Consider the following 48,962-nt stretch of genomic DNA (forward strand, 5'->3'; position numbering starts at 1 on the left):
TCCCAAGAATGCTGCACGACGAACGAATGGCCGCTGTGGTGAAGCTGCACCGCAGCGCTCAGCCACGAGGCGAACGGAAGGTCAGGGCAGCTCATACCGGTCTCGATAGTGGCCTACCTATCCATGTTGATAGGACAGAGATTCTCGCCTCAGGCCATCGTCGAAGTGGGGTTGAACCCGATCTGCTGCAAAGGCGTTTCTGCCAATAGTCTGAGGCAGACAAGCGCAGTCCTCCCGAACGTGCGCGCCAATGAAAAAGCCGAACTGCGCAACCCGAACAGTGGCAAGAACAGCGTCTCATGCTATTCTGCAAAAAGATGGAGTAGGGGGCGTCCATATGTTCATGTCGGTAGTGAGCCCAGAGTTTGACTGGCCCGAAGACACTGTTATTGCGGCGCATTGGCGGCGCAATGGGGATCAGGGTGCCGGCGCTCCTCTTGGCACGGCGGCGATCGGTTGGAAGGCGGGCGCGGTCGGTTTTCTGATCACTCGCACCGAACTGGCAGGCGACAATGTGCTGGGCTGTGCGCGTTTGGACATTGCGCAGGGCGACTGGGCTTTGCGTGTGGACGAAGTTGCGTTCCCCGAGGGAGCAATCGCCCATCGTCACACCCATTCCGGCAGTGGCTGGCGGCATCTGGTCAGCGGTGAACTGCGCATTGAAACCACGCATGGCACCACAGTCATGAAACCTGGCGACAGCTGGTTCGAACCTGCACAAACGCCGGTCCGTGCGGGCGCCCTGCAACAGACGGGAGTCACTCGCTTTGTCCGCTGCATGGCAATTCCACTTGCCGATGTGGGACGATCGACATTTCAGCTCGTGTCACCGGAGGATGCGGCTTTGCCGCGGCTCCAAGCAACGCATAGGCACATTGATCATCCCATTCAGGTCGACGCCGGATAGTGATCCGACAGGGATGAGCTACGCCAGTCTGGGTCCGGTACAGCGGGCTCTGACTTGAACCCGGCCGACTGGATCGCCTCGATGGCGCAGTACTCATCTTTGTCGGACGTGTCGCCAGAAATGCCAACCGCGCCTAGCGTACTACCGTCGCCATCCTCGATCAACACCCCGCCGGGCACGGGAATGAACTGCCCTCCCGATGCTACCGCGATCGCGTTTTGAAAGGCAGGCCGTTCGGACAGACGGTCACGGATCACACGGCTGGATATGCCCATGCCAAGCGCCCCGTAGGCTTTTCCAAAGGCGATCTCGAAGCGGACCAGCCCGCTGCCGTCCTCTGATTGCATTGCCACTAACTTGCCGCCGGCGTCCAGCACGACCACCGTCAGCGGCAATAGCGACGCCTTTCGCCCCAAGGCCAAGGCTTTGGTGACAATTGTGTTGGCCTTCTCAAGTGGTAGGGACGTTTGCAGGCGCATGTCAGATCCTCAGTTGGCGGCGGTTGTGGCGGCCCAAAGGCCATCCCACCACAGGGCGAAATCGAAGTTCGGCAACCATGTGACGATCTCGGGGAACGTTAAAAGGGCTGCGATAGTGATCACATCGGCAATAAAGAACAACGCCACGCCACGAAACACCGTTCCCAACGGAATGTCAGGGCGCACGCCGTTCACGACGAAGCAATTCAGCCCGATGGGGGGCGTAATCAGGCAAACCTCAGCCATCTTAACAGCAATGATGCCAAACCAGATCGGATCGAACCCTAATGCGATGACCGCCGGATAAACCACCGGAAGCGTCAGAAGCAACATGCCAATGGCATCCATGAACATGCCCAGCACGGCATAACCAAGCAAGATGCAGATCATTATCGTCATTGGCGCAACGTCGAGGCCGACGATCCATTCCGTGAACGCCCCTGGAATGCCGGAGAAGCCGAGAAACCGTACGAAAATCAACACGCCCCAGATCAGTGAGAAGATCATCACCGTAAGCTTTGCGGATTCCATCAGCGAGTTCTTGAAAGCCTTCAGCGGTGTGCCCCGCACAAGCGCCAGGACGAATACGACAAAGGCCCCAAGCGCCCCTGCCTCTGTTGGCGTGGCCCATCCGCCATAGATCGCTGTCATGATAATGATAACCACGAGGATGATCGGCGAAATTCCGGGAATAGTGCGCATCCGCTCGCCCCATGTGAAACCGGAGACCGACGGGGCCGACCCGGGCCTTAGAATAGCCCAGACCACAATGATGCCAGCATAGACAATGGCCGAGAAAATGCCGGGAATGAAGCCTGCCAGGAGCAGCTTGCCCACCGATTGCTCAACGATGATCGCGTAAATCACTAGGATCGCTGAAGGTGGTATCAGCGTCGCCAATGTCCCGGCTGAGGCAACCACCCCCGCAGCCATGCGTCGGTCGTAGCCGTACTTCAACATTTCGGGGATCGCCACACGTGAGAACACCGCTGCAGTCGCCGTGGAGGCGCCGGATACCGCCGCAAAGCCTGCGGTAGCAAAGACCGTCGCAACAGCCAGCCCTCCCGGCATCCACCCCAACCATTTGCGTGCCGCGTCGAACAGCTGTTGTGTCATGCCCGCATGGAAGGCCAGAAAACCGATAAAGATGAACATTGGCAGCACCGACAGCGCATAGCTTGAGGATTTCGAATGTGGGATCGTGCCAACGATACCCGCCGCAGGCCCCCAGCCCCGCAGTTCAATCAGCCCTAGCAGTCCAACGATGGATGCCGCGAACACCACCCTAACCCCAAGGACAATGAGAAGCAGCAGCAGACACAGCGTAATGATACCAACCAAGAACGGGTTGGACATCCCGATACCAAGGATCATGTTTTGCCCTCCGGACCGGTCAAATCGGCTTCGTCGCCCATGACCTCGTGAATTTCGTCCTGTGCGTGTTCGGCGGCGTTCTTGACAACGATGACGGCGACGGGTTCTGCTTCTGGCCAGATCACCAGACGTGCCGCTCCGACGAATTGCAGGGCCAGTCTGATCCACCAGATTGCAAAGGCTATCGGCACCAAAAGCTTGGACGGCCAAACCTGAAATTCGGCGTCGATGGTCGTGTCGCCCAATGTGAAGGACCGCATGAAATGCCCATAGCTATAATAGATCAGCACGCCGATGATGAACATCGCAAGGGCTGTGCCCAGAGCCTCTAGCGCCCAAAGCGCCCGGCCTGAGAGTTTCCCGATCAACAGTTCCATCCTGATGTGACTGCCAAGCCGTTGGGTATAGGCCGCCCCAAGGAACGCCATGCTCGCCATCGAAAGCTCAACCAGATCGATGTAGCCGTCGATAGGATTGTTGAAGATCGTGCGCATGGCGATCTGCGCCACGCCCAGCAACATCATTGCCATGATCGCAAGCGCGGCCACAAGATTGGCCCCGTCCTCAACCGGGATGAAGCCCCGGTGCATTCGGCCCAACAGACCGCCGCTTTCTGCCAGCTCTTTCGCCATCTTCCGTACCCTTAAAAAGTCAGAATGATCCGGCCCCGAGGTCCGGGGCCGGATGCATTCGGCATTAGATCAAATTTATTGGTTCTGGGCTTCTTCGGCATAATCCCAGATCGCGTCGAACACGCCTTGCGCGTCAAATTTCGCGCTGTTCTCGGCAATCCATGCGTCCCAGACGGGCTGACCGGCTATTTCGCGGAACTTGGCAATCTGCTCTTCGGAATAGACGATTTCTTCGAGATTCTTACGGAAGATCGGCAGGTTGATCGCATCTTGTTCCGCGTAGGCAGCCTGTTCAATGTCCATGCCCATTTCACGCAGATCCATGAGTAGGGTCTGGTATTGCGTGGGCAGTGCCTCATACGCGGTCTTGTTCAGGATCCAGCCACACTCAGACGTTCCCGGCGCCAGATTGGAGGTGAACCAGTCTGCTTCCTCGGAGATCCCGAAGGAGACATGGGCGTAGGTGAATGGAAACGCCGCTGCATCAATCGCGCCGCGTTGGAAGGCCGTTGACGTCTCGCCAGAAGGCAACGTTTGCTTGGTTGCACCAAGTGCCTCCATCGCGTCGCCCAAACCGCCCCCGGCCCGCACGCGCAGCCCCTCCCAATCTGATAGGTCGGTCGGAGCCTCGCCCCGTCCAAGGATTTCATACTGGGGCAACAAACCTGTCAGATAGGGGATCGCATTCCATGCAGCCATGTCAGCGACGATGGCGGGGTGTTCAAACATCTTGGCCCGAACGTACTTATCGACCTTAGGGTCGCCCAAAGGCAGGAATGGCAGGGAAAATACCATCCAGGCGGGGTTCTTGCCCGGGTGATAGAAATTGCAGATCGCGGCACCTTCAAAAGCATTTAGTTTCAGCCCATCAAGGTTCTCACGCGAGTCCGACAACTGTCCGCCGTAGAATATCTGAATATTGAAATTGCCCTCAGTCCGGTTTTTTACTTCTTCGATGATGCCTTCCATCCCCGCTGACAGCGCACGCGGATTGCCGAAGAACGACAGGCTCCAGTTGACCTTTGGCCCTTCGACCACTTGCGCCGCGGCAGATGTGGACGCGAACAGCAAAGCCGCAAGGGTCATTTTTTTCATCAGTTTCATGTCATCCTCCCAGATGGTTTTGGCTTTTGGCCGTTTTTCTTGCAGCGCACGATGTTCTCCTCGTGTTGCTGCCGGTTTCAGAGTATTCAGCGCCCCCTCAGCCCGACATTTCGCGCGGCTTCGCTTTCGCTAGGTCCTTGGCTAGAGCGTTCACGCTTTTGGCGGCTACGATCCGGCCAGTCTGTGAAAAGTCACGGTGGTTTCGCTCGACACGCGACAGATCGTACAAGTAGTTCACCATGGCACCGCTCGACTGGTTCTGGCCGTTGGCAGATGTGTCCGCATTCGCGTGAACGTCATGAACCTCAGCCCCGTTTCCAAGGTGGAACCGTGCAACCGGATCATAGGGCAAATTACTCTTGCTCTTGGCCGTCAGCAGATAGTGAGCGGCCAGTCCGCGCAGTGTGTCCTGAGATGCCGACCCATCTAGCACTGCCCGGGACGCTGCACCGATGACGTCATCCTTGACTTGGGTTTTAAGCCAGGCATTCAGTCGCGGAATGGGTGACAAAGTGACGAAATGCGTCAGCTGTGAAAACTCCAACGCCAATTCCTTGACCACTTGTTTGATTAAAAGATTGCCAAAGCTGATCCCCTTTAAACCCTGCTGGCAGTTGGAAATCGAGTAGAATACAGCCGCGCGAGCATCATCGAGACGTAGGGGAGTCGGTTCTTCACTTAGCAATAAGTCGATTGATCCGGGGATCGTTTTTGTTAGCGCAACCTCGACAAAGATCAAAGGCTCATCTGGCATGGCGGGATGGAAAAACGCGAAGCAGCGGCGGTCCGGCGGGCTGAGACGGCGACGTAAATCGTCCAGATCGTCAATCTCATGAACCGCCTCGTAAGCCACGATTTTATCGAGCAACCATGCGGGAGAGTTCCAATCGATCTGCTTTAGCACCAGAAACCCGCGGTTGAACCAGCTGCGCAGCAAAAGCACAAAATCCATATCGGTGCGCGCCAGTTCCGGTGCGTCTTTCATCAAGCGGAGCAAATCCACGCGCATCGACACAAGATCAGCAGTCGCACCCGCCGGCTGGTTGAGCCGACGCAGCAATTGCCGCCGCTTCGCCGAGGAAGCGTCAAATACCCGCGCAAACGCTTCTGTCGTTCTGGTCTGCGCATATTCGGTCGCAAAAGCGGCCAGCGCGACAGGATCAATCTCAAGCTCATCATTCAGGAACTGGAAAAATTGAAATTTTTCGGCGTCACCAAATGCGCGGTAGCGGGTCAGGATAACTTCGGCCAGCTTCTGCCCCGAAACGGTGCCTTCTTCGGATAGCAAGGCATGGCAGAGCTTGGCGATGCTGCGCGGATCGTCGTCCCGGCGAACAGCACGAGTGCGGTCAAACAGGTTGGATAGCATGTCTATCAAGAATCTGTTTCGCTGCATGGTCAGCCCCCCGCTTACCGATTCACCGTTCCATAATATCGATTTTATTGCAAATACTTTTATTATATCGGCAAAAAGTCAGCTGGGCATGTCCTGCGTTAGGTGAAGTCGATGGACTGAGACGACAGCGAAGTCTTCAAATTCAAGCTTCCTTCATTGATCAACCAACGGCGGATATCATAGGAGCGCGCGCCCGATCGATGCATCGGATCGGCATCAGCCAAGGCCCGCGCGGCGTCCAAGCTATCAGCACGATAGATGATCATTCCTTCGGCCTCCATTTGCTCTCCGGTCTCGTCCGACACCGGACCCGCCAGAAACAACGCTCCCTCTGATTCGAGCTTCTTCTGGTACGCAAGGTGATCGGGTAAAGTCGATTTCACCAAATCCATGTCACCGGCTGGCTTGCTGCGAATGACGAACAGTTCCATCGCCAACGCCCCACGCGACTTCGCCTCGCTCTTGTACTCGTTCCACTTCGGCATTTCAGTCCTCCCCTTTTGAACTATCCTTAGCCGTCTTAAGCACCGCCGCAAATAAAAAATCGATTTTGTTGGACAAAGGCGAAAAATCACGACAGTTTCAGAATGCGAATCTGGGAGGACGCATGACCGATACAGCATCACTGGATGACCTGCGCAGAGCGGCTCAGAATGACGTGCGGTCACTGCGCGACAAGATCGATCACCTGTCAGACGAGCAGATCGGCTTAATCCTGAGTGAGGCCAGATCTCACTACAACTGGACCGATAAGCCGGTCACCGACGACCTTCTGCACAAGCTCTACGACATCGCCCGGATGGGACCGACCAGCATGAACACCTGCCCGGCGCGGTTCACTTTTGTTCGTTCTCAGATGGGCAAGGAAAAGCTAGCCTCGGCGCTCAAGCCTGCGAATGTGCCAAAGGTCATAAAGGCGCCTGTTACCGTGATCATTGCCTATGACCTCGATTTCTGGACCCACCTGTTAAAGCTGTTCCCGCATGAGGACCGCCGCCCGCACTTCAAAGGCAAGCCCGACCACATTAAGGACACGGCCTTCCGCAATTCCACCTTGCAGGGTGCGTATCTGATGATCGCGGCACGAGCGATTGGTCTGGATGTTGGCCCCATCTCCGGCTTCGACAACGCTGTGGTCGACGAGGCGTTCTTCAAGGACACGACGCTGAAATCAAATTTCCTATGCAACTTAGGCTACGCGGACGAAACCGCGCTGTTCCAGCGCCTGCCGCGTTTCGATTTCAATGACGTCTGTACAGTTATTTAGGCGAGAAACTATTGGCACCAGCCGCCGGGTCGGCGGGGAACACCATCAAAAAGGGAGAGAGACAATGACTTTTACAAGACGATTTGCCGTAGCGGCAGGTATCGCCATCGGGGCAACCTGCGCGTTGGGTGGCGCAGCATCGGCTCAGGAGACCATCAAACTGACGGCCATAGACGGCTATCCGGATCGATCTATGTGGGTGCGCGAATTTTCGAGCTTCTTTATCCCGCGCGTAAATGAGCAACTTGCCGAGGCAGGCAACTACAACATCGAATGGATGGAAGCCTACGGCGGCCAAATCGTCAAACCGCGCGGCGTGCTGGAAGGCATCAAGCTGGGTCTGGGCGATATCGGTATCGTGACGACCATCTTCCACAACTCCGCGTTGCCATCGCAAGGCATCTCGGCCGTGACGCCCTTTGTTTCTTCGGATGCCCGAGTCGTGGCGCGGGCCGTCGATGAAATCGCGCGCGAATTCCCGCAAATGCAGGCGGAGCTTTCGGCTGAAAACCAAGTCTACCTTGCGACCGGCGTCGTGCTGGACACCTATCAGTTGTTTTCCTCCGTGCCGATCGAAAAGCTGGCTGACATCGAAGGCATGAAAATCGCCGGTGCTGGCTATAACCTGCGGTATCTCGAAGGAATTCCAGGAGCTGCTGGTGTTCAGGGCGGTTTGCCCGACTTCTACAACATGATCCAGACCGGCGTGACCGAAGCTGCAATGCTCTGGCCCGAGGCGGCGGCAACATTCAAGATCGCGGAAGTTGCACCCTATATGCTGCAAACCGATTTCGGCTCTGTGAACACCAAGACCGTGACCGTCAACGCGGACATTTGGGAAGATCTGCCAGATGAGGTCAAGGAAGTACTGAAGTCGGTCGCCATTGAGTATCGCGACCATATTGCGGGCATCGCAATGGACGAAGCAGCCGCCGCGATTGACGCCTATATCGCAGGGGGCGGCACCATCGTCGAGTTGAGCCAGGAACAACGTCAGGCATGGGCTGACAGTATGCCCAACATCGCTGCCGAATGGGCGCAATCACTCGATTCAAGCGGTGCGCCAGGCTCTGAAATGCTCGTGGCTTACCTCGACAAGCTGCGTGCAGCGGGAGCTGAACCCCTGCGCGACTGGGCTGCAGTGCTGAAATAAGCCAGCGGATCGGAGCGTATCATGATCGCAATTTTGCGTAAAATTGAGAAGGTGGTCATTAGGATCGCCATTCTCGCCAACGTCAGTGGCGCGTTCGTGCTGCTGGCGCTGGTCGCGATCATGAACGTCGATGTCGTGTCGCGAAACCTGTTCAATGCGCCGTTTCGCGGCGTGGTGGAAATCGTAATCTTCTCACTCGCGCTGATCGTGTTTCTGCAGTTGCCAGACGTGGTCCGAACCGGACGGTTGACCCGGTCAGACGGATTTCTAGGGCTCCTGCGCGCAACGCGTCCGCGCCTCGGTCATGGGCTAAGCCGTATTTTAGATGCGATAGCCTGCATCTTCATGGGTCTCATCGTCTGGACCGTCTGGCCCGAGTTCACCGAGTCCTTTGAAAGTTGCCATTTCTTTACGGCGCCTGAATTCGGAATCCAAAAAACGGGGAACTTCTGGTTGGACTTCAAGACCGCGCTCGGGCGTTGCGATTACTTCGGCACGCCCGGCATCCTGAAGGCGCCGTGGTGGCCTGTCCGTCTTGTGATAGCCTTCGGCTGTGCATGGGCCGCAATATTGTTCTTCTTCAAAACCATCTTCGGCGATACCGACCCTCAACACGTCACCGCCCAAACCAGCGGCGAGGTCTGAACATGGATCCCATTACTATCGGCGCGCTGTCGGTCGCGGCCATCGTGATCTTCGTCTACCTTGGACTCTACATTCCGATCGCACTTGGCCTCGTGTCCTTCGTGTCGATCTGGATCATGTCCGGCAAATCGATCCTCGCATTTAACTTCCTGAAGGTCGCTGTGGGCGACGGAGTGACCGAATACAACTTTGCGACCATCCCCCTTTTCACGCTGATGGGGCTGCTGGTGTCGAAAGCGGGGCTTGGCCGTGACATTTATGATGTGCTGAATTCAGCCTTCCGAAAAGTTCTTGCTGGCATCGGTATGGCGACAGTCGGGGCAAACGCCGTATTCGCCGCGATCACCGGCTCGTCCATCGCGTCGGCCAGTGTCTTCACCAAAATTTCCATCCCCGAAATGCTGCGCTACAACTACAATAAGCGCTTTGCTGTGGGCGTCGTTGCAGGGTCGTCGGTTTTGGGGATGATCATCCCGCCCTCGGCGATGCTGATCATTTATTCCTTCGTGTCCGAACAGTCGGTTGGCGACATGTTCCTCGCCGGGATCGTTCCGGGGCTTTTGCTGACAGCAGTCTATGTCGCGGCGATCTATGTCATGGCGCGGGTCTGGCCCTCCTACATAGGCGAAAACATTCGCGTCGATGAGCAGCCCCCCATGCCACGCAGGGAAATGGTTAGAAAGGCATGGCCGATCGCCGCGCTGATCTTCCTTGTACTCGGCGGAATATACACCGGCTGGCTGACACCGGTCGAGGCGGGAGCCGCGGGCGCGTCACTTGCATTGTTCATTGCGCTGATCCGCCAGTCGATGTCTTGGGCCGACTTTTGGGAAACGCTTGTCGAAACCGGTCATATCACGGCAGCAATCCTATTGTTGATCACAATGGCATCATTTTACAGCCGGATGTTGGGCTACGCCGGCCTGCCAAACCAACTGGATGCACTGCTGCAAACTTGGGATCTGACGTTCTTTCAGATCATGATGATCTACGTTGTTCTGATGCTGGTACTGGGCACCTTGCTGGATACATCATCGATTATCCTGATCGTCGTGCCGCTTTTCATCACCCTGATCGAAGGCATGGGCCTCAGTCTTGTGTGGTTCGGCATCATCACGGTGATTGGTGCTGAGATCGGGCTGTTGACCCCGCCGCTTGGCATCTCTTGCTTTGTCATCAAGGGAACGCTGAACGACCCCAACATCACCCTTAAGGACGTCTTCATGGGCGCGCTGCCCTTTGCGTTCCTCATGCTTCTGGTGCTGATCGTGTTGATCCGCTTTCCCATCCTTTCCACCGCAATTCTCTGAAGTCAGGAGTCTTCACACATGAAAAACGTGTCCATTGACACCATTACCCGGGCATTTCTGGACTATTGCAGTGACGACACCGACCCACGCACGATGTTCGTGTTGCAGAAAATGGTGGAGCACCTGCATGCCTTTGCCAAGGAAACTCAGCTGACCCATGCGGAATGGGCGCGAGGGCTGAAGTTCCTGACTGACGCGGGAAAAATAACAGACGACGAGCGCAATGAATTTGTACTGATTTCAGACGTAACCGGCATGTCATCGCTGGTGGATATGATCGGATCGCAACATGGCGGGACTTCGTCCAGCGTGCTCGGCCCTTTCCATTCTGTGGGTGCGCCGCTCCTGCCGATCGGCGGAGACCTCAAGAAAGACAACGAGGGGGCGACCGTCGTGGTCGAAGGCCATGTGCGCGACTTGGACGGCGCACCGATAGAAGGCGCAATGATCGAACTTTGGCAGACTGCTGAGAATGGTCTTTATTATTCGCAGGACGGCGGGCAGGACGATTTTAACCTTTGTTGCTCAATGAAGACTAGCGCAGACGGGCGCTATGCCCTGACGACAGTGAAGCCCGCCCCCTACAAAGTGCCCGATGACGGCCCCGTTGGTGAATTGTTCCGTGCCACTGGCCGCACACCGTGGCGTCCATCGCATCTGCATTTCATTGTTCAAGCGCCGGGCTACAAACCCCTCGTTACCGAAGTGTTTGCCAACGGCGATCCCTACCTCGACCGAGACGCGGTGTTTGGCGTGCGATCCGACCTGATCATGGATTACGTCGAATCTCGCGATCCCAATGCCCTGCCTGACGATCTCGAGATCGGGCGGAACGTCACTATCCCCTACTACAAGGTCGATTTCGATTTCGTCCTTGTCTCAGAAACCAAATGACCCTCGATACGAAAAGGAAAAAACATGCGCGAGACATACAAAGAAGATGGCAAATGGTGGGTCAGCCCCTACAACTTTGAGCCTTCGGTGCGCGACAGTCTGAAGCTGCCCGAAAAAGTTGAAATACATGACGCGACTCTGCGGGACGGCGAACAGACACCCGGTGTCGTGTTCTCCATCGACGACAAGATTGAGATTGCCACCAAGCTGGACGAATTGGGCGTGGACCGGATCGAAGCCGGTATGCCTGCCGTGTCGCCCGATGACCAAAAGGCGATCAAGGAGATCTCGAAACTGGGGCTAAAGTCCAAGATTTTCACCTTTGCCCGCGCCATGCAGAAAGACATTGATTTGGCGCTGGAGTGTGGTGCCGACGGTGTCGTTATTGAAGTGCCAATCGGCTATCCGAAACTAGTGACGCAGTTCGGTTGGACATGGCAGGACGTGGCTGAAAAGACGGCCCCAATCATCAATTACGCCCGTGAAAATGGACTGCACGCGCTGTTTTTCCCTTACGACACAACGCGCGCGCGCAAAGATGATCTGGAAAACCTTTGCAAATACATCATGGACAATTCCCCGCCGGATTCCATCGGCATCGTCGACACAATGGGCTGCGCCACACCCGAAGCGATCAAACACATGGTCAAATGGGTTGACGAAATGACGGGCCTGCCCATCGAAATCCATACCCACAACGATTTCGGCATGGGCGTTGCCACTGAACTGGCTGCAGTAACAGCTGGTGCAGTCTGCGTACACTCCTGCGCCAACGGCCTCGGAGAGCGGACTGGCAATGCGGCATTGGAAGAACTCATGATGGGTCTGCACCTGCTCTATGGCTATGACACCCGATACAAGCTGGACAAGATTCCTGAGCTTGCGGCGATGATTGCCGAGAAATCGAATATTCCGATCGCGCGCAACAAGCCGGTTCTCGGCCATGGAAACTTTATCCGCGAGTCGGGTATCGGCATCAATTATGTGATGAATGACCCACTGGTCATGTTTGCCACGCACCCGTCCCTGACCGGCAAGCAAGGCGAAGTTGTGCTCGGCAAAAAATCCGGCAAGGCATCAATCATCTATAAGCTGGGCGAGCTTGGCATGGGAGAGTTAGACGACGATACCATTGGTAAGGTTCTGGCCGAGGTGAAGGCCACAGGCATCAAAAAACGCGATGTCCTGACGGACGAAGAGTTCGTCAATATCGTTGCATCCTTCAAAGCGAAGTGAGATTACACTAGACCTATGAATTTAACGCCAAACCCGATGCCGGCCGCCCCGCAAAGTTCGGCCACCCAACTTGCTTACAACAGGTTGCGTCACATGATTTTGACGGGTGAACTGGCTCCAGGCGAGAAGTTGAAGATCGACGGGCTGCGTAAAATACTCGGCACCGGCGCCTCCCCCATTCGGGAGGCGCTGAGCCTGCTGACCTCGGATCAACTCGTCGTGCGTCATGAGCAACGCGGCTTCAGTGCTGCTGAAACAAGCCGCGAGAATTTCCAAGAAATATTGCGCTTGCGCTGCGCTCTGGAGAGCATAGCCCTGCGCGAAAATATGCAGAAAATAACGGATGAGTGGATCGAGCGATTGGTCATCGTCCATCACCGAATGGACCGCCTCAAGGCGACCCGTGGAGAAGACTTCGAACGCGAACACAAGAATTTTCACATGACGCTGATTGACAACGGTCATTCGCCTTTGATGCTGCGCTACTGCAGCCAGCTTTACGATCTCAATATTCGGTATCGATATCTCGCCGGCCGTTCTGTCGACTACAAGGGGCGAAAAATTGATAAGGAGCATCAAAAAATTTTGGATACCGTTGTTTCGGGAAACGCCGATCTTGCCACTGATTTGTTGGTCCAACACTACAACAAGACAGGTGCGTTCCTGACGGATCACATTGGGTAGGGGCATTCAAGACTAAATTTGATTTCACAATGGCAGCTTTGTCCGCCCAGCAGACTTCGGTGTTGTGCGCAGCGAAGGTCGGCAATCCGCCCACTCCGTTAAAAAACTCTTTGCTGCAACCACAAATTTTAAGAATGTGGGAAATTCTTATCCGAAGGTCTGATTGCGCCCCTTTACGCAACCGAAATTTGCGCGGTTTAGAATTTTGTTCTACCAAATTTCGCTCGAACGCGCCGTATGAGAGTTTTTCAACACAATCGGCCGTTCGTCCCAGAGACTGCTCAATAGAAGATTCCCGCCCCCACAGCTTCTATGTACTCGACGACTTGCTGCGCTTTGCCTGCTTGAACGAGTTGCATCGCAGTTTGGCTATCAAAGCCCGCCAGTGGTTCGGACCTATACCACTGATAAGCCATGACCGGTGTAGCGAACCGAGGTCCCACTTTGTTCAGTACATCCACAAGGTTGTTTAATCGGTTCTGCGTCTCATCCGACATCATCTGCGGGCCTTGCAGTTCCTCCAGGTCGACTCCGGCTGCTACGGCTAATTCAGTGACGGAGGTCCGCAAGATGAACGCGACTTTTCGTGCATCAGCTTGTCCGTGGTGGTTGAAACAATCAATTGGGTGCATCGCAATCTACCTTCCGACTAGGACGTTTCTACAGCTGCGTTCTGTCTTTCTTCGTCTTCGACTTGGGCAGCGTCCTGGTTCTCAGGCGGCTGAATTGCGGAAAGTCGTTCCAAGGGGGCCTACTCGACGAACCGCCTCACGAGCTCCATATCGGGGCCAGTGCTTTTTGCCGATAGGTGGTAAGCGCGCCAGGATACAAAAAGAGCTGCGCCGCAGCCGATTATACCTATGGTTAGAAAGATTGTTTGTGGGCTCAGGAAGGTACGAGTCTGTTCTGAGCTATCGACCAGACAGTTTTCGATGTGGCCTTTCAAATATCTGCTGAGGCTAAGCATCGCTGAGCCCTGCGGAAACTTGATCTGCTTTGATGTAAGCTTGGACCTCGGACGGGGTGAGCCTAAGGGCGTCTGCGAGACCAACCCTGCCATAGAGCAATGAGCACAGCTCTCTCCGACTTCCATTTTGGCCCAACCGGTACCATCGGGTCGACGTGCGGGCCCAAGCACCCTCTTTGTCCAATCCACAAAGCCGAGACGTATTGATGAACTTACCCCGCAGCGTTGGGTGCCCATCCTGCGCGCCAACTAGGATCGCGCCCCCGTATTCTGGATCAAGGATGGCAGACCATGGGGAGAGGGTTGGCGCCAAGTCAAGTTCGGCAGAAGACGGCCCCACCTTGCTGAGTTCGAGGGACCGCCGCGCCATGCGTTTCATAAGCTCGACGATCAGCTTCTCCCTGCACGACACCCAGTTCTCTACTGGGAAATTACGCCCTTCGCCCACGTCAACCCTGGCCATCGTTAAGTTGAGTTGTCCGATCGCTTCATGAATCTCGGGCGGGATGGAGTCGGCTACGGCATAGGCAGCGCCATCAGTATCAGTGATTACAAGTGGGGCGCACCGTCTTATAGTTTCAAGAAACTTGAGGTCGGCCGAGTTAGGATCCATCGTGGCTCACCCAAAGACCTGCTTCGAACAGATATTCACTCTCTGGCCGAGGGAACTCCCGACAATATCCCACGCTCACGTTCCGAACGTCGGTTGGTCCAACCATGGCCCCTAGCCGGCGATGTGAATGGCCAAAGAACCATGCTGATGGGGCAAACCTTTCAATTAGGTCTGTTAAATCAGAGTGGAATGCGGGTGTAAGGCCATCCACTGGCCCTGCGACCGACAGATGGGGCCCATGATGGGTCACAACAACCGTGCGACCTGCCTTCCCCCAAGGGTGGGAGGACATCAACTTGTCCTCAAGCCATGTGCGATGGTCGCGGTGAACTGCAAGCGTGTCCGCGGGCTCAATTTCGGTCGCTGAAGGTTGCCACGTGATCCTGTCTCCCTCATCCGAACCTGCGGGTGGGTCAACCCATATATGGGAGTAGTCCCGCATGACGCTTCCAGCGATGCCCATCGCAGTTTCAGCATCTCCCAACAGATCGAAATCCGTCCAGAGCGTACAACATAGGAACCGTGTGTCGCCGTGGTGCAAGTCTTCTTTCTGCACGTAATGTGCGCCTACGGAACGTGTGTGTTTAGCAAGGAGATGGTCATCCGAAAGAGTACCGCCGTAATAGTCATGATTTCCGGGCATCACATAGATGCGTTCTGGTGGGATATGTGGCGTCAGTTGAGCAAGCCCTCGGATCCACCTAGGCGCAGGTCCATCTGTGAGGTCCCCGGCTATGATAAGCGCATCGAGCGTGTCGTTCACGACGGCATGGAGGCCCAATGACGTAATAGGATCAGTCCCTCTGTACTCGTATGTATTGGCATGCAGGTCCGAGAGGATCGCGATGCGGCCACTGTGGAATGGGATTGTCAGTGGCATGCCCGAAGCCTTTATCCATGGGAAGCTGTTTTGTCTCTCATGTGACCATCAGTTGATGTTTCGAGTCAAGTTTTTGTTTTAAAACGATTTCTTTGATAATCCTGCGCAGTTTCTATTATTCGCAACTCCCCCAAACCAACAATTTACCGTCCCTTATGCAAATCTAGAGGAGGTTTCTGCTGGTTTGTGCTGTTCTGGCATTCTTGAATAGCGTTGTGTTTAGTTAATTCGCAAAAAGGGTAATTACCGGTAAAGTTGGATCGAGGGGCGGACGCTCGAGCGGCTCAAGCTTTTACTCTCGGCCCCAGATTTTGCTATGATAGGGTTGGATTCGATTCCCGATGCGCCGCGACGCCGCCGAACGCCTGCGCCGGGGCGAGCGCGACATCGTCGATCTGACACATGCGCAAATCGCTGAGTTCGCCGGCAATGCGATCGAGCTGCAAGGCCGTGATGGTCTCGTGCTGGCGCTGTCAACGCGGGCACTCCGTTCGCTCGATACCGGTCAGCGCCAAGTTCTGGAGCGTCATATCAGGCTGCTGCCACTCGACATACCCACCATCGAACACGCGGGCAGCTCCGTGCGCTGCATGATTGCCGGACTCCACCTAAGCGCCCGCCCCCAGATAACCGCCTGAGGAGTTTCCATTGCCGCAGTTTCCCTCAGAACTTACCTGAGTTCCCTTCGTCTCGGTCGGGCCAAAATGGTCTCGTCCATGACCTAGGCGTCGAGAAGGTGCTTTTACCACCGCGCGGACGAGTTCGAGGGCTAAGCATAGGGGCACCGCGAAGACCGCAAGATCACCCTGTTCGACAGCATCAGTTTTGCAATCGAGGATTTCAGCGCACTGCGCTAAGTTCTCGACCCAGGGCACACCGTACTTAACTCCACTGGATATAATTGCCGCCCCGATAGTCCGCGCAGCTTGTTCGGCATGCTCCAGCGCGCGCAGCCTGAGAGCGCGGCGGCATAAGTTACCAGAAAATACTGTTCCCGTTGCCGAGACCAAACAATACGACATCTCGATGAAGATTCGAAGAAAGGTTGAGATGCTTTTCCCGCATCTCAAACTCATTCTTGGCTTGGTCCGGCTTCGATTACGTGGACCATGCGGCGCAAATGACGAATTCCTGCTCGCCGCAACTGCCTAAAACCTCCGGAAAATGGCCAAGATATTTCCCGCACCGCAGCAAACGCGAAAAGCCTGATAGGAAAAGCGCTCGCGCCGTATATGGAATAGCTATTTCTGCGCGCGCAAACATTAGTTTTTCCTCAGAATGGGCGGATTCCGGACCTTCGCTGCTACGTCGATTTCATATAGAAAAATGCCAAAAGCAGACATTTGCGATGATCTGAAAGCCACAAACCTGCTTGGCCGTTTGGTTCATAGGCGCAAAGCGCGCAACGACGCCACAGTCTTGGGCTTTGCTAAAATTGATAAGACCAGACGGGAGGAAGTTAGTAAGTGTTGGCGGAATAGGGCAACGAAACCGGTAATTTTTATCGCCGTAGATAAGGGTGTAGGTGGGTTGCTTCGCGCGCAAAATTCGGGTGTCCTCTTCCCAACGTGCTTTCTTTTCATGAGAAGTTGGCTCTCGAAAGACCGTTTATTCGAAGGGAACTGACCTTTGCCAGCGAACAATTTCCAACAGCCTTTCTTGCGCTGCAAGTTTGCCGTTTTATGTTTTCGCTGCCACCAAAATGCCATGTTTGGAAGGCAAAAAGCAGTGGTCCTCCATAGAGCCCTCGCTGCGCAAAGAATTTGCGTTCAGACGGAGGTCAGCGCCGATTGCTAAGGCGGAAAGAAAAAAAGGAACGCAGAATGCGTAGTTTGCAAAAGAAGCCTTTGCCACGTGCTTTTTTCTGGATTGCAGCAACTCTTATCGTCTCGGTGCTCTGCGCTGCGCTGTTTGTAGCTTATACTGTTACGCAGCGCAGTAACTTGGCGCAGCAACAGTTGCGGCATGACATCGTTTTGCGCGGTGCAGACGCGGTGGGTTTGAGCTTCAATACCGCGCTAAAGCGTGAGTGGGACAGTCTTCACGCCGTCGCGCGTAACATAAGCAATTCTTCTAAGCCCGAGATCGATGGGTTCATGGATGCTGTGGCCCAAACCGGGGGTCAGGTCGCTTGGTCGGGTTTTGCCGATTTGGGGGGAAAGATCGTATCGGGCTCCAACCGCCTGCGGGAAGGACAAGATGTGAACGAGCGCCGTTGGTTCCGCGAAGGCCTGCGTCAGCCAAACGTCGGGAATGTTTTTGCCAGCAGCTCGCTCGAACGAGATGACAACGACCGCAAGCAACGGTTGCTCAACCTTTCGACGCCGGTTCTCGATGAACAGACAGGTGAGGTGACGGGCGTCGTCACCTACAGCCTGCGTATGGCATGGGTACAGTCTTTTCTGACGCGTGCCCGCGAGCAGTTAAATATCGACGTGGTGGTGCAAAACCGCGAAGGTGAGACCATCGTGGATACCCGCGACACTGCCCGCAATCTGCCCGAGGCTGCCGTGGCGCAGGCAAGTTTGGGACGGGATCTGCCTGGAACCTTCCAATTGCTCGACCAAGCCGACGGGCTGTACGCCTTTTCGCCCAACTTCGTCAGCGATGAACTGCCAGACTTCGGCTGGCGGGTCTTTGCGGTCTTGGATTCAGGCAGGTTGCTAAATGTGATGCCGCAATTGCTTCAAAGCGCTGTTATTGCGGTTTCCATCGCGGCGCTGTTTGTCTTAGCGGCGACATTGATCGTCGCACGTATTCTCCTGCGCCCGCTGGAGGATCTGGTGGCGACGGCGACGGGAATGGCGGAAGGAGACTTCGAATATCCGCGAGAAAGCCGCAGTTCGCGCGAGGCGGCTCATCTGTCGCAGGCCCTGGCTCGGGTCCAAGGGACATTGGCGTTGCACCAGCAGGTAAAAAGCGGCCGAGCACCCTTGCTACGCGTGCTGGACAGTGGTGCAGAGATTACCTCGATTAATGAGGGCGGGTCCAACGACGAAGGCGGGAACAAACCTTGGCACGAAAAAACGACGAGGCGTAACTCTTGAGCGATACGACAAACCCGACGCGACCGATCTGTCGCGCCCTGTTATGCGCCAGCGCGCTGCTGTGCCTTGCCACAGGGGCCCGAGCGGATGGCGCGTTTTTTCAACTTGATCTCGCACCGGATGCCTCTGACGCGGTGTTGGGGGCCACGCGTGGGAATTTGAGTTTTGGCGCGAACTATTCCACTTTTGAAGATGGATGGAGCGCCGGGGCTCATGTGACGCGGGATTTTGCGGTTGAGGACGTGGCGACGTTCAAGATCGGGCCCAGTATTGGCAACAGCGCTGCGTCCAACGGTCTGGAATTTGGTGCCAAACTCATCGTCGAGCGTTATCAGCCGACAGACTTCGGCTTTGTCTTCATGTCTGGTCAGTTCAACACCATTGAAAACGACTGGTTTGCCCTTGCCCAGATTGGCAACGGCAAGGGCTTGTCTATCGACCTGACCGCGGGCGGGAGCGACACTTATTCTGAACAGTCCATTGCGGTGAACTATCGTTTGGATGACGGTCCGACGAGCCTCCGCGGGGGCTACCGCTTTGACGCCCAGGAGGTCTTTGTCGGAATGTCGGTCAACACATACTGATCCGCTCAGTCGCGTCGAGGTCCGATGCTGCGGAAGATATCTCTGGCAAGGCTCCTCAGCTTGACCTCGGTCACCCCCGGCTCATGGCCGTCCGCGTAGAATTTCACGAAAAAGGCTTCGCGCTGAATTTCCGTAGGTAGAAGCTGCAGGCGCAGCCCATCGGCGACTTCGGCAATCGCATAGGTTTCGATCCGCCCCGGAATGTCGTCAATCACGAGATGCCCTCGTGTCTGAGGCGGGACTTGGAGTCCGCGAATGCGCACTGTATCCATTGTCAGCGATGTGATCCAAAGCTCATGCTGGCGTCCATCGGCCGAGAATACCGCGCGCTCTGGCCTGTCGCTGACGTGAAGCTCCCGGCGCGGGCGTTCAATGCAAGCCAGACAGGTCACCGCCAGCACCAGCAGATTATACAGGCTCCAGAACAGGATGACCCATTTGCCATCTCCAGCAGAGAAGGTCGCGAATTGGTCAAAGACGATGCCCAAAAGCAGCCCGACCAGCGTCAGGATGAAGCCGATCAAAAAGGGCATCATTAGGTGCCATTGCACCACGACCTTCGAACGGTCACCGCCCTTTGCCGTCACCGAAAAGGGGTGCCCATGGGGTTTGAGCAACCCGGTAAAGGCCGCACGACTGATCGGGATCGCCCCCAAAAGCTGGCTCACGTCGTTTAGGATCGGCACCACCATGCCTCGGGTCAAGAAGTTCAGGGTGAGCAAGATCCAAAAATAATAGGCGCCGAAATAGCTCAAGACATCGGGCAGGCGCGCGTCGACCACGATGATGTCAAAGAACCAATAGAGCAGGGGAAAGATGATGGCGGCGATGCGGAAGGGATAGGTGGTGGTCCAGAACAGGATCGAGTCCAGCACGCTCCACCGATCGCGCAGACGCAGGTTGTTGGATGACAGCGGCCCGAGCGAGGAGCGCGCGATTTGCATCAGCCCAAGGCACCAGCGCGCGCGTTGGGTGACATATTCCTTCAACCCCTCAGGCGCGAGCCCTTCGGACAGGGGTTCCGCCAGATAAACAGAGCGCCAGCCCGCATTTTGTAACGCCAGTGTCAGCATGAAATCTTCGGTTACGGATTCGGTGTTAAACCCGCCAATTTCGCGAAGCGCGGTCCAGCGGCAAACCGAAGAGGTGCCACAGCAAAAGGCAATGCCCCAGCCATCGCGGGAAGGCTGCATGTGATCAAAGAAGAACCTTTGTTCGTCCGGGTAGGACCGACCGAGGTTAAAGTTATGCTGGATCGGGTCTTGGTTGAAGAAATGCTGCGGCGTCTGAACCAGACCCACCTCGGGATCGTGGAACAGGGCCAAGGAGCGCGACAAAAAACCCCGGTGCGGCACGAAGTCCGCATCAAGCACCGCGACAAAATCAGGGGTCACGGCATCTTCGGCCAGACTGTCCAGCGCGTGGTTGATGTTGCCGGCCTTTTGGCCCTCATTCGTGGGTCGCCGGATATAGCGCACGTCCAGTTCGGCGCAGAATTCGCGGAGCCAGTCCCGGCGATTGTCATCGCAAACAATGATCTCCTTGCTTCGGTGCCGTAGGAACTTCGCCCCGACAATTGTCCGCTCAAGGATTTCCTTGTCCTCATTGTAGGTCGCAATCAGGATCGCAACCCGTGGCTCCTCTTCGCCCCACCATTCTGCATGGGCGTCGGCCTCGTTGCTGCGAAGTTTGTAGCGCGAAAGGATCAGAAAGGCGCTGAGCGAGCCGAGGACGGAAAAGGCCTCCAGCCCGAAGAGAAGCCAGCTTCCAATCATATCGAGGCTGAAGTCAGCCGGAGCAAGCGTCTGCGTGGCGCGCCACCACATATAGCGCAGCGCCAAAATACCCGCGACGCTAAGCAACACGGCCCGATGCCAGCGCCGCTGCGGATCAACCATCAAGGGCACCAATGACCCCACGCCGATCACCAGCAGCAAATGCATGGTTGCAGAGCCAAGTTCGCCGAGATGCGGAAAGAGCAGCATCAGTTCAGCATCGCCCGAAACCAGTTGAGTGGACGCTCATCAAAGAAAGCGCGCCCGGTGCGTCCGATCGAGCAGCCGCGGTCGCGGTCGGCGGTCAGTTCCGGTACCAGAAGCGCCACGTCATAGCGCTCCAAATGTTTTGCCGACGGCGCGACGGCCAAATTTTGATAGATCGTCGCCGCACCGGCTCCGGCGAGACGCGCCACGGTCCCCTCCATCAATTTCTCGCGCCCTGTCAGACGAAAGGATGCAGCATCGCCGACTTGTAGCGAGTTGAAGACCCGCTCCGTGACAGACAGGGACACAAAGGTCGCATCGCAATTGATCAGTCGCAGGATCGGGTCGCCCCGCTGTATGTTGATCCCATCGGCTTGCAAGATCTCCCAATAGATCCCATTGACCGGGGAGGCGATTTCTCCCCCGCCCGCGGCATTCACGCGCAGGTTCTCGCGTTGGCTGCGCGTGGTAAGTGTTTCGAGCCGCGATTGCGCTTCCAAAAGGCCATTCTCGAGCTGCAAGATCACAGTTTCTAACTCGGTCGCGCGCTGCTCCGCGTTCGGTGAATCGTTGTAGCCGTCGCCGAGGAAAACCCCGGTCTCGGCTGTCTCAAAAGCGATCTCCAGCACTTCGACCCGTTCCCGCGCGTGGTCGAGAAGAAGCGGCGCCAGGCCCGGCTCCATCGGAAGGCGGATGGGCAGTTCGCCGACCAAGGACAAAACTTCCTGATCCGTTTCCTCAGGCAGGTCGCCGCCCTCTAAAACAGCTAACCGAAAGCGGGCATGTTCGAGCCGCGTACGTAGTTCTTTCACCCGCGCCTCACGAAATGTCGTGGCGCGGTCCATTAGGCTGTTGCGTAGGGAACGGGTGCTTTCAAGGTCAGCTTCAAGCCGGGCAATCTCCGCTTCAATGAACCCTTGCTCCATGCGCAGATCGTGCAGGCGCACCGTGTCGACCAGCGGGTCATCCACCGTGGCGATGGTCTCCCCTTTTTGCACACGCGCACCGAAGGGTGTGTCAGGTAAGCTGAGGTCTCCGGCCGTATTTGCCCGGATGGTCACAACGGGTGCATTGACAAAGGCGTTTGCACTGGCCCCCGCCATTTGCTCGGCGATGATCACCCATAGTGCAATCGCGATGAGTACGATGCTGAGGATCAGGCGTAGCAACTTCATGCGTTATCTCCAATATAACCAATATTCTACGTTGGATTGTATTTTTGCTGCAGCCGCAAGGCGACTTTGACCAGCTCGCAGCAAATTGAATCTTAGAGAGAGAAAGTGGCGATTATATGCCTTCGCGCCATGCAATTTGCGCCAAAAGCGCAAGCGTATCAGCGTAATAGCCTTGACTGGGGCGAGGCTGTGCAGGGGAGCTTCCGGCGGCAAGATCGGCCACTGCACGAAAACCCGCCGCGTCGCTTTGCGCAATCAACTTTCCCGATGGGGCTGTAACGGTCGCGACATGCTCGGCCAAGATCGCGCTCGCGAAACGGGTGCTGGCGGCCCTCAATGCCGGATGGTCATGGCGCCCTGACCAGAACAAGTAGAGCGGTATGCGCAGCGCGTCCCAGCCAAAGGCGCCGGATAGGTCTGTTGCCGCTTGGATGCCGCTCGGGGTGACATCGATCCAATCCCGCAGGGCTTCGGGAGCACGCAACAACTGTTCGCCGTGCGCGGCAGTGCGCAGCAGATCAACCTGTCCAAAGGCTTCACCCAGTTCGATTAGCGCACGGCTCATGTAATAAGACGGGTTCACGACCACCGACTGGTCGGTTGCCGTCATATGGCTGGCGGGTTTGAGTACTAACTCAGTCGGCGCCCGTGGGTCAGGTGCGAGACAATTGTCGACAAGCCCGCGACTGATTTGCGCAGCTTTGCCTTTTTGCTCGTGCCATCCTGAATCCCGCGTGGCCCGCAGCAGCGCCCAAGCTCGAAGGAGGTCACCATCCGTCGCGTTTTTAAGATCCGCCTCGTTGCCTTGCCACTTCCATGCCATCAGCCCATCCGGCCTGACCGCAAGCGTATTCTGGGTCCAGGCCTCAATGTGGCTGAACGCTTCCCTATCCCCAAAGGCCTGCGCAAGCAGTAAACCATATGCTTGCCCTTCAGAGTGACTGATTTGGTTGTTGCCATCGTCAATGACACGGCCAACCTCGGTGAGGTACGCCGCCTTCCAAGCGCTCCAAGCTTCTAACTTCTGATGCTGTCCCCAACCAGACGAAGCTACGGCAATACAAGGTAGCGCCACAAGCAACCTACGCCTATTCATCGCTCACCTTGCTCCAGTGGAACATTTATTCCTGAACCCTGCTAAGTTCCCCGTTTGGTATCGGTTAGGTAGGCTCCTGAGTTAAGAACATCAATGGCAGCTTCCGGAACGCTGCGATGCTGCGTCCACTCTCACGGCCAAGGTCGGCACTGGGCCGTCCTTGACGAACGGCCCAGAACATCAAATTTCGATGGCTTCGGCAATTGCGAGGGCATCTTCCAGCTCAACGCCGAGATAGCGCACCGTACTGTCCATCTTGGTGTGACCCAATAGAAGCTGAACTGCGCGCAAGTTGCCCGTCTTTTTGTATATCTGCGTGACCTTCGTGCGCCGCATTGAGTGAGTTCCGTAAGCGGTCACTTCCAAACCAATCGATGAAACCCATTCCCGCACAATGCGGGCATACTGGCGGGTTAAGATGTGCAACCGCTCGTGAAGGCGCCCGGGCCATAGGTACTCTGACCCTACCATCAGCGAGTCTTCCACCCACTTCGCAAGCGAGCCTCTGGTTCCTTCGGAAATCTCGAAGCGCACGGGTTTCTGGGTATTGCTTTGGAGCACTGACGCCCGCTCCTTGATTTGGCCTAACGCCATAACATCGACTACTTTCATTTTGACCAAATCGCGGCCGCGCAGCTTGCTGTCGATGGCAAGGTTGAACAGCGCGAGATCGCGATGGTTCTCAGCAAGCTCAAGCCTGACCCGGATAGCCCACACATGCTTGGGTTGCAGTGGTCGCTTCTGACCGATAATGCGGCCCTTGTTCCAGGCAGAGCGAAGCGCGCGAATGGCAGGTAAGTTCTGTGTTCCCATGACTGATCCTCCGATCCGCCAATCCCTCCCACATCGACAACCAGACGTTGACCGAGCCAGCATATCATAGGATGCTGCAACGCATCCGAGGTCGGCTTCGAGCCCATTTTACCGATTTTCTGCATTGCAACGAATATCCACTGCGACGTGAAGGTCAAAAGCCCCGGACATGTCCGGAAATCGCGTTGGCAGGCCCGGCATCCGTCCTTATGGCACGTTTTCAAAAACAAAAGACCAAACTACTTGACGGTCTTTGAATGGTGTTTGACCCTATGGTAGTTACCTCCAATCGCACGACTTCCTCGTCGCTTGATCCTGCGGCGCTTGATGGCGAAAATTCGGGACCATCTTCTATGGCCTGAACACAAGATGCGCTTGATCAATTTGAAAAAGGAACGATCTATGCCCGAGAAGCGTATCATGTGCTTTGGCGACTCCCTCACTTGGGGCTGGGTGCCTGTAATCGAGGGCGCGCCAACGAGCCGCTATCCAGCGGATGTGCGTTGGACCGGATTGCTACAAAAAAATCTGGGCGACGGCCATATCATCATCGAAGAGGGTCTGGGCGGACGCACCACATCGTTAGATGACCCTACGGATCCGCGTCTTGACGGCAGTGCCTATCTGCCGTCTGCGTTGGCCAGTCACCTACCGCTCGATCTCGTGATCCTCATGGTCGGGACCAATGACACGAAGGCCTATTTCCATCGCTCGGCGTTCGAAACCACCGTTGGGATGTCCAAGCTGGTTGGCCAAGTGCTCTCATGTGCCGGTGGCGTCGGGACTGTCTATCCAGCGCCACAGGTTCTCATCATTGCGCCGCCCCCCCTAACGCCGATGCCACACGCCTATTTCCAGTCTCTGTTCGATGGTGCCCATGAAAAAACTCTCCAGTTCGGAAAGTTATACGCGGACCTGGCGGATTTCATGAAAGTGCATTTCCTTGACGGAGGTCAGGTGATTTCAACTGACGGTATTGATGGAATTCATTTTACGGAAGACAATAACCTGGTACTCAGCAAGGCGGTTGCGGGAAAGGTCCGCTCGATCTTTGAGGCCATCCCATAGGGGCGATTGGTCAGCGAATTCGACTGACGACTGTTGCCTTGAAGGCGCGCTGCCGCTGATCGTAAAGACTATCTTTTCTCGAGCCTTGGTGTTGGAGGTCACTTCAGCTCAAACCTGACCTTGGGGCAATGCGCAGCGAATGCACACTATGTCCGCACACTGTTAATTCGCCAAGCTTCAGATTTTGCAGTCGCAGCTAAGGTTCGCAATGCGGGCTGCACGCGCAGAGCTGAGGTGTCGTGGTCAATGGCCGGTTAGGGCCGATAACGGTCCTTGTATGCACATGGGGAGTCAGACTAAGCCCAAGCAGACAGCCCAGATTTGAACGCTAATGGACTGGAAAGCCTTTCTACGGTTCGGAAGACAGCTCAGGCTCCATATGTCACAAAACCATCAAACGGGTGTTACGAAGACGTCAACTCACCGCGGTAATGAGCATGCAACCGCAACATGTTCTGGGAAGACAGTCATGAAAGACACCGATACGCGCCACCTGAGCTGGGATGAATGGGACGAGCTGCGCCGCCCCGCGCCTGAAACGACCGATTTCGACAAGGTGGTTGCGGCCTCTATGTCGCGCCGTAGCTTCATGACGAAGGTGGTGGCCTTCGGTTCCGCAGCGACCGCGTTGAACCTAATGGGGTCTACCTCGGCCCAGGCACAGACCGCGTCGCGCTTTGCTTTCCGGCCGATCGACATCCAGACCGATTTTACGATCCACGTGCCAGAGGGTTACGATTGGGACGTTCTGGTGAGCTGGGGTGATCCGCTGTTTTCCGACGCTGCCCCTTGGGATCCTACCAATGGCGGCGACGCTGCAACCGCCGACCGCGTATTCGGCGAAAATACGGACGGCATGGAACTGTTCGAGGTCGACGGCAAGCAGGTCATTGCCGTGAACCATGAATATGTGAACGAGGACATCAACCTGCCCGCCGCGACTGGTGAATCCGCCAGCAACGTGGACAGCGCCGAAGACGCGATGAATTTGATGAACCTTCAGGGCGTGACTGTCATGGAAATTGCGGAGACGGACACAGGCTGGGACGTTGTCGTTGACAGCCCCTTCAATCGCCGGATCACGAACAATACGCCGATGACCCTTACCGGCCCTGCCGCGGGTCATGCGCTGCTGCAGACCTCAGCCGATCCTGCGGGCACTACCGTTCTGGGCACGCTGAACAACTGCGGTGCCGGCAAGACGCTTTGGGGCACCTATCTGACCTGCGAGGAGAACTTCAACGGCTACTTCGGTGCGACGAATCCTGCGACCACCATGCCCGAGGGGTTCGACCGCTATGGTATCGGTGCAGAAAGCCGTTATGCCTACGAACAATACGACCCACGTTTCGACATCACTGCAGAGCCGAACGAGGCGAACCGCTTCGGTTTTGTTGTCGAGATCGATCCCACAGATCCCGCCAGCACTCCGATCAAGCGCACGGCACTTGGGCGGTTTAAGCATGAAAACGCCGCTATGACACTGACTGCTGATAACCGGGTCGTAGTCTATCTGGGTGACGACGAGCGCGGCGAGTTTCTTTATCGTTACGTGTCGAACGGCACCTATTCCGAAGGCGGCGACACGTCGACGTTGCTGGACGACGGCACGCTTTACGTGGCGCAATTCGACGTCGATGGCACCGGGGCATGGTTGCCGCTGACGTCCGAGACGACGGGCATGGATGATCTGGCGATGGTCTGCATCCACACCCGTCAGGCCGCTTCCGCCGTCGGAGCCACGACGATGGACCGCCCGGAGTGGGTCGCCGTCTCGACAACCCTGCCGGAAGCCTATTGCTGCCTAACCAACAACTCGAAACGGGCAGCGGATGCGGTAAACGCGGGCGGCGACGCGATGCAGGCTCAGGACGGCACCCCGAACCCGCGGGCCGGGAACGAATATGGCCAGATCGTGCGATGGCGGCCCACCGGCACCGACCACGGTGCGGATACGTTCTCTTGGGATCTTTACGTCATGGCGGGGAACCCCGACGCGCACGACGACGCCTACGCCGGATCGGCGAATGTCACACCGGGCAACATGTTCAACTCGCCTGACGGGATGCAGGTCGACTCGAACGGCATGATCTGGATCCAAACCGACGGTGACGACAGCAACGAAGGCGGATTTGCTGGCATGGGCAACAACCAGATGCTGGTCGGCGACCCCGAAACGGGAGAGATCGCGCGCTTCATGACTGGCCCTAAAGGGTCCGAGGTGACAGGCCTGACTTGGTCTGCCGACAAGAAGACCGCTTTTGTGGGCATTCAGCACCCAAGCGGAGACTTCCCGAATGCCAGCCCGGTCCCACGCTCCAGCGTGGTCTGGGTGCGCCGCCAAGACGGTGCTATTATCGGTTAAAGTGCCCGACATACCACGCAAGAAGTTGGCGGCATTGCTTAGGGGGCTGCGCCGTCAATCGCAATTGCATTGTCTATTTCTTTGGGGGCGTCATTTGTAAAGAGCACAGCCTGCACCGCTATTCTGCCAGATTTCCTCGCTCACCTAATTATTAGACAACATGATGCTGCGCACTGGACGAACGGCGGGTTCGGCAGGCCGCACCGCAGCAACCAGATCGCGGGTTCAATGGCTGATTAGGGCCGTATGTCCACCTTGGCCAATCGGAGTCTGGATTCGAACGCCCGAGCCTGTGAAGACAGTGACCTACAAACCTAAGCTTTGCAAAACGATGTAAGAAAACGCTGTGGCACATTCTCAAATAGAGAGCGCGGATTCGTTCCCGCGCTCTACTTGATGCTCAATAGCGCGGGCGGCTGCAAATGCCCGCATCATCACAGAAAACGCCCGCAAGGCCGCCGATGATGGCACCGTGGTCGGCGTTTTCATCCATAGCTTTCGCCGCGCCATAGCCGAGCGCTGCGCCTGCAAGCCCGCGTTCTACGTCACTATCGAGGGCGATATTTGGCGCGCAGGCAGAGATAAGCGTAGTGGCGGCGATGAGGGGGTAGAGTAATTTCATATTAGTCTCCTGAGGGCCGAGGATGCACCTTCGGCATTGTAGGGTATCGGGAGGATTACGAAGAATTGTGCTCTCGCTGTCCCCGACCAATTCACTTCCCTTACGCCACAGGTCCGCTGATATCCGATTGCGAAAATAGGTTTAGGACGTGCTATCCAATATCAACGTGACTAATTGCGTGGTTTAAGGCGGCGAGATCAAAACCAAAGCCCCGAAAATACAACTGCCAGCCCCCCTGCGCAGAGCGCGATCGTCGGTAAAGGCCGCCGCGCTCCGATTAAGCCGGAGGAGAGCAATGTCAGACCCAAGGCCACCCGCGCAGCCGCCAAGAGAGCTGCCAACGGCGCCTCCGAAAGCCGCAGCATGTCGGGATTGGCGACCATGCCCAGCGGGATGATATAAAGCCCAATGCCAAGCGCCATCGCCGTCAGCGCGACCTTCAACCAATTCTCGCCGATCATCCCCGCCGCGATAAAGACCGCGCCGCAGACCGGGGGCGTGATCGTGGACAAAAGCGCGAACCAAAATACGAAAAGATGCGCCTGAAGCGGTGAAAGCCCCAGTTCAATTAGCGCAGGCCCCGCCACCGAGACACAAATCACATAGGCGGCGGTGGTCGGGACCTCCATGCCCAGGATGAGACAGGCCAGCGCGGTCAGCAGCAGGGAGGGCCACAAAAGCCCGCCTGAACCTTGCAGAATTAGCGAGGTGATCTTCACGCCGAGACCCGTGATCGACAGCACGCCAATGATGATCGACGCACAGAGGATGATCGACGCGATCAAGGAAACCTGACGCGCCGCGTTCAGAACCGCGCTTGCCAATCGTCTGGCGATCTGGCGCGGGCGGAAGGTCAGTTGCGCGTTGAAAAACAGCAGCACCGCCGCCGACAAGATCGCCATGGCGGCGGAATATTCAGGCGTGAACTGCGCGATGAACATGCCCCATAGGAGAACGGAAAAGGGGACGAGAAAAAACAGCGATGTGATCACCACATCTCGCAGGGCAGGGCGATCGGCCGCGTCGATACTCTTGAGCGAAAAGCGCCGGGCATAAGCGTTGATGCCCACCCAGACCGCCACGAAATACAAAAGCGCTGGCAGGGCTGCAGCGGCCATGATGCCGGTGTAGGGCACGCCGGTCAGCTCAACCATGACAAAGGCGCCCGCGCCCATCAGCGGCGGCATGATCTGCCCGCCAGAGGAGGCCACGGCCTCGACCGCGGCGGCGAGGCGTTTGGGGTAGCCGAGTTTGGTCATCGCCGGCAGGGTGATGGCGCCGGTGGAGGCGACATTGGCCGAGGCCGAGCCAGAGATCGAGCCGAACAGCGCCGAGGACAGAACCGAAACCTTCGCCGCGCCGCCCTTCAGCCGACCGGCTGCCGCTGCCGCGACATTCATAAACCCTTGGCCCGCTTCGCCAGCGTTCAGCACTGCGCCAAAGATCACGAAGATCGCTACGACCGTAACCGAAACGCCGGTGAGCGTGCCCCAGATGCCGCCCTCGGCAATGGTCAGCGTGCCAAAGAAACTCTCTACGGGGGTGCCGGAATGCCCGAACTCGCCGGGAATATACTGTCCAAACAGACCGTAAAGCAGCGCCAATGCGGCCACCAGCGGCAGCGGCCAGCCAATCACACGCCGCGCCGTTTCCAGCACCACCAGCAACAGCGTCACCGCCACCGCGAGCTGAAAGCCGCTTTCGATAAACCCATATTGATCGCCGAGCGCGTTGCTGTTGAAAGCCACCCAAAGTGCTGCGGCAATACCAGCTGCCGCAAGGATGCTTCCCGTGATCCGCCGCATCGGCGACCCTGCGTCAAGGATCAGGGCAAAGGGGAGGATAAAGGCCATATGCAGCGGCCTGCTGATAAGGTTCGGCACCAGACCTGAGAACACCAGAGCCAAGTGATAGGCGACCAGCGCAACCGCGAGGGCGATCCAGAAACTCGCCGCCAAACGGCTCTCGGGAAGGTTTGTCATGTGGGTAAGGTCCGGCCTTGAATGGGGGCAGAGCGGCGCGGAAAGCCCGCGCCGCGCAGCATGTTATTGCGACGCTGTTGTTGCGATCCCGGCTTCTTCGTAATAGCGCAGCGCGCCGGGGTGCAACTCGGTGGTAATGTTGCTCATCAACTCTGGCGTGACATTGCCCCACCACGGCGAAGTGTTGGCCATCTTTGCCTTGTTTTCCCAATAGGTCTTGGTCAGTTGATAGGCCGTTTCATCGTCCATCTTTGTGGTCGTGAAGGCGGCAACGGGCAGAGAGGTCGTGGTCACATCCTGCTCCTGGCCCGCATAGGTCCCCGCTGGAATGACAATTCGCGTCCGTTTGGATTGCGCAATTTGCTCGTCTGACAACGGAATCACAGTAACGAGGGTGGAAGCGGCGGCTTCAACGACATTTGGCGCAGGGAATGAACCTGCAGTGACAAAGCCATCAATCTGCCCGTTCTTCAAAGCGGCTACGGCGTTGCTTAATTCCGCATCCGCGATCTCGACACTGTCCGACAGCCCAAACATATCCAGATACTTTGCCCCTTCGGTGGCGCCGAAAGACCCTTTGCCCAGCAAAATGCTCTTGCCTTCCAGATCAGCGAGCGAAGTGGCTCCACTGTCCTGAGACATCACGAAATGCATGGTTAGCGATGGGATCGGGAAAAGCGCACGAATTTCGTCGAAAGCAGGCGTTGTTTTGCCCTCAAACATAGCCTTGCCGTTCTGGGCCAGACCAACAAGAGAGGGCGGGGTGGTAAAGACATAGTCGGCCCCACGCGCGCGCACTTCCATGACGTTCTGGACAGAGCCCTGGCTCTCTTCCACCGTAACCGAGATGTCCCCGCTGCTGCCCGCTTTCATAGCCTCGGCAAGTTCCACACCCATTTGATAGTAGGACGAACCCGATTTGGCCGACTTATAGGTCACACGGGTCTCAGCACTCGCGGCAGCGCCCACCAGCCCCACGGCCAATGCCGCGCAGATAGTTTGTCTTAATGCATTCATGGTTTTTCCTCCTCCAAACCCAAAGGCAAACCTTCCCCGGCCAGATAGCTGCGGGAATGCCTCCGGGTGACTTTGTGGCAGCACGCTACGGCATTGTCGAGAATGGGGTTCTGCCGTTTGGGTTGGGCGTGAAGATCACAACGGCGGGCCGCTACAGTCTTGTAAGTTTGACGCAGCACGCGAATGGGCGGGAAGGGGGCTTTCGCTGCTCTATCCATTGAGATCATATGTGCGGACCTTGCCGACATTCGCTGCAGGCGTTCTGTTTTCACCGCGCCTGCAAGGACCTCTCGAACGAAGGGCGGATTGTGTTGAAAACCGCTCTCACAGCGCGCTGAATCCAAATTTGGCAGAACAAAATTCCAAACTATTGGAATTTCGGCGGCACCCATGGGCGCAATTGCCTTGTCGGAGAACAGCTTCCCACTTTTTAGAAATTTGCAGCTGCAGCAAATAGTTTTTCAACACAATGGGCGGTGGGCTCAACAGGTGGATGCAACACTTTAACCTTTATGGAAAGTTGGAGTGTTCAACATGAAGTATCGGCGCAGGGTTTATTACTCGGCAGAGCAGCGAGCTGAGATTTGGGACCGTTGGCAGCGTGGGGAGTCGATGAGCTCGATCGGGCGGGTGTTTGACCGGCAATCATCCTCGGTCTTTTCCGTGATTTCACCGACGGGCGGCATCAGACCGCCAGATCGCAGACGCGGCAGCCACGCTCTGAGCCTTTCTGAGCGCGAAGAGATTTCACGAGGGCTCAGCATCAAGCACTCTTTACGCGCGATTGCGGGGCAATTGGGGCGTGCGCCTTCGACCATCTGCCGCGAGGTCCGGCGCAACAGTGGGTCTGCCGGCTATCGTGCCGCTGCTTCAGACCAAGCAGCGTGGGATCGCGCCTTGCGTTCCAAGATGTGTAAGCTGGCTTGTCACCCCGCATTGAGCCGCGCAGTATCCGCTAAGCTGAGGCGAAAGTGGTCACTTGAGCAGATTGCCGGCTGGCTCAAGCGTGCGTTCCCGGGAGAGGCGCAGAAACAGGTGTCACACGAGACGATCTATCGAAGCCTTTATATACAAGCGCGTGGTGCCCTGAAGAAGGAGCTACTTGAGCACCTGCGCGCCAAACGAACAATCCGCCGATCCAAGCATGCGAGCCTCAAGCGCAACGGCCTTGGCCAGATCAAGGATGCAATATCGATCAGCCAAAGGCCGGCATCCGTGGACGACAGAGCGGTGCCGGGGCACTGGGAGGGCGACCTGATCGGAGGTTCAAAAAACAGCAATATCGCGACCCTCGTGGAGCGGCATTCCAGATATGTCTTGCTTGTAAAAGTTGCGAATAAGGACACCGAAAGCGTCGTCTCAGGACTGATCAAGTCGGCTCAGAGGTTGCCACGCGAACTCTACAAATCCCTGACATGGGATCGCGGCAAAGAGCTGGCTGATCATCAACGCCTGACTATGGCAACCGATGTCGAGATCTACTTTTGCGACCCACAATCCCCTTGGCAGCGAGGATCAAATGAAAACACCAACCGGCTTTTGAGGCAATATTTGCCGCGCGGAACAGATCTAACTGTCCATTCTCAAGCAAAACTCAGTGCAATCGCTAGACAGCTGAACGAACGGCCTCGCAAGACCTTGCAATATCAGACGCCAGCGGAGAAGTTCGCACAGTGTGTTGCGTCGATCAGTTGAGCCCGCCGCGAAAACCGGCCATTCGCTGCGACGTCGATTTTATATAGAGAAATGCCGGAAGCAGACATTTGCAGTGCTCAGAAAGCCACCAACCTGCCTAAGCCTTTTGGTTCGAAGGCGCGAAGCGCGCGACAAAGTCAAAGTCTTGGGCTTTGCTAAAATTGACAGGTGATGTCTGCAAAGCGTGTTGGCAATAATGGACACACGGTGAGCGTCTGCGTTGGTCGCAAAACACAAATCCGAAAAATAGTGAGTCTTATGAGCTTCGCAGCTTTGTTATTCGTGCAAGCACTTTCCAAAGCACGTAACGCGGCCATGTGGGACGCCCTGTGTCAATGACTGCCTTACGAACCTTGGCGCCTTTCTCGGGACTTGCGGATTCTCGCTTTACCTTCGCCTAAGAGGGCACCAAACTTTAGCTGCTACAATCCGCTATGCAGCTTTCAACCATTTCTACTGCGTTGGCCATAACCTCGGTTGCGTCGCAATCGGCAGGATGCTCATCCGCTTCACCCGATTTGGCGTAGAATTGGGGTATCGCCCTGAGGATCAAAAACGGGTTGTGCTTAGGCGACCTTCAGCAGGCCAGCGGCTTCGTTATCGGATCCGATGCCAATAGGCAGGATGAAATAGAACACGCTTCCTTCACCGACGGCACTGATAACCCCAATCTCCCCGTCATGGGCCTGAATAATCGCTTTTGAAATGGCCAGGCCAAGGCCAGTCCCGTTGTGCTTCCTTGTATTTGTTGAATCTACCTGCGTGAACCTCTCAAAAATCATGCCCTGATCCGCCTCTGAAATGCCGCAGCCCGTATCACCGACTGCGACCCGGATCGATCCGTCACTCTGCTGAACAGAAACTTCAACTTTTCCGCCCACCGGAGAGAATTTAGCTGCGTTGGATACCAGGTTGCGAATGACTTGAGCAATCCTGTCGGGATCGACATTGGCAAGCAGCGCGCTGTCATCCCCGAACAAACGATACTCAATATGCTGATGGGGCCCGTAGGTCTCTAAAATTTCAAGTTCATCTCGCAAAAGACTGGTCAAATCGGTCGGGCGTTTGATCATCTCAAGGTTGCCGGTATCCAGCTTTTCGAAATCCAAAAGGTCATTGACAAGCAAGTTGAGGATGCTTGCGTTCTTTGCCGCCATGGCCACCAACCGCTGCGCTGGTCCGGATAGATCGATGATCTTTCCGGATATCAAAATATCGAGCGAGCCTTTGATGGACGTCAAAGGAGTTCTCAGTTCATGGCTGACGGTAGAGATAAATTCGCTCTTGGCTTTGTCCGAGGCTTGCGCGCGAGTTTGGGATTTTTTCAACTCTATGTTTTTCAAGTTGATGCGGCGGAACATGAGCCATATGCCGATTGAAGGTATTAAAAGCGCTAAGCCGATCATGCCCATCATCGCCGCTCCAACAAATGCGTATTCCCTCCTTACGGCAGCAGTCTTGTTCGTTTGATCCATATAGGTTTCTGCAATCGCCACCATTCGCCCGTTGTCGAATACTGGTAGGTAGGTTTCGCTATATAGATTAGGGCGATTAGGCTTATTTCGCCCGTCTTCGACAGATGTAAAAGGCTGCCCTGAACTCACAACACCTGAAGCAAGAGGGTTATGCTTTCCGAGGTCCTCTCCTGTAGCATTAAAATCATCAGATACGTAGCGAAGCACTCCGTCAGCGCTGAAGATCTTAAAGCGGAAGACACCGGCAAAGTCGGTCAAATTTTTGAAGGTTTCCCAATCTTCAGTTTTTATAGGCAGCCCTTCAGCCAAGTTCGCGATGTGCGGAGCTTGGCTTATCGCGAATTCGGCCCATTCAAGAGATCGGCGGGAGGCGTCGCGTTCCACCGCTTGATGAACCAGCGCCGATGCAATCCGTAGGGTCGCGATCATCAGCAAAATGAAGAATGCGAGAGAACCCGCGACCATCAACTTTGATCTTGGGCGCACGGATGAAGCTTTATCACCAATTACAACAGCACTCTTTCCGAGGTCTAAAGCCGAAGTATCCGACATGTGTAATTACTCCAAAAAGTCGTGCTCTCGGCAAGAACCGATAACTAAAGAGGCTGGGCTGTTGCGGGTAAAAATTGACAAATTGAAAGACAAACAGGCCATGTTCCAGAAACCGTAGTTTTGAATATCGGCAAAAATGAGACCGACATCGGACCGCGCTGTGCAAAGTTCCTTAGGCATCTGGCGCTGAAGCGGAGACTGCTTGGAATGTTCACCCCTGTCTGACGTCAGCACCTGTGGGACAGATTTGATGATTTGAACAACGGAGGGTTTCTGGTTCATCGTAGCCTTTAAGGAGCGAAGATGAACAAGAAGCCCGGAACATCGAAAGATGCAGCCGACAAGCTGGTCAAAAACATCCGCCGCAAGACCCGCCAGACCTACTCGGCGGAGGAGAAGAACCGCATTATTTTGGCCGGATTGCGCGTGGAGGAGAGCATCTCTGCGTTATGTCGCCGCGAGGGTATCTCTGACAGCCTGTATTATACTTGGTCGAAGGAATTCCTTGAGGCTGGAAAGCGTCGCCTCTCCGGCGACACAGCGCGTCAGGCGACATCGCTTGAGGTGAAGGATCTGCGATCCTAGGCCGTGGCTCTGAAGGAATGCGTGGCTGACCTAACCCTTAAAAACCGTCTGCTCAAAAAAAGCATGACAGGGGCTGGGGAGTTCGAGGAATGAGGTATCTACTACCCGACAGTCGCTGCTTGCAGCGATGAGAGGGCAGCAACCGAGAAGCTTGAGATCATTCGCACGGTTGAGGGATCACACCTGCCCACAAAAATGACCCTTGATATGCTGGGTATCCCGCGCACGACATTTTACCGCCCATCTCACACATGCAACGCATGTGTTGCCGGTCAACGGGATATGACCGCTACGTCGAAGGCGGCCTTGACGCTTTAACGGGACCGCGCGCCTCGGTCGAAGTCGGTCTGGAACCGAATTCCGCAGGACCGGCGGGATGATCTGATCGAGTTTGCGCTGGAACATGAGGCGCTGACCCCACGCGAACTGGCCGTCATTCTCTCGGAGGCATCAAGGATGCCTCCGTTTTAATGCGATTCAACGACCCCTCGCCAAACTGGCTGACCACTGCGCGTCTGTCGAAAACCCTCTCAGTCCATGAAGAGAAGCTCTGCGCGTTGGGCGCTGTCCCTGTAATTTTGCATGCTGATTGCGGCCGTGATGCGCGCTACGAGAAGGCCGTCGCGAACTACGGCAGCTCTGGCTATTGGCGTTACGTGCTGCCAGATGGACTTATCGATGTAGACCTGGCCCGGGACGGGATCATCTATTTCGACGGGGCGCCGATGACCACAGATCGCAATGAAGCTGTAGCCCATCAAAGAGCCACTACGCGTCCCTGCCCCTGTGGGGGGCTGAGCAAGAAACACCCACATACGATGACGCAGTATTTCATATGGCCCGAAACGGCTGAGACAATATTGGGCGAGCTTTGCGACTTTCCAATTCCCTGCGCAATGCGATTTTGGCGCCAAACGCTTCGACAGCCCCCACTGTAATCTTTTCAGCAATCGGGCTCGCAGCGACCGTCTTGTTCTGGCTCTAAAACAATGGGTCTAGAGCCTAAACCTCTTTCAAACGTTCATTGATCTCGTCGATACGCCGCAGACGGGTGCGGGCCGCCAATCCGGCGCGTAACGTGGCGCGTGTGACGATTTGGTGGCAGAGCGACATCACGGACGCATGGTTGAACTGCGGGCTCGAGGTTTCGATGCGGCAGCGGAAATGCCATTTCGCCCGGTCATCAGGTTGGCTTCCATCATCGGTGATAAGCCCGATTTGTGCCCCAAGGGCTTGCAACTCATCCAGGGCGAGATCGGTATTTGCCATCCGGCGGCGTAGGGCGATCCAGATCACCAAATCGTCAGGCTGGATTGTGGCAAAATGCTCACCAAGGCTTTCACCGGCATGCGGAATGATGGCCGCGTCAGGCACCACTTTCGCCAGTTGCCAATAGATGTACTCCGCAAAGCTGTGGCTGATCCGATACCCCGCGAGCCAGACCTTACGCGCACTCACAATCGCCTCGGCAAGCGCATCCAGATCCGCGGCATCGATATGCTCAAACGTCCATACGATGTTTTGCATTTCCTCCTGCATGCTGGTGGCGAGCTGGCTTTCGTGGGGCACGTTCTCGGCATGTGCCAGAAAATGGCGTGATCCGGTTTGTCGCTCTTCGCGAGCGGCGCGGCGCGCGGTTTCGTAACTGGCAAATCCGATGCGCCGGACAAATCGGGAGACCGTCGCCTTGGACACACCACTCAGCCGGGCCAGTTCTTGCGCATCGTAGGAGGCAAGATCCCCTGGAAAATCCAGCAGGAATGCCCCCAACTTGCGTTCGGCGCGGTGCAAGTTGGGCAGGCTGGACCGGATGCGGGCCAAAAATGTCATGTCGTCGTGAAATTCGGGTTCCATACGGGTAATCTGAGTGGGCAGCTCGTCTGGCGCAAGTTCAAAGCCTGTTGATTCGGAAAATATCGCGAGGTTGGCCATAAGAAGGGGTTTTGCTCCGTTCTCGTCGAGAGCGCAAATGGGTTTTATCCTAAAAATCACGCCCAATTTCTGGGCAATACCACGATTCCGTTTCAGAAAATTCGTAAAACTTCAGTTTCCTGTAGGCGCAGCAGGCGACTTTCGTGAAACCTTAGTTTCACGGATTCACTCAGAGGGAACCAGAATATGAAACGTAGACATCTGCTCGGCGCAACTTTTTCCACACTCGCCATCCTTTCCATGCCCGTCTTTGCCGAAACCAAGTGGCCCGAACGCCCGGTGAAGATTCTGGTATCCTTTCCTCCGGGCGGGTCCAGTGATCTTGTGGCACGGATGCTTGGCGAAAAACTGTCGGCAACGCTTGGCCAGCAGTTTGTGGTCGAAAACAAACCCGGTGCAGCCGGTACAGTAGCCGCGTCAGCTTTGAAAGCTGCGGACCCGGATGGCTATACCTTCATGCTGTCTAATCTGACCCCGTTTAATGTCGCGCCAGTCCGTTTTCCCGACACGCCCTATGACCCGATCACGGACTTCGATCACATCACCTATATCGGCACGGTCCACCTTGGCCTGTTCGCCGCCTCGTCCATGGGAGTCAGTGACCTTGAGGCGTTGATCGCGGCGGCACAGGCCGATCCGGGCAAATACGAATACGGCAGCTCGGGCGTGGGCTCTTGGGGACATATCATTGCCGAGCAGTTCCAGAACGTGACTGAGGCCGAGCTGTTCCACATTCCCTACAAAGGCTCTGGCCCGATGCGTCTGGATTTCCGAGGTGGCGTGGTTCCGTCCATCTTTGATGCGGTGCCGCAGAACCTGCCGGCGGTGCAGGACGGTACGGCAATCCCGCTGGCCGTCACAGCGACAGAGCGCCTTTCCTCTCTGCCCGAGGTGCCGACCTTCACCGAGTTGGGCTATGACATCGTGGCGGAAAACTGGCTGGGGTTGAGCGCTCCAGCGGGGGTCGATGGTGAGATCAAGGCCAAGCTGGACATGGCGCTGACCGAGGCGATGAGCTTGCCCGATGTGCAGGCGCAGTTCGACACATGGGGACTGGTGCGCGAACCCAAAACCAGCGCGGAGTTTGAGGCCTTTGTGAGCGATTTGCTGGCGCAGTGGACGCCCTTGGTTACGGCGGCAATGGAATGAGCGCCAAGATGAAGATTGCCGTCTTTTTTGTGGGCGAAGTGCGGGACGCTGGCTTTAATGCCAGCGCCCTTGCGGGTGCCGAGGCGGCGACCGCCGAAGCGCTGGCTGATATCTCGATCGTGTCTGGCGTGCTCTACGATCAAGATGAAATCCGCGAGCGTCTGGCAGAGGTGGTGCCCGAGGTCGACGGATTGGTGTTTATCGGTGGTCAGGGCAATATCGCGACGCTTGAAGTAGCAGACCAATATCCCGATAAGAAATTTGCCATCGTGCAGGGCGAACGGACCGGTTCGAACCTTGCCAGCTATGACGTTCGCCAAGAGGACTCGGCCTTTTTGGCGGGCGCACTTGCTGCGCGGATGACCAAAACCGGGACAGTCGGCCATTTGTCCGGGCACCGGGTGCCACCCGGTCTTAAAGGGCGCGCGGCCTTTGTTGCGGGGGTCAGGCATGCGGATCCTGACGTTCAAACTTTGACTGGCTTTTGCGGAACGCAGGACGACAGCGCCATCACCAAGGCTTGGACTGAGGCGGAAATCGCGGCGGGGGCAGATATCGTGTTCACGATGCTCAATGATGCGCGATCCGGCGCAATCGAGGCCTGTCGTAACGGCGGAGGCCGTCAGATTGGCAACGCGCTGGATTGGGTCGACGTCGATCCCGAGGTGTTCATAGCATCTGCGATGGCAAGGATTGATTTGGGGGTGAAGGCGGCGATTGCCGATATGGTGGCGGGTGTGACCCCGGACGAGATTGTCGAGCTTGGCCTGGCAGACGGGGATTTTGTAACCCTGTCGATGGGGGCTGAGGTTTCGGAGGCCGCCAGAGAATACATCGCAAGCTTGGCCGAGGGCATTCGCAGGGGCACAATCGCCGTTCCGAATGTCTACGACGGCCCCGAGTTCGAGCTGTAGGAGCCACCATGCGTCGTACCGCCATGATATCCCAGATCGGCCCGCTCATCATGCTAGCGGCGGGGCTTACGTTTGCCTTTGGCGCGATCGCGAGCCTTGATCTGGGCTCGTTTCGCCGGATGGGATCGGGCGCCTTTCCGCTGTTGGTCGGGGGTCTTTTGTCCGTGCTGGCCGCTATCGGGCTGGTACAAAATTTGCGTGCCCCGATGGAGACTGCCAAGGCCGATCCAATCGCCGTTTTGGGGGTGGCCGGGGGCGTTGCCTCGTTTGCCTTTTTCACCCCCTTGCTTGGGGTTCTCCCGGCCACGGCCATTGCTGTTTTTGCCACCGGATCGGCAATACCGGGGTTTCGCTGGCCATTTCGGATCGCTTTGGCCCTCGGGGTTGCAGTCGGCGTCTGGCTAATCTTCGTGCGCGGGCTGGGTATGCCCTTTGTTTCCATCAAAGGACTTTAATATGGACGTTCTGACAAATTTGGCATTGGGGTTCAGTACGGCCACGACGGCGTCCAATTTGCTGTACTGCTTCATCGGCGTCTTTCTGGGCACCTTCATTGGCGTGCTGCCCGGTGTGGGTCCGCTGGCGGCTGTTGCCATGCTGCTTCCGGTCTCGTTTTACCTCGAGCCGACCACGGCGTTGGTGATGTTGGCGGGAGTCTATTACGGCGCGGAATATGGCGGCTCGATCGCCTCAATTCTGCTGAATATTCCCGGCACACCGTCGTCTTCAGTCACCTGTATCGATGGCTACCCAATGGCCCAGCAGGGCAAAGCCGGCATCGCGCTCTTTGCCACCTCTGTCGCGTCCTTCTTCGGTGGTATTGTCGGCGTCATCGTCATGGTCCTTCTCGCGCCAAAGCTGGCCGAGTTCGCCCTGCTGTTCCAACCAGCCGAATACTTTTCGGTCATGGTGCTCGGGCTAATTGCCGCTTCGATTGTCAGCTCATCTGGCGTTGTGCGCGGCTTGATGATGGTGTGCTTGGGCATCTTGCTTGGTGCAATTGGTGTTGACGTCAACAGCGGCGATGCGCGGTTCACGGCGGGCATTCCTGAGTTGCGCGACGGGGTGTCGCTGGTCGTTGTCGCGATGGGCTTGTTTGGCATCTCCGAAGTCATGGTGTCCCTGCGGGGGGCAACGCAAAGCTATGCCGGACAAAACGTGCGCGGGCGCGATATTTTCCCAACCTGGGCCGAGTGGCGGCGTAGCTTTCTACCCGCCTTGCGTGGCTCTGCCATCGGGTCATTCTTTGGCACATTGCCGGGCACCGGCCAGACAGTCGCCAGCTTTGTCGGCTATGCGCTTGAGAAGAAAGTCAGCCGTAACAAGGCGCATTTCGGTAAGGGCGCGATTGAGGGGGTCGTCGTGCCGGAATCCGCCAACAACGCGGCGGCGCAAACCGCTTTCATCCCCACCTTGACGCTGGGGATACCCGGCTCAACCACAATGGCGCTGATGCTTGGCGCGTTGATGATCCACGGGATCACTCCGGGCCCGCGGCTTATTTCCGATCACCCTGATCTATTCTGGGGTCTTGTCGTTAGCTTTCTGTTCGGGAACTTCTTCCTTTTGGTTCTGAATATTCCGTTAATTGGTCTATGGGTGCGTCTGCTGCGGGTGCCGCATTATTACCTGTACCCGACCGTTATCATGATGATTTGCGTCGGGGTTTACGGGATTTCAAATTCGCTGGTGGACGTCTGGGCAACGCTTGCCTTTGGGCTTATCGGCTACGTCCTGCGCCTGTTTCGCTTCGAACCCGCGCCGATGTTGATTGGCTTTGTGCTTGGGCCGATGATGGAGGAATTTTTCCGTCGCGCCATGTTGCTGTCGCGGGGGGACCCGATGGTCTTTCTTGAGCGGCCCGGCAGCGCGGCATTGCTTGGTTTGGGTGCATTGCTGCTGTGTGCGTCCGCCCTGCCGATCAAAGGCATTTTGCGATGGCTGTTGCCAGCACGATCCTGATCTTCTCCTCGGCCTAGTACTTTTAGTGTGTCATACGGCAGATAACTTTGACCATCTGCTTGGTGAGAGAAGCTTGCCCAGCGAACGACGGGTTCCTGACTTTCACCGGCAAATCATGACCCGCCGCAGTGGCAGGCCCTCCGGCCGCGGCGTTTCACGGCCCCATGAAAACTAGGGGTCCGCGGGAGCCTTGGTGGCAAATCCTGTCTGGTGATTTCATGTCAGTGAAACGGCGGGCAATTCAGCGGCATTTCGGCTGGATTGTCTTCCACTTTCTAGGTCTATTTCTTCTACTGCGCGTTAAATTCTTGAAATTTATTGCTTTCAAAAGTGCCGATCCGAGAGGGTCGGCATCTTTCGTTGACGGCCTTGGAGCGAGGCAAGGTGGTTGACGGAAGGCACCAGATGTTCGCATAAAGTTCTCAAGGTTCCGGATCCTCTCGCTTAACCCAAGGCAGTCATTCGCTGTCGAATGCTGGTCGCTAAGTTACTGGTGAACTGGTCATGAGAGGACATCAAATGCCACGCATCAAATTTGCCGACGTGAGATTCCCGGACCCGAATGCTCCGTCGGTCTTTGACATCGAACATCGGTTGAAACAGTACCTGATCAATTTCCGAGAAAAGATGGGCAAATGCAAACCAGACAATCAAATCTCTGACCGAGATCGGCGCAATATTTTGCAAAAGATAGCAGTCTACAGAGACGCGGTTTCTCGTAGATCGGGCATGGGCCATCTTGCTGACAAAGACCGCCAGAGGCTGGAAGTGTTCCGCCATGGCACAGAGCCGGTTCAAGTTGTATCCGAACACCGCGCCGATGAGATTGCTTCCGCCATCCATTCCGAGATGCCTTGGATGGCAGCAGCAACTGAGATGATCTGGCAGGACATGCGCGCTTCTGTGCGCAACGGTTATCCGGCACCGCGTTTAAGGCCGCTGCTCTTGGTGGGGCCACCCGGGACTGGAAAACCTTCTGGGCCCGGTCCTTAGCGCAGCATCTGATGGTGCCGACATCAGTGATTGAAGCTACCGCCGAACCCGCATCATTCTCCGTAGCTGGATCGCAACGTGGTTGGGGATCTGCAGGGCCAGGAAAGCCCTTGGAATTCATCATGGCCAGCGGTGTCGCGAACCCGGTTATTGTGATCGATGAAATTGAGAAAGCTGGCACGGTCGAGTCCATGAAAGGGCAGCGATTCAATTTGTCCGAAGGTCTTTTGCCATTTCTCGAGCGCTCTACGGCCGCGCAGTGGTCTTGCCCCTATTTCCGCGTATCCTTTGATATGTCGTGGGTTACATGGATCATGACCGCAAACAGCGTGGAGGGGTTGCCCGCACCGTTTCTCAGCCGTTGCCCCCCTTTAGAGATTCCTCCGCTTTCAATGGAGCACCTGCTTGGATTTGCAAATCGTTTGGGCGCAGATAGGAACCTCCCGCCCGAAGCCGTTTATGTCGTGAAGGAAGTCATCGAGGCTATCAAGGCTCCGCAGCTCATAAGCCTACGATCAGTCGCGAGAATGCTGGATGCTGTTGAGCAGGCGATCAACCGACCGAACTTACATTGACAGAGAGAAACCGGACGCGAGCCCAGAGAGCTTGTGACGCAACCGAACCAGATGGTCTCTATAGGAGGTGCTCATGCCTTTCAATGTTAGTCGAGGGACGCGTTCGCAAACCCAAGATTCCCCCCTCACTCCAGACAAATCTAAACCATGTCCATGTAGCGTAGTTGAAGCATTGTCACGCCACGTAGCAGGAGCTTTCACCGATATTCCCGGCTCAATGGAAGAGCGCCAAACTCCCCACGTGGAAGTGGTAGCCCGTTCAGCACCTCACAAGAGGTTGAGGTTGGCATCAGGCGGGTTCAAAAGTTCGTCTGAATTTGCGGGTAGTGGTTCGGAGGATTATAGACCAGGGAAGCTCGAATACGATGTCCGCAATCGAGCTGGTGACGGGCCGCCTGCGCGCCTGAAGCTGCATGCTAAGCATTTGGTGCTGCGAAAGATCTCAAAGGCCCTAAGGGTCCGAATTAACCCGAGCATGGATGAACTTGGACCGTACATCGTCATCGACAATGTGACATCAGCAGAAATTCTGATCATTGCGCAGATATTTGAAGATTAAGTATCAACGTTATCGGCAGAGAGGGCGGTGAGCGGTCATACGCTGCAAGCGCGAGCCTGGATTGCCCCTCCGGCGAGTGCCGACATTCAGACAAATATATAAACGGGGCTTCTCTCTGCGGCGTGGAAGGCGGCAGTGAGCCCACAGTAGACGTGACGAAGTCTTGCTGCACGCGTTCGCCGCATGAAGAATTTCTGCGTAGGCGTAACGTTCATTGCCGTCGTGCCGCGGGAGAACTGGTCATTCATGCAGGTCGTAGCGAGAATCGCCGCTGCAAACTTTTCAACGCATACTGCATTCGCATCTGTGAAAAACGCCACGGTGGAGGGGGCAAAAAAAGAAAAACCGCGTTTACACGGGACGGAGCGCCGTCGGAGTGACCTACCGACTTGCCTGCGTTTTGTCTGGTATTGCTTTGGCGGTGAAACTGGGTTCCGAGCGGCCATAACAGGTGCCGTGCGCTTGGATCCGACACGCGCCGCGCGTTGGAAACTACAGATTTTGTGGGCGTTTCCTTCAGGTGCAAAAATGTCGAATTGGATAAAATCCTGCATACACCCTGCACATTTTAATGCGATATCATCCCGTATGAAAAATATCCGCAGGTCTTTGTTTGCCAAAATATTTGCTGCTATCGCGGCGACCGCTGTATTGGTCGTTATGGTTATGGCGTTGATGGTTGCGGCATGGATGCGAGATGGTTTTGCCCAGTATCTGCTTCGGGGTGAACTTGCGCGGTTCGATGACCTGACATCCTCTTTAGCTGAGGCACATCGGGGCAGTTGGGCCGAGTTTGCGGATAATCCGCAACAATGGAGCTACTTTCTGCGCGCGCATACCCCACGGCCGGGCATAGACAGCGGCCGACCGCCTCCTCCTCCGCCTGGCGGGCCGCCGCCAATGACAAGCAATCCGCCACCCTTTGGCGCAGGTGGTGAAGACCTGAGACTGGACGAACGACTTGTTCTACTTGATCGCGAGGGTAACCATATTGCCGGCAATCCGAAGCGCTTGAAGGTGTTTGACCGTCGCCCGATTTGTGCGCAAGGCGATTGCGCCGATGGAGAGCTTCTCGGCTATCTTGGGATGAACGCACCCGTCGCAGCCGAGAACGCCAGTGAAGCATTTTTCCTACGTGGCCAGTATTTGTCTCTCCTGCTGGCGGCCTTGATTGCAATCGCCATTTCAGCTGCTGCGGCCTATATCATCGCGCGTCAGTTATTGGGGCCGATCAGGCGATTGGAAGCTGGAGCGAAAACGATGGCCGCGGGTAATTATACCGCACGTATCAGGCAGGATCGCACCGATGAACTGGGGCAGTTGATCGACCACTACAACAGTTTGGCCGCAAACCTTGAACAGACTGCAAAGGCCGAGCGGGAGTGGATATCGAACACCAGTCACGAATTGCAAACCCCTCTTGCGGTGCTGCGCGCTCAAGTAGAGGCACTTCAGGACGGGATACGCCAGCCCGATGGAAAGACACTGACCGAGATGCACGCGGCGTTGATGCGGCTGTCCCGATTGGTGCAGGACCTCAAGACGCTGTCTTACGCACGCGAAGCCGAACTGTCGGCCAATTTTTCCCGCGAAGACCTGTCGGGAATCGCAAGCGTGTCCGCCGAAGCAGCGAGATCGAAACTGGCCACGCAGGGCATAGATTTGGACCTTGATCTGGCGGCCCGGATATTGATTGACTGCGACGGTGGGCAAATTGGTCAGGTCATCGATAATCTGCTTGAGAATGCGGGCAGATATACGGACGGACCGGGCCAAGTGCGCATGAGATTGAGGGAAACAGGGGATTATGCAGTTCTGAGCGTTGATGACACACCGCCCGCGCCACCGGATGCCGATATTGGTCGGCTGTTTGACCGCTTTTTCCGCGTGGAGGGTTCAAGATCGCGTGCATCGGGTGGGTCGGGATTGGGCCTGTCTGTGTGCAAGGCGATTGTCGAGGCCCACGGCGGCACGATTACTGCGGGACACTCGGCCTTGGGCGGGCTGAAAATCACCATACGATTGCCGAAGGAGACCGCATGACAGTGCCACACATCTTGATCGTGGAAGATGAGGTAGCCCTTGCTGAAATCGTGCGGGATTATCTGATTGCAGAGGGCATGAGCGTCGACCTGCTGGCCGAAGGCACAGGCGCTGTCGAAATTGCGCAGGCACAGCAGCATGATCTGGTCATTCTTGACCTGATGCTGCCTGGTGTGGATGGTCTGTCAATCTGTCGTGAGTTACGCAAAACATCCGACGTCCCAATCATCATGACAACCGCAAAAGTAGAAGAGATCGACCGCCTGCTGGGGCTTGAGCTCGGAGCCGACGACTATCTGTGCAAGCCATATTCCCCTCGCGAGCTTGTTGCGCGGGTCAGAGCGGTCTTGCGTAGACGCCCCTCTGGCGGCGTGGTCGAGCCTGCGCATACCGATACACGTTTGGCGATCGATGCCGACAAGTGGCAAGCGAGGATTGATGGCATCGAGCTTGGCCTCACACGGCGTGAATTTGCGTTGCTGCAATCGCTGGTCGCGCGTCCAGGGCGGGTCTTTTCGCGCGATCAACTGCTGTCGCTGGCTTTTCCGGATGATACCGAAGTATTTGACCGTACCGTTGACAGCCACATCCGGAACATGCGCCGAAAAATCGCTGCGGTGAGCACGTGGGACCCCATCCGCTCGGTCTATGGCGTGGGCTATGCCTACGACGGATGAAGCGAACAACAATTGCTTTCCGACTGATACGTGAGCTGAATTTGGAACAGCAGGAGTTTTTTTCCTGTCTTCATTTTGCCTGCATAATTGCTGCAAACTCGCTTCTTAAAGAACGGGCAAATTGAACCTGTGAAGGGCGACTCAACGCCTATACAGGAGACCAAAAATGTTCGCAGAAAAAATCAGAGCGATCCGTGCGCAGTTCGCAGCAAACCGAAAAATTCCGATCTACAGATCGACTGTCCCGCGCATTCGTGGCAACCAAAACATCCTTCTTGCAACGACCTTCGCCGTCGTCATTCTTGGTGCGCTCAACATTTCGGCAGTCCGGGCTGAGAGCGCTTCTGCCACTTCAGCGCAAAGCTTTTCTGTCGCACAATCCGCTCCGGCTGGACAAGGAAACCGGGCGGGTCGTCCACCTCGTGAAGCGCTTGACGCCTGCGCAAATGTAGATCCGCAGTCGGCATGTTCATTCAATAATCGCGAGGGTGAAACGGTCCAGGGCAAATGTATGTCCCCCAAGGCCGATGTACCCTTGGCGTGCGTGCCTGCAAATCCGCCAAAGAACGGCTGATTTACTCCGATCTACCCCACTTCCAGCAACAGCTCGGAAAGGAAAGCTCATGAGATCTCTCATAAAGCTGCCTGTATTTCTGTTCGCCTCCGCCATCGCTCTTTTTGATGGGCGCAAAGGTTCGTCTGCATCAGTCGCACACATCGCTGCTTCTGAGGCCCACATTCCCCTTTCGATCGGGCTTCAGAAGAACGCAGAAGCAAAGGTTTGGTCAAATAATCTTGCTGCCAAACTCTCAAAAGCGGGAACAGGCCGCGAGGTCTCAGAGCGGGGTAGGGCAATCGGTCGTCTGTCGGAAAAAAATGAATGGAGCGATACATGAACAAATGTTATTCAAGCATCGCTCCTGCCACTTTTTTGACTACCGTTCTCTTCACGCCGCTCACCGCTATTGCAGAAGAACCCCTCCAGCAGGTTGACCAAAACTATCTCAATGAGTTGGTGATACGCGATCAGGGCGATACTGCATTTTTGCAGGCGTTCGAGGCAGGTGATAAGCTGTCCGAATTCGACTTTACCGCAAATCACGGGGTTGGTGCCAATATTGGCGAAGGCCGCCGTTTTACAAGGTTTCCGCGTGCCGATCTGGACGGGGATCAGGAATGGGCAACCCATTTCCCGAAACGTGAAGGCGGTGCAAATGCCACAAGCTGCATAAGCTGTCACAGCGCACCCTTCGCCAACGGAGCTGGAGGTGTCGCGATGAATGTGGTCCTCGATCCGGATCATACGGGCGATCCAAGTCAATATCTCGAACGGAACACCACATCGCTGTTTGCGCTCTCTATTCCGCAGCGCCTCGCAGAGGAAATGAGCGTCGAGCTTTACCTCCTGCGCGAAGACGCGAGGCAGCTCGCGTGTGCAAAAGGATCTGCGACCGTAGCTCTTGTAGCCAAGGAGGTTGCGTTTGGCAGCTTGTCATTGACCCGTATCAGCGAGGACCCCTGCGAAGTATCGATTGATACAAGTCAGCTGGCCGGTATCGACGCTGATCTGGTGGTTCGTCCGTTCGGCTGGAAAGGCAATCACGCCACGATCAGGTCGTTTACCCGTGATGCGGCGCATAACGAATTGGGTTTGCAGGCAACCGAGTTGGTCGGCGCACAGGATGGCGACTATGATGGCGTGATCCACGAGCTGAGTGTTGGTGATGTCACTGCGCTCACCCTTTACATGGCAGCGCTCGAACGGCCTGTCAGCACGGTTGAGCTGGCGGATATCGGGGTCATCGACCTTGCGGAGGTGCAGAAGGCAGACATCGCCGCCGGAGAGCATCTGTTTAACACTGTGGGGTGCAGCAGTTGCCACACCCCAAGCATGACAATCGCCGACCCAACGTTCAGCGCGCCGAGCCGCGTTGCCGGATACGCCGATATTCTGTTTCCTGACGGGTCCAGCCCCGAGGCGCATGGTTTGGTCTCTGATACCGCTATCACGTTCGACATGCGGCTTGATCCGCCGAACAATCAAATCCTGCTGGGCAGTGGCGGTATGTACCATCTCGGAGCGCTTGAAACCGACGCAAAAGGGAAGGGGATCGCCTGCTGGTACTCCGACTTCAAACGCCATGACATGGGGCCCGCTCTGTCAGATCCGTCCGATCCGCTCGGCATGGGCGCATCCGTGTTTCTAACACGCTCGCTTGCTGGCGTGGGTTCAACCGGCCCGTGGCTACACGACGGCCGGGCGACGACACTGGAGGAAGCGATCCTTGCGCATGGCGGCGAGGCAGCAGTCAGCCGAAATGCCTATGCGGCGATGTCTGACGCGGATGCTGCGCGGATCGTGAGCTTTCTCGAAAGCCTAATCTTGTTCAGTGCAGATGAAGCGCACTGACGATTGCTTCCCCCTGAATACAAACAATGGATACGCCCAATGACACTCAAATCTTACCTCTGGCCAAGCCTGTTCGGGCTCGCATTCTTAGGTGCGGCACCTATGGCGCTGGCCCATCCCGACATTGCTGAATTTTCCGAAACAGCCTT

At 56.3% G+C, this 48,962-nt stretch carries 44 protein-coding genes and 3 pseudogenes; 29 read left to right on the plus strand and 18 right to left on the minus strand.

Annotated features, from left to right (window positions below):
* Positions 1–337: 337 nt before the first annotated feature.
* Entirely contained in the window at positions 338–907 is a 570-nt protein-coding gene (locus tag WNY61_RS19595; protein ID WP_342853122.1) for a cupin domain-containing protein, read from the plus strand.
* Here WNY61_RS19595 and WNY61_RS19600 read toward each other — a convergent pair.
* From WNY61_RS19600 to WNY61_RS19625, 6 genes are all read right to left on the minus strand, one after another.
* Positions 889–1,386 (minus strand): heme-binding protein, encoded by a 498-nt coding sequence (locus WNY61_RS19600; protein ID WP_342853123.1) that lies wholly within the window; start codon positions 1,384–1,386, stop codon positions 889–891. The genes WNY61_RS19595 and WNY61_RS19600 overlap by 19 nt on opposite strands.
* 9 nt (positions 1,387–1,395) lie before the next feature.
* On the minus strand, positions 1,396–2,760 hold the full coding sequence (locus WNY61_RS19605) for a TRAP transporter large permease (protein WP_342853124.1): 1,365 nt from the start codon (positions 2,758–2,760) through the stop codon (positions 1,396–1,398).
* Complete coding sequence (locus WNY61_RS19610; protein ID WP_342853125.1) at positions 2,757–3,392, minus strand: TRAP transporter small permease; 636 nt, start codon at positions 3,390–3,392, stop codon at positions 2,757–2,759. Before WNY61_RS19610 ends, WNY61_RS19605 begins: the two co-directional genes overlap by 4 nt.
* 75 nt (positions 3,393–3,467) lie before the next feature.
* The gene (locus WNY61_RS19615; RefSeq protein ID WP_342853126.1) at positions 3,468–4,496 is read right to left on the minus strand and encodes a C4-dicarboxylate ABC transporter substrate-binding protein; all 1,029 of its coding nucleotides are present in this window, start codon (positions 4,494–4,496) and stop codon (positions 3,468–3,470) included.
* A gap of 97 nt (positions 4,497–4,593) precedes the next feature.
* Complete coding sequence (locus WNY61_RS19620) at positions 4,594–5,892, minus strand: malonyl-CoA decarboxylase family protein (protein ID WP_342853127.1); 1,299 nt, start codon at positions 5,890–5,892, stop codon at positions 4,594–4,596.
* A 98-nt stretch (positions 5,893–5,990) separates the two neighbouring features.
* Entirely contained in the window at positions 5,991–6,377 is a 387-nt protein-coding gene (locus WNY61_RS19625) for a YciI family protein (protein ID WP_342853128.1), read from the minus strand.
* Between the two features lie 122 nt (positions 6,378–6,499).
* On the opposite strand from WNY61_RS19625, the gene WNY61_RS19630 reads away from it, so the two are divergent.
* The 7 genes from WNY61_RS19630 to WNY61_RS19660 all read left to right on the plus strand — a co-directional run bounded on the left by WNY61_RS19630 (position 6,500) and on the right by WNY61_RS19660 (position 13,081).
* Complete coding sequence (locus tag WNY61_RS19630; protein ID WP_342853129.1) at positions 6,500–7,159, plus strand: malonic semialdehyde reductase; 660 nt, start codon at positions 6,500–6,502, stop codon at positions 7,157–7,159.
* A gap of 64 nt (positions 7,160–7,223) precedes the next feature.
* A complete protein-coding gene (locus WNY61_RS19635) occupies positions 7,224–8,312 on the plus strand; it encodes a C4-dicarboxylate TRAP transporter substrate-binding protein (RefSeq protein WP_342853130.1) in 1,089 nt (362 codons plus the stop codon).
* 21 nt (positions 8,313–8,333) lie between these two features.
* Positions 8,334–8,957 carry a TRAP transporter small permease gene (locus WNY61_RS19640; RefSeq protein WP_342853131.1) on the plus strand — a complete coding sequence of 208 codons (624 nt, stop codon included), beginning with the start codon at positions 8,334–8,336 and terminating at the stop codon, positions 8,955–8,957.
* A 2-nt stretch (positions 8,958–8,959) separates the two neighbouring features.
* Positions 8,960–10,267 carry a TRAP transporter large permease gene (locus WNY61_RS19645; protein ID WP_342853132.1) on the plus strand — a complete coding sequence of 436 codons (1,308 nt, stop codon included), beginning with the start codon at positions 8,960–8,962 and terminating at the stop codon, positions 10,265–10,267.
* A gap of 18 nt (positions 10,268–10,285) precedes the next feature.
* Positions 10,286–11,161 (plus strand): dioxygenase, encoded by an 876-nt coding sequence (locus WNY61_RS19650; RefSeq protein ID WP_342853133.1) that lies wholly within the window; start codon positions 10,286–10,288, stop codon positions 11,159–11,161.
* Positions 11,162–11,185: 24 nt separating this feature from the next.
* Complete coding sequence (locus WNY61_RS19655; protein ID WP_342853134.1) at positions 11,186–12,397, plus strand: 2-isopropylmalate synthase; 1,212 nt, start codon at positions 11,186–11,188, stop codon at positions 12,395–12,397.
* A gap of 36 nt (positions 12,398–12,433) precedes the next feature.
* Entirely contained in the window at positions 12,434–13,081 is a 648-nt protein-coding gene (locus WNY61_RS19660) for a GntR family transcriptional regulator (RefSeq protein ID WP_342853164.1), read from the plus strand.
* Positions 13,082–13,362: 281 nt separating this feature from the next.
* Here WNY61_RS19660 and WNY61_RS19665 read toward each other — a convergent pair whose 3' ends face one another.
* On the minus strand, positions 13,363–13,713 hold the full coding sequence (locus WNY61_RS19665; protein WP_342853135.1) for a hypothetical protein: 351 nt from the start codon (positions 13,711–13,713) through the stop codon (positions 13,363–13,365).
* Positions 13,714–15,882: 2,169 nt separating this feature from the next.
* Between WNY61_RS19665 and WNY61_RS19670 the strand changes: the two genes are divergently transcribed.
* The 5 genes and pseudogenes from WNY61_RS19670 (at position 15,883) to WNY61_RS19690 (ending at position 19,172) form a co-directional block, all read left to right on the plus strand.
* Positions 15,883–16,179: an arginine deiminase-related protein gene (locus tag WNY61_RS19670; RefSeq protein ID WP_342853136.1), complete on the plus strand. Its 297-nt coding sequence runs from the start codon at positions 15,883–15,885 to the stop codon at positions 16,177–16,179.
* Positions 16,180–16,331: 152 nt separating this feature from the next.
* Positions 16,332–16,398: pseudogene (locus WNY61_RS19675) on the plus strand (hypothetical protein); the annotation flags it as partial.
* Between the two features lie 139 nt (positions 16,399–16,537).
* A pseudogene (locus WNY61_RS19680) lies at positions 16,538–16,693 on the plus strand (IS5/IS1182 family transposase); the annotation flags it as partial.
* Positions 16,694–17,364: 671 nt separating this feature from the next.
* Positions 17,365–18,588, plus strand: a complete 1,224-nt coding sequence (locus tag WNY61_RS19685; RefSeq protein ID WP_342853137.1) for a cache and HAMP domain-containing protein — start codon at positions 17,365–17,367, stop codon at positions 18,586–18,588.
* Positions 18,585–19,172, plus strand: a complete 588-nt coding sequence (locus WNY61_RS19690) for a hypothetical protein (RefSeq protein ID WP_342853138.1) — start codon at positions 18,585–18,587, stop codon at positions 19,170–19,172. The genes WNY61_RS19685 and WNY61_RS19690 overlap by 4 nt, the downstream gene beginning before the upstream one ends.
* Before the next feature lie 5 nt (positions 19,173–19,177).
* On the opposite strand, the gene WNY61_RS19695 is transcribed toward WNY61_RS19690, so the two are convergent.
* The 4 genes from WNY61_RS19695 to WNY61_RS19710 form a co-directional block, all read right to left on the minus strand.
* Entirely contained in the window at positions 19,178–21,157 is a 1,980-nt protein-coding gene (locus WNY61_RS19695; protein WP_342853139.1) for a glycosyltransferase, read from the minus strand.
* Positions 21,157–22,329 (minus strand): HlyD family efflux transporter periplasmic adaptor subunit, encoded by a 1,173-nt coding sequence (locus WNY61_RS19700; RefSeq protein ID WP_342853140.1) that lies wholly within the window; start codon positions 22,327–22,329, stop codon positions 21,157–21,159. The genes WNY61_RS19695 and WNY61_RS19700 overlap by 1 nt, the downstream gene beginning before the upstream one ends.
* A gap of 112 nt (positions 22,330–22,441) precedes the next feature.
* Entirely contained in the window at positions 22,442–23,425 is a 984-nt protein-coding gene (locus tag WNY61_RS19705; RefSeq protein ID WP_342853141.1) for a glycosyl hydrolase family 8, read from the minus strand.
* 180 nt (positions 23,426–23,605) lie between these two features.
* Complete coding sequence (locus WNY61_RS19710; RefSeq protein WP_342853142.1) at positions 23,606–24,238, minus strand: tyrosine-type recombinase/integrase; 633 nt, start codon at positions 24,236–24,238, stop codon at positions 23,606–23,608.
* 402 nt (positions 24,239–24,640) lie between these two features.
* Between WNY61_RS19710 and WNY61_RS19715 the strand changes: the two genes are divergently transcribed.
* Both WNY61_RS19715 and WNY61_RS19720 read left to right on the plus strand, forming a co-directional pair.
* Entirely contained in the window at positions 24,641–25,306 is a 666-nt protein-coding gene (locus WNY61_RS19715) for an SGNH/GDSL hydrolase family protein (protein ID WP_342853143.1), read from the plus strand.
* Between the two features lie 469 nt (positions 25,307–25,775).
* Entirely contained in the window at positions 25,776–27,671 is a 1,896-nt protein-coding gene (locus tag WNY61_RS19720; protein WP_342853144.1) for a PhoX family phosphatase, read from the plus strand.
* A gap of 400 nt (positions 27,672–28,071) precedes the next feature.
* On the opposite strand, the gene WNY61_RS19725 is transcribed toward WNY61_RS19720, so the two are convergent.
* From WNY61_RS19725 to WNY61_RS19740, 4 genes are all read right to left on the minus strand, one after another.
* Positions 28,072–28,293 (minus strand): hypothetical protein, encoded by a 222-nt coding sequence (locus WNY61_RS19725; RefSeq protein ID WP_342853145.1) that lies wholly within the window; start codon positions 28,291–28,293, stop codon positions 28,072–28,074.
* Between the two features lie 197 nt (positions 28,294–28,490).
* Positions 28,491–30,275: a TRAP transporter fused permease subunit gene (locus WNY61_RS19730; protein ID WP_342853146.1), complete on the minus strand. Its 1,785-nt coding sequence runs from the start codon at positions 30,273–30,275 to the stop codon at positions 28,491–28,493.
* A gap of 63 nt (positions 30,276–30,338) precedes the next feature.
* Positions 30,339–31,292: a TAXI family TRAP transporter solute-binding subunit gene (locus WNY61_RS19735; protein WP_342853147.1), complete on the minus strand. Its 954-nt coding sequence runs from the start codon at positions 31,290–31,292 to the stop codon at positions 30,339–30,341.
* Entirely contained in the window at positions 31,289–31,684 is a 396-nt protein-coding gene (locus WNY61_RS19740; RefSeq protein ID WP_342853148.1) for a hypothetical protein, read from the minus strand. Before WNY61_RS19740 ends, WNY61_RS19735 begins: the two co-directional genes overlap by 4 nt.
* 142 nt (positions 31,685–31,826) lie before the next feature.
* Between WNY61_RS19740 and WNY61_RS19745 the strand changes: the two genes are divergently transcribed.
* Entirely contained in the window at positions 31,827–32,987 is a 1,161-nt protein-coding gene (locus tag WNY61_RS19745) for an IS30 family transposase (protein ID WP_342853149.1), read from the plus strand.
* Between the two features lie 566 nt (positions 32,988–33,553).
* Here WNY61_RS19745 and WNY61_RS19750 read toward each other — a convergent pair.
* A complete protein-coding gene (locus tag WNY61_RS19750; RefSeq protein ID WP_342853150.1) occupies positions 33,554–35,014 on the minus strand; it encodes a HAMP domain-containing sensor histidine kinase in 1,461 nt (486 codons plus the stop codon).
* 6 nt (positions 35,015–35,020) lie between these two features.
* Positions 35,021–35,296 (minus strand): hypothetical protein, encoded by a 276-nt coding sequence (locus WNY61_RS19755; protein WP_342853151.1) that lies wholly within the window; start codon positions 35,294–35,296, stop codon positions 35,021–35,023.
* A gap of 21 nt (positions 35,297–35,317) precedes the next feature.
* Here WNY61_RS19755 and WNY61_RS19760 point away from each other — a divergent pair.
* Positions 35,318–36,046, plus strand: a pseudogene (locus WNY61_RS19760) (transposase); the annotation flags it as partial.
* A gap of 555 nt (positions 36,047–36,601) precedes the next feature.
* Here the strand turns inward: WNY61_RS19760 and WNY61_RS19765 are convergent.
* The gene (locus tag WNY61_RS19765; RefSeq protein WP_342853152.1) at positions 36,602–37,453 is read right to left on the minus strand and encodes a MurR/RpiR family transcriptional regulator; all 852 of its coding nucleotides are present in this window, start codon (positions 37,451–37,453) and stop codon (positions 36,602–36,604) included.
* Positions 37,454–37,717: 264 nt separating this feature from the next.
* On the opposite strand from WNY61_RS19765, the gene WNY61_RS19770 reads away from it, so the two are divergent.
* The 12 genes from WNY61_RS19770 (at position 37,718) to WNY61_RS19825 (ending at position 48,813) form a co-directional block, all read left to right on the plus strand.
* The gene (locus WNY61_RS19770; RefSeq protein ID WP_342853153.1) at positions 37,718–38,680 is read left to right on the plus strand and encodes a tripartite tricarboxylate transporter substrate binding protein; all 963 of its coding nucleotides are present in this window, start codon (positions 37,718–37,720) and stop codon (positions 38,678–38,680) included.
* Between the two features lie 8 nt (positions 38,681–38,688).
* The gene (locus WNY61_RS19775) at positions 38,689–39,594 is read left to right on the plus strand and encodes a BMP family protein (protein ID WP_342853154.1); all 906 of its coding nucleotides are present in this window, start codon (positions 38,689–38,691) and stop codon (positions 39,592–39,594) included.
* Between the two features lie 8 nt (positions 39,595–39,602).
* Complete coding sequence (locus WNY61_RS19780) at positions 39,603–40,049, plus strand: tripartite tricarboxylate transporter TctB family protein (protein WP_342853155.1); 447 nt, start codon at positions 39,603–39,605, stop codon at positions 40,047–40,049.
* A gap of 1 nt (position 40,050) precedes the next feature.
* Positions 40,051–41,556, plus strand: coding sequence for a tripartite tricarboxylate transporter permease (locus WNY61_RS19785; protein WP_342853156.1), 1,506 nt, complete (start codon positions 40,051–40,053; stop codon positions 41,554–41,556).
* Between the two features lie 519 nt (positions 41,557–42,075).
* Complete coding sequence (locus WNY61_RS19790) at positions 42,076–42,549, plus strand: hypothetical protein (RefSeq protein WP_342853157.1); 474 nt, start codon at positions 42,076–42,078, stop codon at positions 42,547–42,549.
* Positions 42,550–42,560: 11 nt separating this feature from the next.
* Positions 42,561–43,124, plus strand: coding sequence for an AAA family ATPase (locus WNY61_RS19795; protein ID WP_342853158.1), 564 nt, complete (start codon positions 42,561–42,563; stop codon positions 43,122–43,124).
* Between the two features lie 73 nt (positions 43,125–43,197).
* The gene (locus WNY61_RS19800) at positions 43,198–43,683 is read left to right on the plus strand and encodes a hypothetical protein (protein WP_342853159.1); all 486 of its coding nucleotides are present in this window, start codon (positions 43,198–43,200) and stop codon (positions 43,681–43,683) included.
* A 183-nt stretch (positions 43,684–43,866) separates the two neighbouring features.
* Positions 43,867–45,726: an ATP-binding protein gene (locus WNY61_RS19805; protein WP_342853160.1), complete on the plus strand. Its 1,860-nt coding sequence runs from the start codon at positions 43,867–43,869 to the stop codon at positions 45,724–45,726.
* A complete protein-coding gene (locus tag WNY61_RS19810; protein ID WP_342853161.1) occupies positions 45,723–46,403 on the plus strand; it encodes a response regulator in 681 nt (226 codons plus the stop codon). The genes WNY61_RS19805 and WNY61_RS19810 overlap by 4 nt, the downstream gene beginning before the upstream one ends.
* A 166-nt stretch (positions 46,404–46,569) precedes the next feature.
* Positions 46,570–46,977 (plus strand): hypothetical protein, encoded by a 408-nt coding sequence (locus tag WNY61_RS19815; RefSeq protein WP_323804477.1) that lies wholly within the window; start codon positions 46,570–46,572, stop codon positions 46,975–46,977.
* A 49-nt stretch (positions 46,978–47,026) separates the two neighbouring features.
* A complete protein-coding gene (locus WNY61_RS19820) occupies positions 47,027–47,299 on the plus strand; it encodes a hypothetical protein (RefSeq protein WP_342853162.1) in 273 nt (90 codons plus the stop codon).
* Positions 47,296–48,813, plus strand: coding sequence for a di-heme oxidoredictase family protein (locus tag WNY61_RS19825; RefSeq protein WP_342853163.1), 1,518 nt, complete (start codon positions 47,296–47,298; stop codon positions 48,811–48,813). The genes WNY61_RS19820 and WNY61_RS19825 overlap by 4 nt, the downstream gene beginning before the upstream one ends.
* Positions 48,814–48,962: the final 149 nt, after the last annotated feature.

The sequence above is a fragment of the Sulfitobacter sp. AS92 genome (assembly GCF_038900015.1).
GTDB lineage: Bacteria > Pseudomonadota > Alphaproteobacteria > Rhodobacterales > Rhodobacteraceae > Sulfitobacter.

Excerpts from the sequence above, each read along its gene's own strand:
- WNY61_RS19660 (WP_342853164.1), top strand. The coding sequence starts at position 12,434 with ATGCCGGCCGCCCCGCAAAGTTCGGCCACCCAACTTGCTTACAACAGG.
- WNY61_RS19595 (WP_342853122.1), top strand. The coding sequence starts at position 338 with ATGTTCATGTCGGTAGTGAGCCCAGAGTTTGACTGGCCCGAAGACACT.
- WNY61_RS19645 (WP_342853132.1), top strand. The coding sequence starts at position 8,960 with ATGGATCCCATTACTATCGGCGCGCTGTCGGTCGCGGCCATCGTGATC.
- WNY61_RS19705 (WP_342853141.1), bottom strand. The coding sequence starts at position 23,425 with ATGAATAGGCGTAGGTTGCTTGTGGCGCTACCTTGTATTGCCGTAGCT.
- WNY61_RS19750 (WP_342853150.1), bottom strand. The coding sequence starts at position 35,014 with ATGTCGGATACTTCGGCTTTAGACCTCGGAAAGAGTGCTGTTGTAATT.
- WNY61_RS19700 (WP_342853140.1), bottom strand. The coding sequence starts at position 22,329 with ATGAAGTTGCTACGCCTGATCCTCAGCATCGTACTCATCGCGATTGCA.
- WNY61_RS19610 (WP_342853125.1), bottom strand. The coding sequence starts at position 3,392 with ATGGCGAAAGAGCTGGCAGAAAGCGGCGGTCTGTTGGGCCGAATGCAC.
- WNY61_RS19815 (WP_323804477.1), top strand. The coding sequence starts at position 46,570 with ATGTTCGCAGAAAAAATCAGAGCGATCCGTGCGCAGTTCGCAGCAAAC.
- WNY61_RS19685 (WP_342853137.1), top strand. The coding sequence starts at position 17,365 with ATGCGTAGTTTGCAAAAGAAGCCTTTGCCACGTGCTTTTTTCTGGATT.
- WNY61_RS19735 (WP_342853147.1), bottom strand. The coding sequence starts at position 31,292 with ATGAATGCATTAAGACAAACTATCTGCGCGGCATTGGCCGTGGGGCTG.
- WNY61_RS19605 (WP_342853124.1), bottom strand. The coding sequence starts at position 2,760 with ATGATCCTTGGTATCGGGATGTCCAACCCGTTCTTGGTTGGTATCATT.
- WNY61_RS19785 (WP_342853156.1), top strand. The coding sequence starts at position 40,051 with ATGGACGTTCTGACAAATTTGGCATTGGGGTTCAGTACGGCCACGACG.
- WNY61_RS19805 (WP_342853160.1), top strand. The coding sequence starts at position 43,867 with ATGAAGAATTTCTGCGTAGGCGTAACGTTCATTGCCGTCGTGCCGCGG.
- WNY61_RS19755 (WP_342853151.1), bottom strand. The coding sequence starts at position 35,296 with ATGAACCAGAAACCCTCCGTTGTTCAAATCATCAAATCTGTCCCACAG.
- WNY61_RS19630 (WP_342853129.1), top strand. The coding sequence starts at position 6,500 with ATGACCGATACAGCATCACTGGATGACCTGCGCAGAGCGGCTCAGAAT.
- WNY61_RS19740 (WP_342853148.1), bottom strand. The coding sequence starts at position 31,684 with ATGGGTGCCGCCGAAATTCCAATAGTTTGGAATTTTGTTCTGCCAAAT.
- WNY61_RS19710 (WP_342853142.1), bottom strand. The coding sequence starts at position 24,238 with ATGGGAACACAGAACTTACCTGCCATTCGCGCGCTTCGCTCTGCCTGG.
- WNY61_RS19725 (WP_342853145.1), bottom strand. The coding sequence starts at position 28,293 with ATGAAATTACTCTACCCCCTCATCGCCGCCACTACGCTTATCTCTGCC.
- WNY61_RS19790 (WP_342853157.1), top strand. The coding sequence starts at position 42,076 with ATGCCACGCATCAAATTTGCCGACGTGAGATTCCCGGACCCGAATGCT.
- WNY61_RS19730 (WP_342853146.1), bottom strand. The coding sequence starts at position 30,275 with ATGACAAACCTTCCCGAGAGCCGTTTGGCGGCGAGTTTCTGGATCGCC.
- WNY61_RS19800 (WP_342853159.1), top strand. The coding sequence starts at position 43,198 with ATGCCTTTCAATGTTAGTCGAGGGACGCGTTCGCAAACCCAAGATTCC.
- WNY61_RS19765 (WP_342853152.1), bottom strand. The coding sequence starts at position 37,453 with ATGGAACCCGAATTTCACGACGACATGACATTTTTGGCCCGCATCCGG.
- WNY61_RS19695 (WP_342853139.1), bottom strand. The coding sequence starts at position 21,157 with ATGCTGCTCTTTCCGCATCTCGGCGAACTTGGCTCTGCAACCATGCAT.
- WNY61_RS19615 (WP_342853126.1), bottom strand. The coding sequence starts at position 4,496 with ATGAAACTGATGAAAAAAATGACCCTTGCGGCTTTGCTGTTCGCGTCC.
- WNY61_RS19650 (WP_342853133.1), top strand. The coding sequence starts at position 10,286 with ATGAAAAACGTGTCCATTGACACCATTACCCGGGCATTTCTGGACTAT.
- WNY61_RS19775 (WP_342853154.1), top strand. The coding sequence starts at position 38,689 with ATGAAGATTGCCGTCTTTTTTGTGGGCGAAGTGCGGGACGCTGGCTTT.
- WNY61_RS19720 (WP_342853144.1), top strand. The coding sequence starts at position 25,776 with ATGAAAGACACCGATACGCGCCACCTGAGCTGGGATGAATGGGACGAG.
- WNY61_RS19715 (WP_342853143.1), top strand. The coding sequence starts at position 24,641 with ATGCCCGAGAAGCGTATCATGTGCTTTGGCGACTCCCTCACTTGGGGC.
- WNY61_RS19780 (WP_342853155.1), top strand. The coding sequence starts at position 39,603 with ATGCGTCGTACCGCCATGATATCCCAGATCGGCCCGCTCATCATGCTA.
- WNY61_RS19665 (WP_342853135.1), bottom strand. The coding sequence starts at position 13,713 with ATGCACCCAATTGATTGTTTCAACCACCACGGACAAGCTGATGCACGA.
- WNY61_RS19825 (WP_342853163.1), top strand. The coding sequence starts at position 47,296 with ATGAACAAATGTTATTCAAGCATCGCTCCTGCCACTTTTTTGACTACC.
- WNY61_RS19670 (WP_342853136.1), top strand. The coding sequence starts at position 15,883 with ATGCGCCGCGACGCCGCCGAACGCCTGCGCCGGGGCGAGCGCGACATC.
- WNY61_RS19625 (WP_342853128.1), bottom strand. The coding sequence starts at position 6,377 with ATGCCGAAGTGGAACGAGTACAAGAGCGAGGCGAAGTCGCGTGGGGCG.
- WNY61_RS19810 (WP_342853161.1), top strand. The coding sequence starts at position 45,723 with ATGACAGTGCCACACATCTTGATCGTGGAAGATGAGGTAGCCCTTGCT.
- WNY61_RS19640 (WP_342853131.1), top strand. The coding sequence starts at position 8,334 with ATGATCGCAATTTTGCGTAAAATTGAGAAGGTGGTCATTAGGATCGCC.
- WNY61_RS19600 (WP_342853123.1), bottom strand. The coding sequence starts at position 1,386 with ATGCGCCTGCAAACGTCCCTACCACTTGAGAAGGCCAACACAATTGTC.
- WNY61_RS19795 (WP_342853158.1), top strand. The coding sequence starts at position 42,561 with ATGGTGCCGACATCAGTGATTGAAGCTACCGCCGAACCCGCATCATTC.
- WNY61_RS19655 (WP_342853134.1), top strand. The coding sequence starts at position 11,186 with ATGCGCGAGACATACAAAGAAGATGGCAAATGGTGGGTCAGCCCCTAC.
- WNY61_RS19745 (WP_342853149.1), top strand. The coding sequence starts at position 31,827 with ATGAAGTATCGGCGCAGGGTTTATTACTCGGCAGAGCAGCGAGCTGAG.
- WNY61_RS19770 (WP_342853153.1), top strand. The coding sequence starts at position 37,718 with ATGAAACGTAGACATCTGCTCGGCGCAACTTTTTCCACACTCGCCATC.
- WNY61_RS19635 (WP_342853130.1), top strand. The coding sequence starts at position 7,224 with ATGACTTTTACAAGACGATTTGCCGTAGCGGCAGGTATCGCCATCGGG.
- WNY61_RS19620 (WP_342853127.1), bottom strand. The coding sequence starts at position 5,892 with ATGCAGCGAAACAGATTCTTGATAGACATGCTATCCAACCTGTTTGAC.
- WNY61_RS19820 (WP_342853162.1), top strand. The coding sequence starts at position 47,027 with ATGAGATCTCTCATAAAGCTGCCTGTATTTCTGTTCGCCTCCGCCATC.